Raw genomic sequence first — 57,130 nt, 5'->3', positions numbered from 1 at the left:
ACGACATCGAAAAAAGTGGGTTGAAACTAGCGACACCAGCTGGGGTAAAGCTCAGCGTGCTGCCAATTGAAAAAGCGGCACATAATATTTTAGCTGGAAAATATGATTCTCAACGTTTATTGATCGTTGTACGTAAACCAGATCGCCTATTAAAAATGGTTGAATTAGGTGTACCGATCGAAGAAATCAATGTCGGAAACATGTCACAGTCAAGTGAAACTCGCTCTATTACGAAATCAATCAATGTGGTTGATCAAGATGTCGAAGTGTTTAACGAACTGAATAATAAAGGGGTTCGTTTAATCGCTCAAATGGTACCAAGTGATAAAGCAGAAGATTTTATGAGTCTTTTAACGAAATAGGAGGATACAAGAATGGATATCTTATGGTGGCAGATCTTATTATTAACATTATATGCAGGGTATCAGATTTTAGATGAGTTACAAATTTATTCTTCACTAAGTGCTCCCGTTTTTGCCGGTTTATTCGCCGGATTAGTCATGGGAGACTTAAAAGCCGGACTTATTATTGGTGGTAGTATGCAGTTGACTGTTTTAGGCGTTGGAACATTTGGCGGAGCTTCAAAAATTGATGCCAACTCTGGAACAATTTTAGCGACAGCTTTCTCAGTAGCTTTAGGAATGAACCCAGAGCAAGCAATTGCCGCGATCGCAGTACCAGTAGCTAGTTTGATGATTCAATTGGATATTTTAGCTCGTTTTGCAAATACGTTCTTTGCACATCGTATCGACAAATTAGTTGATGAAATGAATTATAAAGGGATTGAACGAAACTTCTTGATGGGTGCTTTGCCGTGGTCATTATCTCGGATGATCCCAGTATTTTTAGCTTTAGCTTTCGGCGGCGGATTAGTAGAAAAAGTCGTAGCGGTCTTAAACAGCGACCTAAAATGGTTGGGTGACGGATTATCTGTAGCAGGTGCTGTTTTACCAGCAGTCGGTTTTGCGATCTTACTGCGTTATTTGCCAGTCAAGAAACATTTCCCTTACTTGATTTTGGGATTCACTTTAACTGCTTTATTAGGAACTGTCTTTACGAATATGCAGTTATTAGGGACAGGGGTAGCAAGTGTAGTAAAAGATTTCAGCGGTATCTTCAATGCATTACCTATGTTGGCGATCGCGTTGATCGGTTTTGCTTTAGCAGCAATCAGCTATAAGAATGGGCAAATGATCCCCAATACGCCAGCACCTAAAAAAGATGATGCTTTCAATGATTCAGATGAAGGAGAGATCGAAGATGACGAAATCTAATTACAAATTAACCAAGGAAGATTTTAAGCAGATCAATCGTAGAAGCTTGTTCACATTCCAGCTAGGCTGGAACTATGAACGGATGCAAGGATCAGGCTATCTTTATACAATTTTACCGCAATTACGGAAGATTTATGGTGACGATACACCAGAATTAAAAGAAGTAATGAAGACGCATACACAATTCTTCAATACATCAAACTTCTTCAATACAATTATTACCGGAATCGATTTAGCGATCGAAGAAAAAGAAGGAATCGGTGGGAAGCAGACAGTTTCAGGGCTGAAGGCCGGTATGATGGGGCCATTTGCCGCAATCGGAGATTCAATTTTTGCAGCTTTGATTCCGACAATATTCGGAGCTTTAGCTGCGAATATGGCGATCAATGGAAATCCAACAGGCATATTTATTTGGATCGTTGCTCAAATCGCGGTCATGATTTTCCGTTGGAAACAACTAGAGTTTGCTTATCGTGAAGGGATTTCTTTAGTGACAACGATGCAGCATCGCTTGACAGCCTTAACTGATGCGGCAACTTTGCTTGGAGTATTCATGGTAGGTGCACTAGTCGCAACGATGATTAATGTGAAATTTTCTTGGGCTCCTAGTATTGGAGATGTGACTCTTAACATGCAAAACAACTTGGATATGATTTTGCCGCGCCTACTACCAGCTGGAATCGTCGGTGGTGTTTACTGGATGTTAGGTAAAAAGAATATGACTTCCACTAAAGCAATCTTTATCGTATTGGTTGTTTGTGTCGCATTGTCAGCAATGGGTGTGATTTCTAAATAATTCGAATAGACGACTTATTTAGATTTGGTACATTAGAAGAACTAGGAGAAAATAAATGAGTAAAAATTTAGTTTTAGTCAGCCATGGACTCTTTTGCGAAGAATTAAAAAAGAGTACGGAAATGATCATGGGACCTCAGGAAAATATTTATACAGTAGGATTACTTCCTTCAGAATCAGCAGAAGATTTTCGCACTAAATTCGAAGCGGTGATTGCTGAATTAGATGAATTTGTTGTATTGGCAGATTTAATGGGTGGAACGCCTTGTAATGTTGTTTCCCACATGATTTTAGAAGGTCAATCCATCGATTTATATGCTGGAATGAATATGCCGATGGTCATTGATTTCATTAATAGTGAATTAATCGGGACTGAGATGGCCTTAGTCGAATCAGCCGCAAGTAATATTTGTCATGTCAATGAACGAATCAACAGTGATGATGATGAAGACGAGTAAATTAAAAAATTAATACTCAGGAAGAGTCAGAGAATGTTTCTCTGGCTTTTTCTTACTGTAAAAGTTCCATTTTAGTATGCTATGCTTGGTATAAAGCAAGATGGATAGGAGAGTTAGAGTGGATTTTAACGAAAAACTGAAACAATTACGCCAAAGTAAGCATTGGACGCAAGAAGAATTAGCTGAGAAGCTGTTTATCTCACGAACTGCAATTTCAAAATGGGAATCGGGAAGAGGATTTCCCAGCATCGAGTCATTAAAGGCAATTTCTCAAGTTTTTGATGTATCAATTGATGAGCTGCTTTCTAATAGTGAGTTAATCTCAATTGCTGAAAATGATAAGAAAAAGCAGCAACAGAAATTTCAGCGTCTGTTGTTGGGAATCCTAGATTGCATGACCGGTTTATTGCTTTTTTTGCCTATTTTTGCTCAAACCCAAGAAAGCCGCATTGTTTTTGTTTCGATGTTGCAATTGTCGCCTGAAACGGCAGCATTAAAGATTATACTTTCAATTTTTATTATTTTAACTACGTTGTTTGGGGTCTACGAAATTATGTTTGCTACCAGCGATCAGACATCTGTCATAAAAATTTCTTTGATTTTAACGTTGTTCGGTACATTACTTTTTATTATGACTAGGCATCCTTACCCTTCAACCTATCTATTGATAATTTTAGCTGTCAAAGGATTAAGCGCGTTAGATAAGCGTTGATACGCATCGTCACATACCAGTGACGATGCGATTCTTTTTGTACTTAGACGATTCTGATACTTTTTGTTTGGATAACATCCAAATAGAAGAGTTAGGAGAAAAGTCTATGAGTAAAAAGCTGAAACGATTGAGAAACGCTATAGGATTATTTTTACTTTTTGTTATATATACAATTAGTTTGAAAGTAATCGACGTACAAAAGGTGGGGCCGAAACAGTCTGAGGTAGGATTTGCAACGATCAATAAATATTTTCTGAATATAATTGGAACGAACTTGTTCTGGTACCGTGTGACAGAAATAATAGGAATTTTCCCATTATTGGTCGTGAGCTGTTTTGCCATTTACGGATTTTGGCAGCTAATTACGCGTAAGAAAATGTCATTAGTCGATCAAGAGATCCTCTATTTAGGCTTTGTTTATGCCGGGATAGCTGCTGTCTATATCTTTTTTGAACACGTAGTCATTAATTATCGACCGATCTTAGTGGAGGGACAATTGGAGCCTTCTTATCCATCAAGTCATACATTTCTTGCAATTACAGTCTTACTCACTGCTTTTTGTGTGTTGAAAGATCAAAGCAGGATAAAAGAAATTGTATCCTATCTTTGCTTGATTGGGCTATTTTTCCTAGTCATAGGAAGACTGTTATCAGGGGTACACTGGATCACAGATATTTTTGGAGGGATTCTTTTAGGCTTATCAGTTGCCTCATGTTATGCTGGTATGCTCGAAAGAAATATAGATAAAATAAAAAAACCTTGATTTCTCAAGGTTTTAGAAGAGCCACCTGTCGGGCTTGAACCGACGACCTCCACCTTACCATGGTGGCGCTCTACCAGCTGAGCTAAGGCGGCATAGTTATTTAACACAAGATATAGAATAGCGAAGTAAAGGCTGTTTGTCAACTCCCTGAGTATAAAAAAACTGATTAGAAAAGTCTGATGTGAATTATTTATAAAATAGTCGTCATTAGGTGTTAGTGGCGACTATTTTATACAATTGACCAGCAAGATTGTTGTACCCCTTAGGCTGATTCCAAACGTTTGAAAGTAGAAGAACACCATCTTGTCCATCCTTAGAAAAATCAGCAACTGTTTCAAAGCGAGCTTTAACACCGCGTGTGTGATAACTATTTGTCATATTGTAGAGACCGCTGGCATATTTTTCGCCTGGATAAGCATACCATAGCTTAGTCCGTTCAGGATTCGTTAAGAACTGATCATTGAAAAGCGCCTGAAGATAAGTATACAAATCTTTTGCTGACATAAAAACATTCCCTGTTCCTAACTCATCTGCATAGGAAGAGGCGGCTGTTGGAGTGTAGATTGGACCGGCAGCGGATAGAGAGTAGGAGAGTGTCTGATTTGTATTTTTCTCTGAATAAAAACTAGTTTCATTCAATTTCATCGGCACCTTAATTATTTTATCAAACAAAGTATTATAGTCTGTTTGATAAAGCTTTTCTAAAATACCTGCCAATAGGACATAATTTACCGGTTGGTAAGAATAACCAGCATCTTGAGCTACAGTTGTTTGGCGGATGGTTTCATTTAGTATTTCTTTTGTATCCGTCGTCTTTAAGGCACCGATTCTTTTTTCATCAATACGTAAGCCAGAGCTCATGTTTAACATGTCTTTAATAGAGATGTTTTTACTGTTAGGTATTTGTGGGAAAAACGTACTTAGCTTTTCGTTCAAGCGTAATTTACCAGCCTTGACTGCTTGCATGATTAGATAGGCAGTTTGGCCTTTTTGAACAGAGCCGATACAGTATTGTGTGTCGACTGTATTCTGGATTCTTTTTGCTTGATTTTTCCAGCCATAAGCTTTGTTCAAAATTATTTGACCGTGTCGAAAGATCAGAATAGTTCCACTGAAGTTTTTTTCTACTAGTGCCTGTTCAATACGGGCAGAAACAGCATCTTTAGGCTCGACTATCTGTGCAGCTGTGGTGTCGGGTGAGTGGGTTAGCTTAGCAGAAGCAGCCTTTTCTACAGCGCTGTGCTGATTGCGAATATGTTCAATGTAAATCCCACTTATTGTTAGAAGGATGATTATTAGGATAAAGAGACCGATTTTCGGTCTATGATTTTTTCTTTTTTGATGGAGTCTTCTTGGCATAAAAATTCCTCTAGTTCTCTTAAAATAGATTTATCCTACAGCTCAATCAAATATTGAACATTTAGGATTGCATGATGATTTAAAAATTGATATTATAATAAAGTATTCTTCCGGCATAGCTCAGTTGGTAGTAGCGCATGACTGTTAATCATGATGTCGTAGGTTCGAGTCCTACTGCCGGAGTTGCTAGAGACGATCATTTGATTGTCTCTATTTTTTTACACCTAAAAAGTGAATTTTTCATGAATAAACGTGTTAAATGTGAGAGAAATATTGAGGAAAACATGATCTTTTTCTAAACTAGTGTGATCTCTTTGAAACTAAAAAAAAACCTCGTTATACTAATAATGATAAGGAGGGACAGGATGGAAAAACGTGATGCCTATTTTGACAATGCAAAACTTTTTTTGATGATTTTAGTTGTGTTTGGGCACTTTTTGCAGCCATTCATGGATGATCACCCATTGTACAATGACTTGTACTATTTCATTTTTACTTTTCACATGCCAGCGTTTATTCTGATTTCAGGATATTTCGCTAAAAATGGCCCCAAGCCAATTATGAGTTTAGTGAAGAAGTTATTGCTTCCATATCTTTTTTTCCAAGTACTTTATTCATGCTATTACACCTTAATTGGCCTGCAGGACTCTTTTAGTTTGGATCTTGGAATTCCGCAATGGTCGCTTTGGTTTTTATTGAGTTTGTTCGGATGGAACGTCCTGCTACACTTAATAAACTATTTTTCTGTGAAGCAGGTTTTGATAGGAAGTGTGATTCTTGCACTCTTGGTTGGGTACTTCCCGATTTTTGATCGTTATTTAGCGATTCAACGAACATTGGCTTTTTTTCCTTATTTTATGGTGGGATATGTAATCCCGAAAAGCTGGGTCGAAAAGTTGAAAGCCTATCCTAAGAAATGGATGGCGCTCCTCTTGTTTAGCGGCCTGTTTCTGTTTATTCAGGGAAATGATTTGATCAACAAGTATTGGGTCTTTGGGTCTAAACCTTATGAGGATTACTTGGCTCATCCACTACTCGGCGGACCGCAACGCTTGCTCTTTTTCGTGGCAGGTTTGATTGGAATTATTGCCTTTTTACTGTTGGTTCCAAAAGAACGTCATTTTTTCTCTAATTGGGGAAAAAATACGTTAACGGTCTATTTGCTCCATGGTTTTTTAGTCAAGGGATTGCGAGCACTGGAGTATGATTTTGAAATCAGTTCGCTAGAGCTAGTCTTATTATTTATAGGCAGCATGCTGCTGACCGCAGCCTTATCAAGCAGACGTGTTGGTCAATGGATAAAAAAAGGAAAACGGGTTTTACAGCCGAGTTTGTAAACTAATTGTCTCTTTGCCCCATTAAGCGTAAAATGAGGTGCAAGGAGGCGTTTTTTTTATGTCAAAAATTACTAATGAACGAACCCACGCTTTTCGTGAAGCTTTTGCTAAAAACTCAAAACAAGTCGCGCTGCAGCGAGGCGTAGTAAAAAATGGTATTCGAGCTTCAGCAGAGAATATACAGACACATGTTGAGAATACGCCGGTTTTCTCAATTGATCTTGCAACTGGAAAAGTAGCAAATCAAAAACAATCTGGACGCTGCTGGATGTTTGCGGCGCTGAATACCTTCCGCCATAAATTATTGACGACATTTCAGTTGAAGGATTTTGAACTTTCCCAAAACTATACTTTCTTTTGGGATAAATATGAAAAAGCGAATTATTTCTATGAGAATATTTTAAATACAGCAGAACAGTCCGTGGCGAGTCGAGAAGTAGCCTTTTTACTGCAAACACCCCAACAAGATGGTGGACAATGGGACATGATCGTGTCGCTTTTCCAAAAATATGGTGTCGTACCGAAAAGTGTAATGCCAGAAAGCAGCAACAGCTCGAATTCACGTGATTTAAACAATTATTTGAACAAATTGTTACGCAAACATGCCGTTCTATTGCGACAAATGGTGGCAGAAGATGCTACTTCTGAAGAAATACAAGCCAACCGTGAGGCGATGCTGCAAGAAGTCTATAATCTTTTAGCGATCTCATTAGGGACACCTCCAACTGTATTTGATTTCGAATATCGCGATGATGAAAAAAACTATCATTTAGATAGAGGATTGACGCCTCAAAGCTTCTATGAGAAATACGTAGGAGTGGATTTAGATGATTATGTTAGTATCATCAATGCGCCAACGGAAGATAAGCCTTTTATGAAGTCATACACTGTGGATATGTTAGGAAATGTAGTTGATGGGAAACAAGTGAAATACTTGAACCTTGAAATGAATGACTTCAAAGCGTTGGCGATCAAACAGCTAGAGCAAGGCGAATCTGTTTGGTTTGGCTGTGATGTAGGCCAGTCATCTACTCGGGACAGCGGCATTATGGCTTTAGATGCCTATGATGTTGAGGACCTATTTGATGTTGATCTGACAATGACTAAAGCAGAACGGTTAGACTACGGCGAAAGTTTGATGACTCATGCGATGGTACTAACGGGTGTAGATTTGATTGATAATCAAGCGAAAAAATGGAAAGTCGAAAATAGCTGGGGTGAAAAAGTTGGTGACAAAGGTTTCTTTGTAATGAGTGATGAATGGATGGACGAGTATACGTATCAAATCGTTGTTCGGAAAGAACTTTTGACACCAGAACAATTAGCTGCTTTTGAAGCAGAACCGACCATTTTGTCACCATGGGATCCCATGGGAGCATTAGCTTAATACTAAAAAGTATATAATTTTCACATGAATAAATCGCTTTGCAGCAGGTATATCCATGTTCGGCTTCACGAACTAACTTTATCGGCAATAAGCAAAAATATTTCGAAATTTGAGAAGCAATTTAGAAATATTTTGGTCTTATTGTTCAAAAGTTGAGCAAGTTCGTGAGGCCTTTTTTGTATGATCATAAGGTAAAATTTCCTCTAATAAAGTGCTGTGGGAACGGAGGAGCACACATTCTTGACACAATGTTGTTTCTATTATGAAAAGCGTTTTCTTTTTTGATGTGCTATACTTTTAGCAAAAAGGAGGTTGGTTGGATGTCTAAACATTTAGCTGTTCGACATGCTGAAAACATACGAGAATTGGGTGGCTATGAAACAACGGACGGTCGAGAAGTTGCCCATCGCAAATTGATCCGATCTGCTAACATCAATCACTTAGACGCACAGGATAAACAATATTTAAGCGAGTACGGTATCAAAAAAGTTGTTGATTTTCGTTCACTTGAGGAACGAACTGCCCAGCCTGATCAAGAAATACCCGAGGCTTCGAATATTTTTTTACCGATTTTCCCACTCAAGGAGACCGAAACGGCATCGGCTTCGCCCAAAAAAATGATGCAGCGAATGCAGGATGGTGAAAATGCCCTTCAACAGATGGTTGAAGTGTATAAGCATTTTGTGACTGATCAGCACATTCGCGGTCAATACCGTAAATTTTTTGATTTAGTATTAGACAATCATAAAGCTGATGAGAGCCTACTTTTTCATTGCACAGCTGGAAAAGATCGGACAGGCTTCGCGGCGATACTTTTGCTACATTGCTTAGGCGTGGACAGTGAAACAATTGTAGAAGATTATTTGGCGACGAATCGGTATTTAAAGAAAGTCGTACAGGAGATGTACAAAAAAGCAGAGCTCGCAGGTATATCAGCTGAGGCGTTACACGGGATCGAAGATATGATGTCTGCTAAGGAGGTCTATTTAGAGACTAGTTTTGAACAAATCAAAGAACATTATGGAACAGTGGGACAGTTTGTTCATGAAGGGATCGGGATATCCACACATGAAATCAAAGATCTGCAGAAAATCTATTTGTTGTAAGGAGTTGACGAAATGGATGAGTTGCTGAATTATTTAAACATGCAAACAAAAGCAATACCGATTGGCGGCGGAGATATCAATCAGGCGTATCGGGTAACAGATGGAAAAAATAATTATTTTTTGAAATACCATCCGCAAATGTCGGCAGATTTTTTTCAAGCGGAGGTCGATGGATTAGCAGAACTAGGAAACGCAGTGCGAGTACCAGAGGTTTATCAGCATGGAAGTTATGCCGATGCGGCGTATCTTTTGATGGAGTGGATCGAGCCTGGAGAAGGCAATCAACAAGACTTGGCTCATGAACTTGGCAAGCTTCACGAAATCAAAGCAATCAAGTTTGGTTATAAAAGAAATAATTTCATGGGTCTATTGCCTCAGATCAACACGCCTTCAGATAACTGGTGGGACTTTTATTTGACAAATCGATTAGAGGTCCAGATAGAAATTGCTAATGGGCGAAACCATTGGACGGCACGCAGAGAAAAAAATTATCAGTTATTTAAAGAGTGGATTTATCAAAAATGGGGTACAATGTCTTTTGAACCAACTTTATTGCACGGCGATTTTTGGAGCGGCAATACTTTTTTTGATACGCAAGGCCGACCGGTCTTTGTAGATCCGGCAGTTTCTTATGGTCATCGAGAAATGGATATTGCTATGTCCCAACTATTTGGCGGCTTCCGTCATGAATTTATTGACAGCTATCAAGAAATTATGCCGATGCGTGAAGGTTGGCAAGATCGACTGGCTATCTACCAACTTTATTATCTGCTGGTTCACCTGAATATTTTTGGGGAGACCTACGGAGATGCGGTAGATCGCGTCTTAGCTTTAGGAGGAAAGTAATTGGGAAAGAGATACACCATTCATCATGAAGTCGCATATTATGAGTGCGATATCAACCAGAATATGACGTTTCCAGCTTTATTAAGTGTTGCTATCAAGGCCTCATCTGATCAAAGCGATGAGCTGGAGCGGGGAACAGATTATATCAATACTTTAGGTATAACTTGGGTGATTACACAAACGGAAATAGCAATCCATCGTTTACCTCAGGTTGGCGAAAAGGTTACGATTGTGACCGAGCCAACAGAATTCAACCGCTATTTTTGCTATCGAAGTTATTGGGTCTACGATGCAGAGGGTGCAGAATTATTGAAAATCGATATGTCTTTTGTATTGATGGACATCGAAAATCGCAAGATGAGCAGTGTCGACGCAAATCTTATGGCACCCTATGAATCACCACAGGTCAAGAAAATTCGCCGCTGGCCGAAGATTGAAAAGGTCGAAGGAGATCTGAAGCAATTGTATCATGTACGCTACTATGACCTTGACAGTAATCATCACGTGAACAATGCCATGTATTTTAATTGGTTGATCGATGTACTAGGCTATGATTTTATGACACATCATGATCCAACATATGTGAATGTAAAATTCGATAAGGAAGTATTGTACGGTAATGATATCGAAAGCTTCTACGAAATTGTCGCAGACGAAGAAGTAAAAACCCGTCATGAGATTCGCCTCGGTGATCAGCTTGCTTGTGAAGCGAATATATTATGGCAAAAAAGAAGTTAAATCGGAATAATCGATTTAACTTCTTTTTGCTTTGTTCATACTTCAGATTTTAATAATTGAAAGAATGGACCTACTCTTCCATAAAGTGTTTTAATTCTTCTTTTGATAAGTGAGCATTTAACGCAATCAATAATTTTAAACGAGCTTTTTGACTATTGATTCCGTTGCAGAAGATGACACCATGTTGTGCCAACTCTACACCACCGCCATGATAGTCATAAACTGGTTCAGCGATACCGTTAAAGCAGCGTGAAACAAGGACAATCGGTAGACCTTGTTCCAATAAATGATAAAAAGGCGGTAAGGTTTGCGGAGGCAAGTTACCAGCACCGAGCGCCTCAACTACTAGTCCATCGACTGTAATGGCTTGATCAAGGATCTCGAAGAAGTCGCCCTGCATTCCTGCAAAAACCTTAATGATTGGGATCATTGCGTCAAAGCTGTTGATATCATAGCGAGTTGTTTTAGGCAATTCTTGCTTGAAAAGTATCTTTGATTTCGTGACTAGGCCGATGGGTCCCAAGGTCGGGGTCCGAAAAGTTGCTACATTTGTTGTATGGGTTTTTGTTACATAACGAGCGCTGTGAACTTCATCATTCATGACAACGAGCACACCTTTACCAATAGCATTGTCTGAAGCTGCTACACGAATCGCACATTCGAAATTGTAAAGACCGTCACTTCCTAATTCATTGATAGAACGCATCGCACCAGTTAAAATAATCGGCATTAAATCACCAATGGTCATCTCTAGAAAATAAGCAGTTTCTTCCAGAGTATCTGTTCCATGGGTAATAACGACACTGTCCAGACCTTCTTGTTTAGCGGACTTGATTCTCTCTTTCAAATCAAACATTGTCTCAACAGTGATGTGGGGGGAAGGTAGGTTAGAAAAATCTTCCACGATCAATTCAATATCAGCTGGCAGACGTAATTCCTGCCCAGCCGCTAGTAAAGGATTCTTTTTGTCTGGACGTACAGCACCATCGGCATCTTGACTCATTGAGATCGTTCCGCCTGTATGTAAAATCAAAATCCGTTTCATCATCATTACTCCATTCGTTATTAGCGCATTGTTGCTAATTTTTTGCTATGCTTATTGTATACTATGAAACAAAGGGAGGCTAGGATACTATGATTCGAATTGGATTAACTTCTTTTAATGAACACAGCAGCTTGACTGGTAAGAAGACCTCTTCTTTGTATGAGTATGCCGGTTACCTGCCATTGGTCGAGCTAGATACGAATTATTATGGAATCACCAAAAAGAGCTCGGTTGAGAACTGGTTGACACAAGTTCCAGCTGATTTTCGCTTTGTGGTTAAGCTATATGCGGGATTTACAGGACAGGCTAAATGGCAGGATAGTTATCCTTCTATAGCAGCGATGCAGGAGCATTTTCTTGAAACATTAAAGCCGATGATCGAAAGTGGAAAGTTATTTTGCTTTTTAGCACAATTTCCGGCACAATTTAAGTGTACAAAAGAAAACGTCGCTTATTTAGAGACACTGCGGGAGTTATTCCCTGATTTACCTGTAGCGATAGAACTGCGAGATTACAGTTGGTATGCTGAAGAATTAATTGAGAAAACAAAACAATTGATGAGAACATTGGATTTTAGTTTGGTGATGGTGGATGAACCGCAATTACCGGATACTGTTCCGTTAGATTCTACGGTGACGAATAAAAATTTTAGTCTGTTTCGTTTTCACGGAAGGAATCAAGCGTATTGGAACGATCGGACTGGTGATTGGCGCAAGAAGCGTACTTTATACCGCTACAACGAGGCTGAATTGAAGGACTTGGGGATTAAGGTTAGACAAGCAGCTGAGGAGTCCGCAGAAATTGGCGTCATTTTTAATAATAATTCTGGTGGAGATGCCGCCGATAATGCTATGCAATTGAAAAAAATTCTTCAACTGGATTATGAAGGATTGAATCCAAGTCAAATCGATTTATTTTGAACGAGGGAGAGCCATGATAAAAGCCATTTTTTTTGATATAGACGGAACCTTGATAACTGGTGATTCTAAGGTGCTAGACAGCACCCGCGAAGCGATTCGGTTAGCTCAAGATCAAGGGATTTTTTGTGGAATAGCAACGGGACGAGGCCCAGTAAAAATCGAAGAACGGATTGAGCAGCTGCCTTTGGATGTTTATGTCATGTACAACGGACAGTTGGTTTATACGAAAGAAAAAGAGATTTTTCAACGGGCGTTTTCTGCTGAGACATTACAAAAGATCGTGGATTTTGCGGACGATGAGCATCGTCAAATTATTTTTGGCGGTCGCTATCGTGTGGATGGCAGCCACTTGATGAAATGGTCACAAAACTCGCTGCTAAAAAAAATTGCTGGCTGGATGCCTAGATGGTTTCCTGTAAGGTCGACTCGTCGATTATTGCAGTCTTTTAGTCCGAATCGAGAAAAGGGCAGGTATAAAAAATTATCTATTTTACAAGAGCCGATTTACCAATGTGTACTCTTTAGTGCAGAAAACGAAGCACAAAGCTTGCAGGAACGCTTGCCAGATTGTTCTTTCCAACGTTCAAATCCTTATTCTGTGGATATCGTTCCTAAAGACGGTTCAAAGTATCATGGAATATTAGAGTTTACTAAGGCAGCCGGAATTAATATAGAAGAGGTAATGGCTTTTGGTGATCACTACAATGATATTGAAATGATTCAAAAAGTAGGTATCGGAGTGGCAATGGGAAATGGTCTGTCAGAAGTAAAGGAACAGGCTGATTATGTAACTGAGACGAACGAGAAGGACGGTATCTATCAAGCATTAAAACATTTTGAGGTTATTTGATTTCTGAATTTCAGAGAAAATGATAAACAATATTTTACACTTATTAAGAATAGGGAGTATTGATAGATGAACGAACCGTATCAAATGGCACGAGAGTTTCACACGGTTTTTGCCCCAATGCCGCCAGAGAAGCCAGAAGCATTCTCCAAAGAACGCGGGAGCTTCCGCGCTGGTTTTAAGGTTGAAGAAATTGTCGAATTTCTATATGGTGTTGCAGAAGGGGATGAAGCTGACTTCAATGCCCTTGTAGCAAAACTTCATGAAGACGTCGATCAAGCCAAAGAAAAAGTTTCAGCAAAAGCTGCTCCAGTAACAGACCCGTTAATTGCGGAAGTGGATGCTTTGACTGATTTACTTTATTTTACTTATGGATCATTTGCCTTGATTGGCGTGGATCCAAAACCGATTTTTGAAATTGTCCATCGCGCAAATATGGGCAAACTTTTCCCTGATGGCAAACCTAGATATCATCCGATAACGAATAAAGTGATGAAGCCTGATGATTGGCAAGAAAAGTATGCTCCAGAACCGTTGATTCAAAAAGAGCTGGATAGACAAAAAGGAAAAGCCGAATAGCACTGGCTTTTCCTTTTTTTATTTAATGGATTAGGTATCAGGCCAACAGATTTAAAGAAAGGCTCCTTTAATCAAAGAAAGTGTAATAAAGCGATCGAACAGCTAACCGTTCTTGTTCACTGCGGATTGCAAAGATGATGCTTCGCTCATCCGCGCCTTGCGAAATCATTCGTAGGTTAACGTTTTTTCGAGCTAGGGCAGCAGTGCTGTCAGAGGTGGTACCAGGCCGTTCACGCATACCTTCACCAACCAGTGCAACAACAGAAAGCCCATGTTCGATTGATAATTGATCAGGCTGAATCTTTTCTTCAATTTGTTTCAATAATTCTGCTTCAATATCGCGGGTCAATTGTCGTTCTCTTAAAATAATCGAGATGTCATCAATTCCCGAAGGCATATGTTCAAAACCGATACTCAGATCTTCAAGAATTTGCAGGATTCGCCGAACGATTCCGACTTCCCGGTTTAACAAATATTTGCCAATTGTAATACCGCAGAACCCGCCATCGCTAGCAACGCCAACAACTTCATTGCGAGTTTCACTATCAAAGGACTTTTTAATTAAGGTCCCCTGACATTCAGGATTATTGGTATTTTTAATAATAACTGGAATTTGTGCTTTAAAAGCCGGCATCAAAGCTTCATCATGAAAGACTGTGAAGCCTGCATAAGTCAATTCGCGAATCTCGCGATAGGTAGCAAATTCAATCAATTCTGGATCGTGAATGTATTTTGGACTAGCAGCAAAGATCCCATCCACATCAGTAAAATTCTCATACATATCTACTTTCAAGCCCGCTGCAACGATCGAACCCGTGATGTCGGAGCCTCCTCGTGAAAATGTACAGAGATGTCCATCTTTGGTGTAGCCAAAAAATCCTGGAATAATCAAAATTTCTTTCGAGTCGCGCCATTGATAAATTTTCTCGTAGGACTCCTCTAAAATTCGGGCATTTTGCGGTTCGTCAGAAACGGTGATTCCCAGTTCCTTTGGATTTATGTAGCGTGCATTGATGCCGCTCTTTTTGAAACATGCAGCAACTAGCTGAGCATTCAAGTTTTCTCCGCTAGCTAAAAAGCTGTCTAAAGCATAAGCGTTTGTTTCGTCATAGTTTTCTTGAAGTTGACGTAATTCAGCGCTGAATTTTTTTTCAATATCTTCGTCGACGTGGAACGCTGCAGCAATTTCTGTATAGCGAGCGACGATTTCACGGATCAATTCTCCAGTTTCATGTTTGTATACAACAGCATTGTAAAATTGAATCAATAAGTCGGTGACTTTTTTGTCTTTATTGGTTCGCTTTCCTGGAGCAGAAACCACGACGAAACGACGGCTAGAGTCGCCGGTAACGATCGCTAAGACTTTTTTTAGTTGTTCAGCCGAAGCCACGGAGCTTCCGCCAAATTTGATCACTTTCACTTTAATCACCTCTTATTTTAATGTGGATTTAATATTATCTGAAAAGCCGCATAATTTCAAGGGGCTTTGCCGCTTTCACGAATAGAAATTTTTATTAAATTACACTTTTCTTAAATTTATAACAATTGAAGCGGATTCCAAAAAATGCTAATATGAAGAGTGACTGTGCGATAAACATTTCAAAATGAATTCTAAACTAGCTAGTGAAGAGAAAAGTCTTTTGTGTTATAATCTACGTTAGATGTTTTCGCCAAAAAACAAGAATATATGAACCATTAAATAAATTGAATCTTGATAGTTGAAAGGAAAATCATACATGGGAAGTAATGTAATCATAGGGATCGTTATCGGCTTAGTCATTTTGGCTGCCGCTTTATACTTGATTGGTTATCTGATGAAGAAAAAGAATCAAGAACGCTTGAAAGAACTTGATAAAAGGAAAGAAGCGTTATTCGATCTTCCAGTCGTGGAAGAGGTCGATGAAGTGAAGAAAATGCACCTTGTCGGTCAAAGTCAGAATACTTTCCGTGAGTGGAATCAAAAATGGACGGATGTTTCGACAAAATCTTTTGCTGAACTGGAAAGTCAAATTTTTGAAGTTGAGAGTCAAAATGAAACCTTTCGTTTCATGAAGGGCAAATCAGCGATTGAAAGTGCTGAACGTACAATGACAGAGATGGAAGAAGAAGTTGAAGGCATTCGTACAGGGCTGAAGGAATTACGGGAAACTGAGGAACGGAATTCACTGGCTGTGCAGCAAGCCTTAGATGTTTTTGAAGAATTAAAGAAGGATCTGAAAGAGAAAAAAGACAACTTTGGACCTGCTTTACCAGAAATTCAGAAACAAGTAAAAAATGTTGAAATCGAGTTTACACAATTTGTAACGTTGAATACTTCAGGTGATCCAATTGAAGCACGAGAAGTATTAGACGATGCTGAGAAACATACCTATGAAGTTCAAGCAACAATGCAAAAGGTTCCAACAATCTATGAAGATTTAGAAAAAACATTTCCAGGCCAAATTGATGAGTTAGAAAAAACCTACAAGAAAATGATGGTAGATAATTTCGTTTTACCAGAAGATAACTTTGAAGAGCGTTTGGATAAAGTGAAAAAGCATGTAGAACGCTCATTGGAAGATCTAGAAAAAATCGAATTGAGTACGGTTGAAACTGCCAATAAAGAAACGGCTGAACTGATCGATGATCTTTACGTGGTGTTGGAAAAAGAATTTGAAGCTAAAAAATATGTTTTAACGAATCGCAAAACGATCGGTGAATATATCTCTCATGCGGCTCGCAATAATCATCAATTGATGGTGGAGTTAGATCATACGTCTCAAAGCTATGCTTTGAATAATAATGAATTAGGCCGAGCTCGCGGATTCCAGACGGAGATCGAGGAATTGGAACGACGCAACCGTAATATGGAGCCGCAGATTGACAAGCACGAATTGCCATATTCAGAGGTTCAAGTATTTTATAAAGATGCGTTTAAGGTCTTAGACGATATTGAAACGAAACAGGTTGAAATCGATGATGACTTGCATGATTTGCGTAGAGGTGAAAAAGAAGCTTCTGCCAAAATTGAGAAATATGAGTTTCGTTTACGCAACCTGAAACGTTATGTAGAGCAACAGCGTTTGCCTGGTTTACCAGGAGATTACTTAGAATTCTTCTTTGTAGCAACTGATCGGGTTGAAGAATTGAGTAAGTCATTAAATAAGATTCGAATCAACATGCAGGATATCAACAAACTAGTTAGCCTCTGTGATGAAGATATGGAAATGCTGGATCAAAAGACGTACGATTTAGTTGATGCTGCTGCATTGACAGAACAAATGATGCAATATGCAAATCGTTACCGTCATACACATCCTGACATTAAGAACGCGATTGAAAATAGTTTAGAGTTATTCAACAAAGAATACCGTTATCAAGATGCTTTGGATGAGATCGGTACAGCGCTTGAACGTGTTGAACCAGGAGCATTCAAACGAATCGAAGATTTTTATTTCAACAACCGAGATTTAGTATAAGCTGAGCGTATCGCTCAGCTTATTTTTTCGAATGTTTCCATGGATTTCCATATTTATAAGGAATACTTGAAGACTTGCAACATTCTCGCTATAATAGGAAAGAATTTTTGAAGGAAGGTCAGAGAATGATTTATTTTGATAATAGTGCAACGACTGCGATTTATCCGTTAGCATTAGATACATATGTAAAAACTAGTCAACGTATTATGGGGAATCCCTCAAGTTTGCATGATTTAGGTACACAGGCAAATCGCTTACTGCAGCAAGCGCGTAAACAAATAGCGGAGCTTCTGAGTGTTCAAGCCAATGAAATCTTTTTTACTAGCGGAGGGACAGAAGGAGACAATTGGGTATTAAAAGGTACAGCGATTGCCAAGCGAGACTATGGGAACCATATTATTATTTCCAGCGTAGAGCATCCAGCAGTTAGTCGTACAGCGGAGCAGCTGAAAGAACTTGGATATGAAGTGAGTGTGGTCCCTGTTGATCAAACCGGTTTTGTGCAAGTAGAAAAACTTGTAGAATTGATTCGCCCTGAAACGATTTTAGTTTCTATTATGGGAGTCAATAATGAGATGGGGGCGATTCAGCCGATCAAAGCTATTAGTGCTATTCTGGAAAGTTACCCGACGATTCATTTTCATGTGGATGCTGTACAAGCCGTTGGAAAAGTTGATCAAGCGGAGTGGTTAACTCCCCGAGTTGATTTTGCGACTTTTTCTGCTCATAAGTTCCATGGGCCACGTGGTGTAGGCTTCATTTATTGGAAAGCTGGGAGAAATCTAGCCCCATTATTAAATGGTGGAGGGCAAGAAAGCGGCCAAAGAGCAACGACTGAAAATCTTCCTGCGATTGTAGCTATGAGTCGCGCTTTACGACTGCACCTTGAGAAAAAAGCAGAACGACCAAATCATACAGCTGTTATTCGTCAATATTTAAAAGAGGCGTTAACCAGTTATGATAAAGTAACGATTTTCTCAGGTGAAGAAAATTTTGCTCCTCATATTTTAACTTTTGGGATCAAAGGAATTCGTGGAGAAGTTTTAGTGCACGCATTGGAAGAAAAGCAAATCTTTGTCTCGACTACGAGTGCTTGTTCTAGTCGTAAAAAAGTGGATAGTTCAACTCTTCATGCGATGAATGTCCCTCACGATGTTGCAACAACAGCAGTACGTGTAAGTTTGGATGAAGGCAACACAATGGCAGAAGCAGAGCAATTTATGGTGGTATTCAATCATCTATATAATAAATTTTCGAAGATCAACTAAAGAAAAAGCTACTTAAATAGTAAATGAGGAGAATGATCGTGCAATATACTGAAATTATGGTGCGTTATGGTGAGTTATCGACAAAAGGGAAGAATCGACGCAGTTTCATCATGCGATTAGCACAAAATGTACGTGGTGCACTGGCGGAATTCCCTGAGTTGAAGATTCATGCAGAGCGCGACCGAATGCATATCTTATTAAATGGCGAAGCAAGTCATTTGGTTTTACCTAGATTAGAGAAAGTTTTTGGTATTCAAACGTTTTCACCTAGTATTCGTGTGGAAAAAAATTTGGATGCCTTAAAACAAATGACACAACAAATCATGAAAGAGGTCTACACTGGGAAGGAAACCTTTAAAATCACAGCAAAGCGCAGCGACCACAACTTTGAATTGGATAGTCACGAGCTTCAGCAATTTTTAGGAAACGCAGTGATGGATGTTTGCCCAGAGATTAAAGCACAGATGAAGCGTCCGGATATTAATCTGCGCGTTGAGATTCGTCGTGATGGTGCTTACCTTTCATATGAAACCATCAAAGGAGCTGGCGGACTGCCGGTAGGGACTAGCGGACGCGGTATGTTGATGCTGTCTGGGGGAATCGATTCACCAGTTGCTGGCTACCTAGCAATGAAGCGCGGTGTTGAAATCGAAGCAGTTCATTTTGCAAGCCCTCCTTATACGAGCGAACAAGCGCTGCAAAAGGCGAAGGACCTAACTGAGAAATTAACTCCTTATGTTGGCGGTATTCAATTTATTGAAGTACCATTCACCGAGATTCAAGAAGAAATCAAGAAACATAGTCCGCAAGGATATTGGATGACGTTGACGAGACGCATGATGTTGCGCATAACAGATGCAATCCGTGAAATGCGTTATGGTTTGGTGATTATCAATGGGGAATCCTTAGGGCAAGTTGCTTCGCAGACGCTACATAGTATGGTAGCAATCAATGAAGTTACAACTACGCCGATTATTCGTCCGGTTGTAACGATGGATAAAACGGAAATCATTGAGCTGGCAGAAAAGATCGATACCTTTGAATTAGCCATTCAACCGTTTGAAGATTGCTGTACGATTTTTGCACCGCCTCAACCAAAAACTCGGCCAAAATTGGAAAAAGTTTTGGAATTGGAGGAACGCTTCGATATTGAGGGATTAATGTCCCGCTGTTTAGCAGGATTAAAGATTGAAGAAATCACACCCGCTCAAGCGGAAAAAAACGAAGAATTTGCAGATTTTTTATAATATTAGTGAGCAGGAAAGAATACTTTCTTGCTCTTTTTTTTGCAAAAGATTGTTATTGTTTTTTCTACATGTTAAAATCATTTATGTGAAGTGTTTAACAAACAATCGTGGTTCTAAAATTTAGGATTACATATACTTAAAATAATTCATTAAGATAAACAAGGAGAGCGACCATGGAGCGGATAATTCAAAAACCACAACTATCGAAAGCAACAACTAAAAGATTATCTTTGTATTTGCGTTGTTTAAAAGGCTTAGAAAAGAATGGGATTACACGTATCAAATCCTCTGAGCTAAGTAAAATGACCCAAGTCGGTTCTGCGACGATTCGTCGTGATTTTTCTCATTTTGGCGAGTTAGGCAGAAGTGGTTATGGCTATGATGTCAGTGACTTGATCAAAGTTTTTAGCGATATGCTAGAAACAAAAGAGGAAAAACGAATTGCATTGATTGGCTGTGGGAATCTAGGCCAAGCGCTTTTGAATAATAATTTTCGGCGGAATGAAAATTTGAATATCGTTTGTGCTTTTGACAATGATCCCGAAAAGGTCGGTAATGAGATCTGTGGATACCATGTTTATTCGATTGATGAAATGAATGATGTTTTGGCGGAGGAAAAAATCACCGTTGCGATTTCAACAGTGCCAAGTCAAAACGCACAAAGAGCGATTGACCAAGTGGTTGTTAATGGTATTACAGCTATCCTAAATTTTGCTCCAGACCCGCTGAAAGTACCTGAGAATGTCCATGTGCATTATATTGATTTAACTTCAGAATTGCAGACATTGATTTATTTTGATGGACAGTAGGACTTTACAAGTTTCTGAGTTCATTGTAGAATGATTCAGACGATGAACAAGAGGAGTACATAAGAAATCAAGGTTCTAGAGAGAAGATGCATGGCTGAAACATCTTCACTTTGACTTATGGAAGGTAGCTTGGGAGTTTTGCGATCTGAATCAAGTAAGAGCGCACGGCACATGACCGTTACAGCATGTTTGAGCGGCAGATAGTTTTCTGCAATTTAGGTGGTACCGCGTATTTTACGTCCTAGAACACATTTGTGTTCTAGGACTTTTTTGTTAGTTCTGCTTTATCCAGGTTATGCTCTAGAAAAGCTGAAAAAGATTTTACAGAAATCATTGCTTAAGCTGAATAGCAGAATGAGGGAGCGATGGAAGTTTGTCCTTAAGCTTAGACGAACTAACACAAATTATTCACAAAACAATGATTCTTTAGGAGGAAAAACTATGACTGAAAATTTAGCAACAAAATTCAATCCGCAAGAAGTTGAAGCGGGTCGTTATCAAAAATGGTTAGATCAAGATTTATTCAAGCCATCAGAAAATAAACAAGCCAAACCTTATTCAATCGTGATCCCGCCACCAAATGTTACGGGAAAACTTCATTTAGGTCACGCTTGGGATACAACGCTACAAGATATGATCATCCGTCAAAAACGGATGCAGGGCTTTGATACGTTATGGCTGCCTGGAATGGACCATGCTGGTATTGCTACTCAAGCAAAGGTTGAAGAAAAATTAAGAGAACAGGGAATTTCTCGATATGATCTTGGTCGTGATAAATTTGTCGATCAGGTTTGGGAATGGAAGGACGAATATGCCGGTCATATTCGTGAACAATGGGCAAAGTTAGGCTTATCTCTTGATTATGGCCGTGAGCGTTTTACCCTTGATGAAGGGTTGTCCGATGCAGTTCGCAAAGTATTTGTTTCTTTATATGAAAAGGACTTAATCTATCGTGGCGAGTATATCATTAACTGGGACCCGCAGGCTAAAACAGCCTTGTCTGATATCGAAGTAATCCACAAAGATGTTGAAGGGGCATTCTACCATGTTTCTTATCCATTGGCTGACGGCAGCGGCGTATTAGAGATTGCGACGACTCGTCCAGAAACAATGCTAGGGGATACAGCGATCGCGGTTCATCCAGAAGATGATCGTTATAAAGATTTGATTGGTAAAAAAGCGATTCTTCCATTATTAGACAAAGAAATTCCAATTATTGCCGACAGCTATGTTGAGCGTGAGTTTGGAACGGGTGCGGTTAAGATCACTCCAGCCCATGACCCAAATGACTTTGAGGTTGGTAATCGCCATGATCTGCCACGAGTAAATGTCATGAACGATGACGGCAGTATGAATGACTTAGCTGGAAAATATGCTGGAATGGATCGTTTCGAAGCTCGTAAAGCAATTGTTGACGATCTAAAAGAAATCGGACGTTTAATCAAAGTTGAAAAAATGGTTCACAGTGTTGGGCATTCAGAAAGAACCGGTGTTGTAGTAGAACCTCGTTTATCCACTCAATGGTTCGTTAAAATGAGTCCGTTAGCGGATCAAGCGGTGAAAAATCAAGACACCGATAATGCTGTTGAATTCTTCCCGCCGCGTTTCAACAATACCTTTATGACTTGGATGGAAAATGTTCATGACTGGGTAATTTCTCGTCAATTATGGTGGGGGCATCGTATCCCTGCTTGGTATCACAAAGAAACTGGTGAAATGTACGTTGGCATGGAGGCTCCAGCGGACAGCGAAAATTGGGAACAAGATCCGGATGTATTGGATACTTGGTTCAGCTCAGCTTTATGGCCGTTTTCTACGATGGGCTGGCCGGATGAAGGCAGTGAAGATTACAAGCGCTACTTCCCAACGAGCACATTAGTGACAGGATACGACATTATTTTCTTCTGGGTAAGCCGGATGATTTTCCAAAGTTTGGAATTTACCGATGAACGTCCATTCAAGAATGTATTGATCCACGGCTTAATCCGTGACGAACAGGGCCGCAAAATGAGTAAATCCCTAGGTAACGGAATCGATCCGATGGATGTCATTGAAAAATACGGTGCTGACGCCTTGCGTTGGTTCTTATCTACGGGATCTGCACCAGGCCAAGACGTGCGCTTCAGCTATGAAAAGATGGATGCCGCTTGGAACTTTATCAATAAAATCTGGAACGCTTCTCGTTTCGTAATCATGAACGTTGAAGGTTTTACTGCCGAAGACATTGACTTTTCTGGTGAGAAAACCGTGGCGGATCGTTGGATTTTAACTCGTTTGAATGAAACGATCGAAAAAGTGACGAATCTATTTGATCAATTTGAATTTGGTGAAGCTGGGCGTCAATTGTACAACTTCATGTGGGATGACTTCTGTGACTGGTACATCGAAATGAGTAAAGAAATTCTTTACGGTGAAGATGATGCTGCTAAACAAACGACGAAGAGCATCTTGGTTTACGTATTAGATCAAACGCTACGTCTATTGCATCCAATTATGCCATTCGTAACAGAAGAAATTTGGGCAAAGATTCCACATACAGGCGAGTCTTTAGTTGTGGCTGATTATCCAGTAGTTCATCCAGAAAATAACGATGAAACAGCTGCAAAGGGAATGGAAGTCTTGAAAGAGTTGATTCGTTCGGTTCGTAATATTCGTTCTGAAGTGAATACGCCGCTTTCTAAACCAATCACGTTGCTAATCAAAACCAACGATGTCAAAATTGATAAATTCCTAATCGAAAACACCAGCTATATCGAACGCTTCTGCAATCCAGAAGAATTAGTGATTTCAAGTGATATTACTGCGCCGGATTTAGCGATGTCAGCTGTATTGACTGGTGCGGAAATTTATCTTCCTTTGGCGGGATTAATTAATATCGAAGAAGAAATCAAACGATTAGAAAAAGAATTAGCGAAATGGAATGGCGAAGTGAAACGTGTTCAAGGTAAATTAGCTAATGAGCGTTTTGTGGCAAATGCGCCTGAGAATGTAGTAGCTGAAGAACGTGCGAAAGAAAAAGATTATTTAGAAAAACAAGCAGCGGTTCAAGAACGTATTGAAAGCTTGCGGACAATTTCTTAAAAAGATAATTAACGGGTGCAGCATTACCAAAGCTGTACCTGTTTTTTTCTGATCAATAAGAATGAAATCTGAACTATTTATTCCTTTTGAAGGATTTCGTCAGCACACAGCAATCTTTCTTTGACAATTTTTGCTATACTAGAGGCAGGCAAAATTGATGTAAATGAGGCGAATAATTTTGACAATAACAGAAGCAATCGCTTGGATTCACAGTCGGAAAAAATTTGGGTCACGTCCGGGTTTAGATCGTATCCAGGCCTTATTGAATAAAGTGGATAATCCTGAAAAAAAAGTACCGGTGATCCATATCGCTGGGACAAATGGCAAAGGATCAACCGTTGCCTATTTGCGCAGCATTTTGATAGAAGCGGGTATAACCGTAGGCAGCTTCACTTCACCATATATTGAAGATTTTAATGAACGGATTGCCATTGATACAAAGCCAATCTCAGATGCAGCATTGATCCATTATGTAGAAAAGTATCAACCAATCGTTACTGAGTTGGACCAAGATTCAGCAGTCGACGGTATTACCGAATTTGAGATTTTGACGGCGGTCATGCTTGATTATTTTGCGGCTGAGAAGGTTGATATTGCTATTGTTGAGGTTGGCTTAGGTGGTTTACTCGACTCAACAAATGTAGTTGAACCGATCTTAACAGCAATCACTACCATAGGATATGATCATATGGAAGTCTTGGGTGACACTCTAAATGAGATCGCGCAGCAAAAAGCGGGGATAATCAAGAAAAATATACCAGTAGTAACAGGTAAAATCACTAAAGGGCCATTGATTGAGATCGTCGAAAAAGCGGTAACTGAAACTGCAAAAATCTATCGTTACGGTGAAGAATATCAGGTTGATTATTTACGACCGGATGCAATGTGGGGCGAGTTGTTCAATTTTACAGATTACGCAGGAAAACTCTCTTCACTAAAAGTTCCATTATTGGGCCGTCACCAAGTAGAAAATGCTGGGGTTGCAATTGAGCTCTTTCATTTATACTGTGAACAACATGGGCTGCCTTTTGAAGAAAAAACCATTCAAAAGGGGTTAGCGAAGGCGCAATGGCCCGCACGAATGGAAAAAATCAGTGATGAACCTTTAATTATAATGGATGGTGCTCATAACGGTCATGCGATCGAACGTCTAGTGGAAAATGTAAAACGTGAGTTTCGTGATTACAATATAAAAATACTTTTTTCAGCATTGGAGACAAAGGACATTGACCAAATGTTGACAAAGCTTTCCAGTATTCCCAATGTACGTATCTATTTAACGACATTTGAGTATCCTAAAGCATTGGATCTCAGCCGATTTGATAAATCAGACAGTCGCTTTGAGGTGGTTTCACTGTGGCAGTTTGGGTTAGGCGAATTGTTAGAGGACATGGGGGCAGATGATTTACTATTAATTACGGGATCGTTGTACTTCGTTTCTGAAGTACGTCAATTATTATTAAACTTGGGAGGTACGAATGAAAAAGATTAAGGGAATTATTTTCGACATGGATGGATTATTGTTTGATACAGAGTCAATTTATTGCGACGCAAATTTAGTGGTGGCGGATAAATACGATATTCCTTTCACAACAGAGACGTATGCGCGCTTCATCGGAATTTCGGATGAAGAAGTATGGGCAGAATTGCATAAGATGTATGCCGATCATGGTGAAGAGACCGTACAAAAATTTATCGACGAAAGCTGGGGAATGGCCCATGACCGTTTTAAAACAGGCAATGTTGATTTGAAACCTGGAGTTCATGAGTTGCTAGCCTATTTGGAAGAAAAAGATATCCCACGCGTAGTAGCTTCTAGCAATGTCCGTCCGGTCATTGAAATTCTACTGGAGAATGCAGGAATCAGGAATAAATTTTCTGATATCATATCGGCAGAGGATGTGAAATTCGCTAAGCCTGATCCAGAAATTTTTGAGATTGCGGCTAAGCGATTAGGAGTTGACGGAGCTGACGCCTTAGTGCTAGAGGATTCAAAAAATGGAATTTTAGCTGCGGACAGTGCCGGGGTTCCGGTTGTGATGGTACCGGATATTTTACCACCAACTGATGAGTTGAAAGAAAAGACAGAAGCAGTTTTCACCTCTCTGCATGAGGTGATTGACTTTTTAGAGGATTAATAGACACTCCTTTGCGTACTTTATTGAAAAGTAGGTAAAGGAGTTTTTTATGGAAAAGAGTTTATTGTTACAGGAGCTGCCAGAAAGTTCTTGGCCGCGAGAACGCTTATTGCGAGAAGGTGAGAAGCATTTATCTGATCAAGAATTACTGGCGATTATTTTGCGGAGCGGCTCACGCCAACAGAATGTGATGTCGTTAGCCGGAAATATCTTACGCGAATATCCAGCGCTCTATGATTTAAAACACGCTACACTGCAGGAACTTCAACAATTTAAAGGAATTGGAGAGACACGTGCGATTGAGCTTAAAGCGATGATGGAGTTTGGCTACCGGATCAACCGAGCGTTACAGCCCAAATTAGGAAGAGTTCAATCTAGCTTTTCATTAGGTCAGCTTTTGATTTCTGAATTGAAGGACTGTCAGCAGGAACATTTAGTTGCATTTTTTTTAAATACTAAAAATGAAATCATTTTGCAAAAGACGATTTTTATTGGATCTTTGAATCAAAGCATTGCTCATCCAAGAGAAATTTTCCGAGAAGCCGTACGAATCAGCGCGGCGCGCGTGGCTTTAGGGCACAATCATCCCTCTGGAAATCCTACTCCTTCGCAAAATGATTTGGACTTTACCGAACGTGTCAAAGAGTGCGGAGCGATGATGGGAATCGAGTTATTAGACCATATTATTGTTGGAGAAACCAAATATTTCAGTTTACGTGAAGAAAATTACTTAAAGTAGCGATTGAAAACCCTTGCGCCTAAGCTGAAACCAGTGTTAAACTATTATTGTAATTTTGTTTGAGATACGAGTTGGTATACAGATGTTTCCCTTTTCGTAGGCCGGCAATGTTACAATCAATAAGTGCTTAGGCACGAGGAGGATTTTATTCATGGAAAACGGAACAGTAAAATGGTTTAACGCAGAAAAAGGATTTGGCTTCATCACTCGTGAAGATGGCAGCGATGTATTCGTACATTTCTCAGCTATCCAAGGCGACGGCTTCAAAACATTAGAAGAAGGACAAGCAGTAACTTTCGATGTTGAAGAAAGCGATCGCGGACCTCAAGCAGCTAACGTTAATAAGCAATAAAATGACAAAGCCTTAGAGAAATTTCTCTAAGGCTTTTTTTTGTTCCATACTTATTCTATTAGAGTGGCATTCTGAAATACTTATCCAAAAGCTAATTTTCTAAAGAAAATTGAAAGAATTGATCTTCTTCTAGACCGTCAGTATGATTGTCGTTATTGATGGCTAGTGCAGCTTTGCCGATACAGTATTGCCAGAAAAAGTCAAAAAAGAGTGAGTGGCTCTTTTCTGGTTTGATGGTTACGAAAACATCGCTTGTTATTTGTTTGACTAGCTGGATTGTATCAGAGTCCTGCAAGAAAAAACGATGGAATTCATCCGGATAATCTGTTGCGTAATTCGTGATAGCTGTCGATAGTGCTTGCAATGATTTTGGTTCTTGATCCTCTAAAAAATCTTGGTATTTTACTATGATGCGATTAGTCAAAACTGATTTCAACTCAGCCAGATTGGCAAATTCACGATAGATAGGTTGGGTCGAGCAAGCAATATGTTTTGCGATACTGCGAGCATGGAATTTTTTGAAGCCTTCATTAATGATCAGTTGATAGGCACCATCAATAATATGACTTCGCTGCACGCGTTGTGTTCTTACCATAGTTTATCTTCCTTTATTCTAAATTCAAGAAACTTTAAAATAACTAGTGATAGTTATTTGTTCCTTCTAACTAACTTTCATTGTGCAAATAATCCAGTTGTTTGTCAATCGATTTTTTGGTAATTTCAGGAAAATAATATTTTTTTTTGCATAAATTTTGTTATTTGAAAAAAACGATAGAGTAATCCATAAATTTTGCAATGAAATAAAAAAACATCTATCTGGATTCCAGATAGATGTTTTGGTTAATTGTCCGGTGTCATGATCATCGGTAGAATCATCGGATGACGTTCTGTTTGATCAAATAAGAATGGTTGTAATGCTGCTACCATAGCATTTTTTAGTTTTACTTCAGTACATCCAGCTTCATTTAACGCCTCACGAAGCGCATGGAATAAAATTCGCTGTCCTTCATTGATCATCTCACCGGACTCTCTCATGTAAACAAATCCACGAGACAAAATATCTGGACCAGCTAGAATCTCTTTCTTATCAATATCCACTGTAGCGACAGCTAAGACTAATCCTTCCTCAGAAAGAATTCGGCGATCACGTAATACAACATTACCAATATCACCGATTCCGCTGCCATCAACGTAAACATCGCTAGCATTAAAGTGACCAGCACGACGAGCGCTGTCAGCTGTTAAAGCAAGCATGTCCCCATTTTCCATGATGAAGCAGTTCTCTTCAGGAACACCAGTATCTTGTGCTAATCCTGTATGGATTTTCAACATGCGGAATTCGCCATGAATCGGAACAAAATATTTTGGTTTCATTAAGCGCAGCATCAATTTTTGTTCTTGTTGGCTACCGTGGCCAGAGGTATGGATATTGTTAACTTTACCATGAATAACTTCAGCGCCGGCTTCTGATAGCAGATTAATCAAATGGTTGACACTGGTCGTATTACCAGGAATCGGCGAACTTGAGAAAATCACAGTATCATCTGGTTGAATCTGTATTTGTCGGTGAGTTCCATTAGCAATTCGTGAAAGAGCGGCCATCGGTTCACCTTGAGAACCTGTACATAAAATCATTAATTCATTAGCTGGCAAGTTATTGATTTCATGAGCATCAACAAATGTGCCATCAGGAACAGTAATATAGCCTAATTTTTGGCCATTGACGATCGCATTTTCCATACTGCGGCCAAATACCGCGATTTTTCGTCCTGTTGCAACAGCAGCTGAAGCAGCTTGTTGCAAACGAGAAATATTAGAAGCGAAGGTGGCGAAAATAATCCGTCCGTCGACTTTTTCCACGATGCGCAAGATCGATTGGCCAATCGTTTGCTCGGATTTAGTAAAGGTGGGCACTTCAGCATTAGTACTATCAGATAGTAAGCATAGGACGCCTTCTTCACCAAGTTTGGCCATACGATGCAAGTTTGCCGGCTGACCTACTGGCGTGAAGTCGAATTTGAAATCTCCAGTTTCCACAATATTCCCAGAAGGTGTTTTAACAACAACACCTAATGGATCAGGGATACTATGTGTGGTGCGGAAAAAACTTACAGATGTTTTTCGAAAACGAATCACAGAATCTTCGTCGATTTCATGCAATTCAGCATCACGTAATAATCCGTGCTCATCCAATTTGTTTTTAATCAGTGCTAAAGCTAGCGCACCTGCATAAATCGGGATATTCGCTTGCTTTAATAGATAAGGCACACCGCCGATATGGTCTTCGTGCCCATGTGTGATAACAAGTGCTTTTACCTTGTTGATATTTTGGACTACATAACTGAAATCGGGAATGACATAATCAATTCCTAATAGATCATCTTCTGGAAATTTTATTCCTGCATCGATGATGATGATCTCATCTTGGAATTGAACCCCATACATATTTTTTCCGATCTCGCCCAATCCACCAATGGCAAAGACACCAGTTTCATTGTTTTTTAGCGAAAGTTTCATGCTAGAACTCCATTAACTTGAAGTCGGCATTTTCTTTTTCATATTCTAAATGATTGCCTTCTAAAAGTTGGATATATTCCACGTTATATGGGGTGTTCTCGCGCAATAAGTTGTGCACCATTTCTTCGCCGTCTGCTTCTACATACAATGACTGTGTCTGCTCACGTTTTGGGTTGCGTTCTTTGGTTTCTTGATAATAAACTTTGTAAATCATGAATCTATCTCCTTTATTTGCTTAATAGCAATTTTTTCCACGACAAAATGAGGGGCGGCAGCCACCTATTTTTTTATGCTCAACATCTTAGCTCATGCTAAGGCGTTAAGAAGAAGCCTCGTCTTTGCTTCTTGCTTGAAAAAACAATTTCACCGTTCTTTGGGTTGTTCTTACAACAATTACTTGTAGTTTATCACAGAATAAATAAGAAGTATAGAAACTAGGAAGTGAAATGAGGATTCCTTAGAAATTTTCAGAAAGTCCAAAAAACAAAAATAAAAAAACAAATTACTGAGCAGACAGAAGTATTTTATTTATGCTATATTGGAGTCATTACGGTATAGAGAGAGGCGAGAAAAAATGAAGTTGATGTTGCGGTATACCTTGCGCTACAAAAAGCTATTATTGTTTGATTTCATCAGTGTTTTCGGATTTATCTTGATTGAGTTGGGGTTGCCGACGATTTTGGCTATGATGATCGACAAAGGAATTGGAAATAATGATTTTAACTATGTACAAAAGATGGGCATCATAATGATTGCAATTACTGTTATCGGTATAATCATGAGCATTTCATTACGTTACTTCAGTTCTCAAATTACCTCTAGAATGGTTGCGGCTATTCGCGATGATCTTTTTGAAAAAGTTCAAACCTTCTCCCATTCAGAGTATGAGCAAATTGGTGTGCCATCTTTAATTACGAGGACGACAAATGACGCTTATCAGATTATGTTGTTCATGCAAAATATTTTAACTACTGGATTTATGACTCCGATGATGTTTGGAATGAGTTTGTATTTGATAATGCGTACGAGTCCTGGTTTAGGTATCTATGTCTTGTTATCGCTGCCGATTTTATTATTAGCAGTTATATTGATAGCAAAATATTCCGAACCATTATCGACAAAGCAGCAAAAGAACTTGGATAATATTAACGGGATCCTTCGAGAAAATCTTTCGGGCTTACGAGTAATACGTGCTTTTGTCAACGAAAAGTTTGAAGAGAAGCGTTTCCGGTTGGTTAACGATGCCTATACAAACAGCTCTAAAAGTTTATTTCATTTGATGGCAGTCGCTCAGCCAGGATTTTTCTTCCTATTTAATATCGTGATGGTATTAATTATTTGGAATGGGACTGTACAGATTAGTCATGGATCTTTAGCGGTCGGGACTTTGATCGCATTTATTGAATATATCTTTCATGCATTGTTTTCATTTATGCTTTTTGCGACGGTCTTTATGATGTATCCGCGGGCGAATGTTTCTGCGCAGCGAATTCAAGAGGTTTTTGATATGAATTCTTTGATTAAGGATAATCCTGAGAAAACAGCAGAGCTGACTGAAAAAAGTTCATTGGAATTTCGAGATGTGACGTTTGCTTATCCAGGCCATGCAGAAAGTCCTGTAATTCGCAATGTCAGCTTCACCGCCAAGCCAGGAGAGACTGTGGCATTCATCGGCAGTACGGGTTCAGGAAAATCAACTCTGATTCAATTGATTCCTCGATTCTATGATGTGACAGAAGGCCAAGTTTTGGTCGATGGACAGGATGTACGAGATTATCGATTGAAAGATTTGCGAGAAAAAATCGGCTATATTCCTCAAAAGGCTCAATTGTTTACTGGAACAATCGCGGACAATTTGCGCTATGGGAAAAAAGATGCGACCCAGGAAGAGATGGAGCTGGCTGCTGAAATTGCTCAAGCAGCGGACTTTATCGCTCAAAAACCAAATGGTTACCAAGAAGAATTATCAGAAGGCGGCAGTAATTTTTCTGGCGGACAAAAACAACGACTGGCAATCGCTCGTGCAGTGATTCGCCGCCCAGAGATTTACATCTTTGATGATAGCTTCTCGGCATTGGATTATCAGACAGATGCAAAATTACGAGCTCGATTAAAAAAGGAAACAACTGAGTCCGCTGTTTTAATCGTTGCACAACGTGTTGGAACGATCATGCATGCAGATAAAATCGTTGTCTTAAACGAGGGAGATGTCGTAGGTATCGGTACACACCGAGAGTTGCTAGAAAATTGTCCGATTTACTATGACATTGCCGCATCACAGTTATCGGAGGAGGAATTGGCATGAGAAAGTACACTTCTTCTTTAAAGCGTTTGATGCATTATATCAATCCTTATAAAAAAACTTTTATTTTGGTTTTAATATTGGCTATAGGAACTTTGATTTTGGGAACCTGGATGCCTTATTTAACAGGATTACCTACCACAGAAGTCAGTAAAAATATCGCACAGGGTGAATCGATTAATTTTGATTATGTGTTTAAATGGCTGATCGTGATCGTAATTGTGGGCATAGCTTATTGTGGAACCCAGTTAGGAACGGGTTGGTTGATGGCGAATGTCGTTCAATCAGCAATGCGAGATTTGAGAGAAGACATCGAGGCGAAGATCAATCGTTTGCCAGTTTCTTATTTTGATCGTAATCAGCAAGGAAATATTTTATCACGTGTTACGAACGATGTAGATGCTGTAAGCAACGCGATGCAGCAAGCGATCATTAAATCAATTAATGCTGTTCTAGGAATCCTGCTGGCAGTGGCCATGATGTTGTATATCAATCCTATGATGGCGGTTATTTCTATGATTATGATTCCATTATCTATAGTCATCTCTAGAAAAATCGTTCAGGTATCACAACAGGATTTCCAAGGAATGCAAAATTCACTCGGTGAACTGAATGGTTTTGTACAAGAAAATATGACCGGCTTCAGTATTTTAAAATTATACGGACGTGAGCAAGAAACTTTAGCCGGTTTTAGCGAAGTTAACCATAAATTGCGTCGTTTTGGTTTCCGTGCTTCGTTTGTTTCAAGTTTGATGCAGCCGCTAGTTCAATTAACCGCTTATGCGACTTATATTGCGATGGCTATTTTAGGAAGTTGGAACGTAATTCATGGTGTAATCTTGGTCGGACAGCTGCAAGCCTTCATTCAATACATTTGGCAAGTCAGCCAACCAATGGGAGAAATCACTCAGTTGTCATCGATGATTCAAAGTGCGTCAGCTTCGGCAAAGCGGGTTTTTGAAATTTTAGATGAACCGGAAGAGGAACTAAATGATCAAGATTTGCCATTGCCAGAGCCAGTACAAGGTAATGTGGTCTTTGATCATGTAAAATTCAGCTATGATCCAAAGAAACCGCTGATTGAAGATTTAAGCTTCGAAGTTAAAGCTGGAGAAACTGTTGCAATCGTAGGACCGACTGGTGCTGGAAAGACGACATTGATTAATTTGTTAATGCGTTTCTATGATATCAACAGTGGTAAAATTTTAATTGACGGCGTGAATACACAAGAGATGAATCGTTCAGATGTCCGGTCATTATTCGGTATGGTTTTGCAGGATGCTTGGCTATATGAAGGAACGATTGGTGACAATATTCGTTTTGGGCGTTTGGAAGCAACTGATTATGAAGTTGTCGATGCAGCGAAAACTGCAAATGTCGATCACTTCATCCGAACGATGCCAAGCGGCTATGAGATGGAGATTAATTCAGAGGGGAATAATGTTTCTCTGGGGCAGAAACAGCTGCTGACGATCGCGCGGGCAATTATTTCTGATCCTAAGATTTTAATTTTAGACGAAGCAACAAGTTCAGTTGATACACGATTAGAAGGATTGATTCAAAAAGCGATGGACCGTGTGATGGAAGGACGGACAAGTTTTGTAATTGCTCATCGCCTATCAACTATTCGTGATGCAGATCATATCTTGGTGATGCGTGATGGACAAATTATTGAACATGGTACACATGATGAATTGTTAGCGCAGGGCGGCTTCTATGAGCAGCTTTACAATAGCCAATTTATGGAAGAAACAGAATAGAGTTTTGAGAACAGCACAGCCAGTGCTGTTCTTTTTGTCATTGTGTTGACAGGTAAGGAAGAGATGCTGGATAAATGCTATACTTATCTAGAAGAGGAACAAATTTTTTAATGTGTAGTTGAGTGAGGAGAAAAAAATGACAAATTTTATTGCAAATAGTGCTGATGTCTTTGGAAGGGTAACGTTAGGAGAAGGGTCAACAATTTGGTTTCAAAGTGTTTTGCGAGGTGACAGCAACACTATTTCCATAGGTAAAATGAGCAATATACAGGATGGTACGATTGTACATGTTGATCATGATGCGTCGACAGTAATTGAAGACTATGTGACAATTGGACACGCTTGTATTATTCATGGCTGCACGATACATTCCGGTGCGTTGATAGGAATGGGAGCAACCGTTTTGAACCACGCAAAGATTGGGAAAAATAGTTTGATCGGTGCAGGTTCATTAGTAACAGAAGGAACAATTATTCCTGACAACTCGCTAGCTTTTGGTTCTCCAGCGCGTGTGATTCGTCAATTAACGCCAGAAGAGATCGAAAAAAATCGAATGAATGCTGAACATTATTATGAATTAGGACAGGCATATTTAAAGAATGAAATACCTTCGTTCCATTCGAAGGGAGATGACTATGAAGGAAACTAGTTTTTTGTTATTGCAGGCACAATTGAGAGCATTATTTCCTGATGACGGGTTAAATCAATTGGCCATTTATGAAGACCAAGGGGAGCATCTTTTGATTTTCTCTCAACGTGGTCTTCATGTATTAGAAGAGGATAAGTTAACAAAAACACCACGAAATGTCTATTATACTACGGATAGTCTGAAGCCGTTCTCAATCAGACAACAGTCGGGAATATTTGAATTAGTTATAGAGACCGTCGGGGGTCGAACGTTTGTACTGAATTTTCCAGATCAAGGGGAGGCTCATCAAGCGATGCAGACACTCCTCGATCTATTAGCTTAACAAGACGCTTTAGTGTAATTTTTTTATGATTCCCATTATAATCTTACTTAAAGGAAGTGGTAAAAAATGGACGGAAGTAAATTTGATCAAGAACCAGTAAATGAGGACGAATTATTAACCCAAGGGTACCGTAAATATCATGGTGAGGGCATTGATATTTATTATAATAAAGATATTTGCGCGCACATTGGGAATTGTGTACGAGGAAACCCAGAAATTTTTGAGGTGGGCCGCAGACCATGGATTATTCCTGATAATGGCAGTGTCGAGAATGCCAGCTATGTTGTAAATACATGTCCAAGCGGTGCGTTGAAGTATGTCATCAAAAAGTAAATAAACTTTTAATGAATAATTTAATTTAAGGGGAATCATTATGGAAATTAAAGAAGAAAAAGAACGTTTTGTCTTATTGAACGACACAAATGAAGAAGCTGGAGAAATGACTTGGTCCAACGCTGGTTCAGAAATCATGATCATCGATCACACATTTGTTGATCCCACTTATCGTGGTCAAGGGTTAGCAGAAAAATTAGTCGCTGCAGGTGTAGAAAAAGCTCGAAACGAAGGCAAAAAGATCATTCCACTGTGCCCGTTTGCCAAAAAAGAGTTTGAGGAAAAACCAGAATATGCAGATGTTTTAAGAAAATAAGTTTGGACTTCTCTAGTCAAATGACTTCAATTGTGCTAAAGTAAAAAATGAGGTAGTTTGGAAATAAGGAGGATCATCTTTTGTATAATTTTATTTTGGGCGTTATCTTAGTTTTGTCAGTGATTATAGTTATAACGATCATGATGCAACCTAGCAAACAAAATAGTGCTGCAAGTGCTTTTACTGGTGGCGCAGATCAATTGTTCGGAAAGCAAAAGGCACGCGGCTTTGAGGCTGTGATGCAACGATCAACCGCCGTTTTAGGTGCGATCTGGATGATTTTGCTCTTCGCATTAATGTTTTTATCAAGCAAATAAAACCGACCTCTCAAGCGAGAGGTCTTTTTTATTTTGTATTTGTACTAAATCAAGTACACTTTAAGTGAGTACAGAGCTAGAGGTTCTATTGAACTTACTTTATACAGACTAATAGTTAGTATGTATGTAAAGGAAATAAGAAGCTATAATCCATAAAAAGGACTTTATGTTTGCTTTATTACATGGTGAGTTCAGCAGAACGATACAATGAGGAGTGAAGGAAAAATGAATCAAGCACCTGAGTCGTTGTTTTTACCCCATGGAAAACGAGCGGTTCTACTTTTACACGCTTATTCGGGCAGTCCCAATGATGTGCGGATGCTGGCGCGCTTTTTAGAGAAATTGAATTACACGATTTATGCTCCGCTTTTCACAGGACATGGGACATTGAATCCAATGGATATCTTGCAGGAGACTTCTGATCAATGGTGGCAAGACTGTAAAAAAGCTGTAGACTTTTTACAGTCGCAAGGATATAAAGATATTGCAGTTTTAGGACTTTCAATGGGTGGAACCTATGCAACTCGATTATTGAGTGCAATGCCTGACAGCTTTGTAGGAGGCGGCTTTTTCTGTTCACCTATTGCACCTGTTAAAACCAACGTGACAGAAAATTTTCTGTTGTATGCTAAACAAGTCATGGAGCGGAACGATGCCTCGGTGACAAAAGAAAGAATTGAAGGTTACCGCCCCTTAGTAGAACAGCAATTAGCAATGATCGAGGAACAGGCTCATATCGCTTATGAAAATTTAGCCAAAATTAATCGTCCTTTTTTTATGGCTCAAGCAGGTCAGGATGAAATGATTGAAGCAAAAGGGGTCTTTCAAACAGCAGCGCGTTTACAGCAGACTTCCTTTACCTTAAACTGGTACCCAAACAGTGGTCATGTGATTACCATAGGACCCGAAAGAAGACAATTAGAACAAGACGTGGCAGATTTCTTAGCTAGTCTTGGCTGGAGAGAAAAAAATGGAGAGAAAAACAATTAAAACAGAAATATTGGCTGGATTGAAAGCGACCAATAAAAAAAGCCTTTCAATGGAAGAATTAGCAGAAATTTTGGATATGCAAAAAAGTGACGATTTCAAATTATTGGTCAAAACTGTAGCACAGCTGGAGCGAGAAAAAGCATTAGAGTTTAATAAAAAGGGACGAATTAAATTACCGTTCCAACCGATTGAAGTAGAAGGGATTTTTCGACGCAATGAGCGCGGATTTGGTTTTGTGACGATTGATCCAGAAGAGGCGGATGTTTTCATTCCAAAAGAAGAGACAAACTTTGCGATGGATGGAGATATCGTTATGATCGATATCCAGAAGAACGCGGATCTGTTTTCTGATCGAGGGGCTGAGGGACGAGTTGTTTCTATTAAAGAACGCAAGATTCAACAAATCGTTGGCGAGTTCACTGCTTTTGATGTCGATGAGATAGCAGAGACTGATTTGTTTGGTTATGTGATTCCAAAAGATAAAAAAAATGCGCAATTTAAAGTCTTTATTGTAGCAGAAGGGATTCAGCCGGTCGATGGAAGCATCGTTATCGTTGAGATTACTCATTATCCGGAAAAAGGTTATGCAATGAGCTTGGAAGGTTTGGTCACTAAAGTAATCGGTCACAAGAACGACCCGGGTATGGATATTTTATCGATTGTGATTGCACAGGGAATTCCAACTCAATTCTCGGAAGAAGTTCAGCTTGCATCGGAACAAGTACCTGATAAAATTGTAGAATCTGATTTAATTGGTCGTCGTGATTTACGTGATCAGCAAATCATTACGATTGATGGCGCGGATGCGAAAGACCTAGATGATGCGGTAACAGTTCGGAAGTTAGATAATGGAAATTATTTCTTGGGTGTACATATCGCAGATGTTTCCTACTATGTAACTGAAAATAGCATATTAGATAAAGAGGCATTCGAACGAGGTACAAGCGTCTATTTGACAGATCGTGTGATTCCAATGATTCCACAACGACTATCTAATGGTATTTGTTCTCTAAATCCACAGGTCCCACGACTGACAATGAGTTGTGAGATGGAGATTGAACCCAATGGTGCGATCCTACATCATGAGATATTTCAAAGTGTCATTCAAACGAGTGAACGTATGACTTACTCTGCTGTTAACGCAATTCTGGAGGAAGAGGATTCAGAGACAATCAAAAGGTATCAGGATTTAGTTCCGATGTTTCACTTGATGAAGGAACTCCATCAAATTCTTGAATTGCGGCGAAAACGTCGAGGAGCAATCAATTTTGAAGATCGTGAAGCAAAAATTATTGTGGATTCTGCAGGACATCCAGTGGATATTGAACTGCGCGAACGTGGTGTTGGCGAACGATTGATTGAGTCCTTTATGTTGGCTGCAAACGAAACCGTTGCTGAACACTTTAATCGTCTAAAACTACCATTTATTTATCGAATACACGAGCAACCAAAAGAAGAAAAGATGCAGCGTTTTTTTGATTTTGCAGCAGCGCTAGGTATTCTAGTGAAAGGCACTAAGAATACGATCACTCCGAAAGATTTACAGCAAGTAATCTATGATGTAGAAGATAAACCAGAAGCAGCAGTAATCAACACAATGTTGTTGCGAAGTATGCAGCAAGCGCGCTACTCTGAAGACAATTATGGTCATTATGGCTTGGCAGCCGAATACTATACTCATTTCACTTCCCCGATTCGCCGCTATCCTGATTTGATCGTCCATCGATTGATTCGAAATTACGAGCAAGATCAAAGCGATGCGACAAAAGAGAAATGGGCAGAAGATTTACCTGAAATCGCTGATCACAGTTCGAAAATGGAGCGAAGATCTGTAGAAGCAGAGCGTGAAGTCGATAGTATGAAAAAGGCCGAATTTATGGCTGAAAAAGTCGGTGAGGAGTTTGACGGTATTATTAGTTCTGTTGCCAAGTTTGGTATTTTCATCGAGTTACCAAACACGGTAGAAGGTATGATCCACTTAAATGAATTGAAGCAGGATTATTTCCACTTCGTTGAAAATCAACTAGCGTTAGTTGGAGAACGAACTCGCCAAACCTTTAAAATTGGGCAGAAAGTACGAATAAGGGTCACTAAGGCAGATCCAGAAACTCGAGAAATAGATTTTGAATTGTTAGAAGCAGAAGAACTGCCTCCTTTGGAAGTACCGAAAAACGATCGTCTTAATCAACGTCGTAAACCAAACGGTGGAAGAAAAAATAATAAGGATTCTGCCAAGTACCAATCTAAAAAAGCAGATCGTTCTAAAGGTGGAAAAGAGAAGAAAAAGAAAAAAGGCAAGAAGCCTTTTTATAAGTCGGTTACTAAAAAGAAAAAGTCTGGAAGAAAGAAGGGATAGCATGCCAAAAGGCGAGGGTAAATTAGTAGCACAAAATAAAAAAGCACGTCATGATTATACGATTATTGATACGATTGAAGCTGGAATCGTTTTGCAAGGGACTGAAATCAAATCAATTCGGAATAGCCGTATTAATTTGAAAGACGGGTTTGCTCGAATTCGAAATGGCGAGGCGTTTTTATACAATGTTCATATCAGTCCTTACGAACAAGGAAATATTTTCAACCATGATCCTGTACGAACACGTAAATTATTGATGCATAAAAAACAAATTGCTCGTTTGACTGGTGAAGTTAAAAATGCTGGAATCACATTAGTGCCATTGAAAGTTTATTTAAAAGATGGATATGCGAAGGTTTTGATTGGCGTCGCGAAAGGGAAACATCAATACGATAAAAGAGAAAGTTTGAAACGTAAAGATGTAGATCGGCAAATCAGCCGAACACTGAAAAACTATTCACGTTAGCAAAATATTCTTTTTCGCATATTTGGTGACAATTTCTTTACTTCACAATGGATTTTGATACGATTAGTTACAATCTATACTAGCCTTTTTGTGGGCAAAACCAGCTAATTAAGGCGTATAGTCAGGGATAAAATAACGTTAGAGAAAATGTCTCTGAGTTATTCGAAAATTTTTAGGAAAATTCTTTGAAATTTTCTTTCTCTGGTGGTAACATACGATAGTATTTTGAGGAGCAGCGCTAGGCAGGCACGAGCTGACACGAGTCGCTGGGAAGAGAGGTGAACTGAATTGGATGAAAAATCTTGGGTTTTCCATATTGGCCCCATATGGTTTGATGGTACGGTAACAACAATGATTATTTTGACATGTGTGATTGTCTTTTTCCTTGTTTTTGCGTTTACACGCAATCTATCATTGAAGCCCAAAGGAAAGCAAAACGCAATTGAGTGGGTCATTGATTTTACTACGAACATTGTTGGCGACAACATGCCTCGTAAAGAAGTCAGAAATTTTAGTTTGTTCTCATTTACGTTGTTCTTATTTATTTTTGTAGCAAATCAAATTGGACTGGTCACAAAGATCGTTACAGGTGATGAGGTAACTTTTTGGAAGAGTCCAACAGCAAATCCTTTTGTAACAATGGGATTGGCCTTACTTGTATTGGTCTTAGCCAATTACTTAGGAACAGAAAAACTGGGCCTAGGTGGTTACATCAAAAATTCTTTCTTCACACCAGCAGGATTATTTCCTATTAAGTTGATGGAAGAATTTACAAATGTTATTACGTTGGGACTACGTCTTTACGGGAACATTTTTGCAGGTGAGGTATTGCTTTCGCTGATCGCAAGCATGGTTACCAGCGCAGGATGGTGGACTTTACCATTCGCTATTCCGCTTGAAATGATTTGGATCGCATTCTCATTATTTATTGGTAGTATCCAAGCTTTTGTTTTCACAACTCTATCGATGGTTTATATCAGTCATAAAATCGAGGTAGAATAAAAAAATTAACATACTTTTAGGAGGAAATTTATTATGAACTTTATCGGTGCAGGAATCGCAATCATGGGAGCCGCAATTGGGGCTGGTTATGGTAATGGACAAGTAATCTCAAAAGCAATTGAATCAATGGCACGTCAACCAGAAATGTCAGGACAAATTCGTTCAACAATGTTTATCGGTGTTGGTCTAATCGAAGCTGTGCCAATTCTAGGTGTTGTACTTGGTATGTTGATGGTTTTCCAAGGTTAATAATAATGCTTTTTTATTGCGACTCATCCCAAGGGTGAGTGAAAGGACCGTTTGGCGGTTCTTTTAAATGAGAAAGAACAGAAAGGAAGACCGAGTATGCTGAATCTAGTTATTGCTGAGGCTGTCAATACAACACTCGGTAATTTAATCGCCGTTACAGGAGCTTTTGTCATCCTAATGGCATTATTAAAAAAATTCGCGTGGGGTGCAGTTCAAGATATCCTGAAAAAACGTGAAGATAAGATCGCCAATGATCTAGATTCTGCCGAACAATCTCGGATCAAGGCGGCTGAGTTGGAAAAAGAACGTGAGACTCAGTTGGCTAGTTCTCGTAGTGATGCGGCAGATATCATTAAAAATGCGAAAGAAAGTGGCGAGTTGAGCCGTCAAAACATCATCAAGGATACAAAAGAAGAAGTGACTCGTCTAAAAGATCGTGCACAAGCGGAAATCAAGGATGAACGCGAAAATGCATTGACTTCTGTCAAAGATGATGTGGCAACACTTTCTCTACAAATCGCAGAAAAAATCTTGAGCAAAGAGCTGTCACAAGATGCTCATCAAGATTTGATCAATAACTATATGGATAAGTTAGGTAATACGAAGCATGAAGCTTGATAAATATACTGTTGGTAAACGTTACGGAAAAGCTTTGTTTGAATTGGCGATCGAAAATGAAGCTGCCGATGCCGTTTATCAAGAGTTATTGACAATTCGGGAAATCTGTAAAGAAATACCCGATTTAGGAAATATTTTGACTGACGTTCGTTTAGAAAGTGCCGAAAAGAAAGCGATTATGGATGCTTTCACTGGTGGTTTTGACGGCATTGTCAAAAACTTTCTGTTAGTTGTCTTTGAATACAATCGAAGCGATGATTTGCCCTTTATGATTGAAGAGTTTGAACATCGCTATGATGAATTAAATAAAATCGCACACGGAACAGTCACCACGGCTGTGCCGCTCTCTCAAGAAAAGAAACAAGAACTTGAAGCAAAAGTCGCTGATGTTTTTGGCTACCAGAAGGCCACGCTAACCCCGTTAATTGATGAATCAATTCTCGGCGGTGTCATTGTTGAAGCCGATCATCAAGTGATCGACGGCAGCCTCGCCAGCCAATTAAATGGTCTACGAGCAGCACTTAGTAAAAAGTAGAGAAGAAGAGGTGAAATGAATGGCCATCAAAGCAGAAGAAATCAGTGCTTTAATCAAAGAACAGATTCAAAATTATGACAATAAACTGTCTGTTGAAGAAATAGGAACAGTTACTTACGTTGGGGATGGGATTGCCCGTGCTCATGGGTTAGAAAATGCAATGAGTGGAGAACTTTTAGAGTTTTCTAACGGCTCTTACGGAATGGCACAAAACTTAGAAAGCAATGATGTCGGTATCATTGTTCTAGGTGAATTTGAGTCCATTCGAGAAGGAGATAAAGTAAAACGTACAGGTAAAATCATGGAAGTGCCGGTTGGCGATAACATGATCGGTCGTGTGGTCAATCCATTAGGCCAACCGATTGATGGAATGGGGCCGATCGAAACGAGTAAAACACGCCCAGTCGAAGCTATGGCTCCTGGCGTAATGCAACGTAAATCAGTTTCAGAGCCAATGCAAACTGGCTTAAAAGCCATTGATGCCCTTGTTCCAATTGGTCGCGGCCAACGAGAATTAGTAATTGGCGATCGTAAAACTGGTAAAACGTCAATTGCGATTGATACGATCATCAACCAAAAAGGTCAAGATATGATTTGTATCTATGTTGCTATCGGTCAAAAAGAGTCTACTGTACGCTCACAAGTAGAAACACTTCGTAAATTTGGTGCTATGGATTATACCATCGTTGTAACAGCTGGTGCATCTCAACCTGCACCGCTATTATTTATTGCGCCTTACGCTGGAACTGCGATGGGTGAAGAATTCATGTACAACGGCAAACATGTATTGGTTGTTTTTGATGATTTATCAAAACAAGCCGTTGCTTATCGTGAACTTTCCTTACTATTACGTCGTCCGCCAGGTCGTGAAGCTTATCCAGGGGATGTTTTCTATTTGCATTCACGTCTATTAGAACGTGCAGCAAAACTTTCTGATGAATTAGGCGGCGGTTCATTAACTGCCTTGCCATTCGTAGAAACACAGGCTGGAGATATATCTGCGTATATTCCTACTAACGTAATCTCGATCACTGATGGACAAATCTTCCTAGAAAATGATTTGTTCTATGCTGGTATTCGCCCAGCCGTTGATGCAGGTCTATCTGTATCACGGGTTGGTGGTTCCGCACAAATCAAAGCGATGAAAAAAGTTGCCGGAACTCTTCGTTTAGATCTTGCCAGCTATCGTGAATTAGAAGCCTTCACCCAATTCGGCTCTGATTTAGATGCTGCTACTCAAGCAAAGTTGAATCGTGGACGCCGAACAGTTGAAGTACTGAAACAAAAATTGCATGATCCGCTTCCTGTTGAAAAACAAGTTGTGATTCTTTATGCCTTGACTCATGGTGTGCTTGACAGTATTCCAGTTAACAGTATTTTAGATTTTGAGGCACAATTATTTGAATATCTGGAAACAAATCATTCAAACATGTTTGCGACAATCCGCGACACGAAAGATTTACCAGATACAGATAAATTAGATGAAGCAATTCAAGAATTTAAAGATATTTTTGACGCTTCCGCAGCTAACCAAGAAAAAGCATAATCGAGGTGAGAACAAATCATGGCATCCTTAAATGAAATCAAAACACGGATTGCATCGACAAAGAAAACTAGTCAAATCACCAACGCTATGCAAATGGTATCCGCATCTAAATTAACGAAGTCAGAAGCTTACTCAGCGAAATTTCAACTTTATGCTTCAAAAGTACGTGAAGTACTGACACACTTAACAGCAAGTGAATTGACTGAGTTGGCCAACTCTGGTCGGGAATTAGGCGGCATCAATTATCACAGTATGTTGTTGAATCGTCCAGTCAAAAAAACTGGTTATATTGTGATTACTTCTGATGGCGGTTTGGTCGGCGGTTATAATAGTTCGATCTTAAAACAGACCATGACGATGCTTGAAGATGATCATGATTCTGCTGATGAATATGTTTTGTTAGCCATTGGTGGAACCGGTGCGGACTTTTTCAAAGCTCGCGGCGTTAAATTAGCTTATGAGTTACGCAATTTATCAGATCAGCCAAGCTTTGATGAAGTACGAAAAATCGTCTCTATGACGACCAGTATGTATGAAAATCAGGTTTTCGATGAACTGTATGTATGTTATAACCATCACGTCAATTCATTATCTAGTCAGTTCCGGGTGGAAAAAATGCTGCCGATTTCTGACTTAGATCCAAGTGAAGCACAAACGTATCGCGAAGAATATTTATTCGAGCCTTCAAAAGAAGCGATACTTGATCAATTACTTCCGCAATATGCAGAAAGTCTGATCTATGGTGCGATTGTTGATGCTAAAACAGCAGAGCATGCAGCTGGGATGACAGCGATGAAGACAGCGACAGATAACGCAAGTGCTATCATTGATGATTTAACGATTTCATATAACCGGGCACGTCAAGCGGCGATCACCCAAGAGATTACTGAAATTGTCGGCGGGGCTTCCGCATTAGAATAATTTCGAGATTGGAGGAAAAAACATGAGTTCAGGCAAGATTGTTCAAGTTATTGGTCCCGTTGTCGACGTGGAATTTTCTTTAGATCAATCCTTACCAGACATCAACAATGCGTTGATTGTTTATAAAAAAGATAAAACAAAAGTCGTTCTTGAAGCTGCTTTGGAACTTGGTGATGGTGTCATTCGCACAATCGCCATGGAGGCTACTGACGGTTTGCAACGAGGGATGGAAGTTGTCGATACTGGCAAATCAATTTCTGTTCCTGTAGGTAAAGATACTCTAGGTCGAGTCTTTAATGTATTGGGGGAAACAATTGATAAGGATGCGCCTTTTCCAGAAGATACTGAAAGAAGCGGTATTCATAAAAAAGCTCCTGCCTTTGAAGAACTTAGTACGAGTAATGAAATTTTAGAGACAGGAATCAAAGTTATCGACTTATTAGCACCTTATTTAAAGGGTGGGAAAGTCGGACTTTTCGGTGGTGCTGGTGTTGGTAAAACCGTCTTGATCCAAGAACTGATTCATAATATCGCACAAGAACACGGTGGTATATCAGTGTTTACAGGTGTTGGAGAACGTACTCGTGAAGGAAATGACCTTTATTATGAAATGAAAGACTCTGGCGTTATCGAGAAAACGGCTATGGTGTTCGGACAAATGAATGAGCCGCCCGGTGCGCGTATGCGGGTTGCCTTAACAGGTTTGACATTAGCTGAATATTTCCGTGATGAAGAAGGACAAGATGTGTTGCTGTTTATCGACAACATCTTCCGGTTCACTCAAGCAGGCTCAGAAGTTTCTGCTTTACTAGGTCGTATGCCGTCAGCTGTTGGTTATCAACCAACTTTGGCGACTGAAATGGGACAATTGCAAGAACGGATCACTTCAACGAAAAAAGGTTCAATAACTTCTATTCAAGCCATTTATGTACCAGCCGATGACTATTCTGACCCAGCTCCAGCGACTGCTTTTGCCCATTTGGATGCAACGACCAATTTGGAACGTAAATTAACGGAGCAAGGGATTTATCCGGCCGTTGATCCATTGGCCTCATCCTCAAGTGCTTTAGCACCTGAAATCGTTGGAGAAGAACACTATCGTGTGGCAACAGAAGTTCAACGTGTCTTGCAGCGTTACCGCGAATTACAAGATATTATCGCCATTTTAGGGATGGACGAATTGTCTGATCAAGAGAAAGTAATCGTATCTCGTGCTCGTCGGATTCAATTTTTCTTGTCACAAAACTTTAACGTAGCCGAACAATTTACTGGTCAACCTGGTTCATATGTGCCTGTTGAAAAAACAGTTGAAGGCTTTAAAGAAATCCTTGAAGGAAAATATGATGATCTTCCAGAAGATGCCTTTCGTAGTGTAGGTACAATCGAAGATGTAATCGAAAAAGCGAAAACTTTAGGCTACTAGAAAGAGGTGCCCGATGGAACAAGAAAAAAACAAAGTTCTGCAAGTGAACGTTGTTACTCCGGATGGTAACGTCTATGATCATAATGCAACTATTGTTGTTGCTAAAACAGTCGCTGGTGAAATTGGAATCTTACCTAACCACGCACCGATCATTGCGCCTCTTGCAATCGATGAGGTTCGTGTTCGTCGAACGGATTCTGATACACACGTGGACTGGATTGCAGTTAATGGAGGAATCATGGAGGTTCGGGACAATGTGTTGACAATTATTGCTGACACGGCCGAACGCGAACGTGATATCGACGTATCCCGTGCTGAAAGAGCCAAACAGCGTGCGGAAGCACGGATTCAAGAAGCGCGTGAAAAACAAGACACGGATCAACTAAGTCGTGCCGAAGTTGCTTTGCATCGTGCGATGAATCGGATTAAGGTTTCAAAACATCGTTAAAATTTTGAAAAAGGTTATGTCAAATTTTTTTGACATGATCTTTTTTTTATTCGTAACTCGCAATTAGAATATAGCCTTGAGTAAAAATTTGTTGAAAGTATCAATACCAAATTTCACTAATAAATTTTTAGTGTTTTGACAAAAAAATCTAAATGAAAATTTTTAAAGAACTTTTTAGGAATAATAAAAATTACTTTTGACAGTTAAGAAACAAAAAATAAATTTTAAGTTTTTTAAAAGTTTCTGTACAGTCCTTTGGGTGAGCAAAGTGTTCTTCTTTACATGAAACTGTGATATAATCCAACTGTTGATTTTTTTTGAAAGGATATGAATTATGCAGGTATATGGAATTGATGCAATCGTTAGAATCGTCTCGCATTTTTCCTTCATCTATTTAGCTTTTTGGGCTCTAAGATCATTGCGCACAGAAAATCTTTTTAAAGCATTCAAGGAAACACAAGTACGGCTTGTGATCTTGATGCTGTCCATTGCTTTAGGTTTTGCTTGCAGCACATTCTTTTTAGAAATCATTCTTTTGTGTAAAAATATATTTTTGACATTTAGTTAAGGTACATATACAAGGAAATCGATTAGCTTTTTTTGGAGGGAATACAATGGAAGAGATCATCGTTCGTGGTGGTAAACAATTAAAAGGAACAGTACATATTGAAGGGGCAAAAAATGCCGTACTGCCGATTTTAGCTGCGACTTTATTGGCTGAAGAAGGAACATCAACTTTGAGCAATGTTCCGATTTTATCTGATGTCTTTACCATGAATCAAGTGATTCGTTATTTGAATACAGATGTTGAATTTAACGAGGAAAGTAAAGAAATCACAGTGAATGCAACACGTCAATTAAACGTGGAGGCACCTTATGAGTATGTTAGTAAAATGCGTGCATCAATTGTCGTAATGGGACCTTTATTAGCACGTAATGGTCATGCTAAGGTGGCGATGCCAGGTGGATGTGCGATCGGCAAGCGTCCAATCGACCTGCATTTGAAAGGATTCCAAGCGTTAGGTGCGAAAATCATTCAAAAAAATGGTTATATCGAAGCGATTGCTGATGAACTAGTGGGAGATACAATTTATTTAGATTTCCCAAGTGTTGGTGCAACTCAAAATATTATGATGGCTGCTGTAAAGGCCAAAGGCACAACCGTGATTGAAAACGTAGCTCGTGAACCTGAAATCGTTGATTTGGCAAACTTCTTGAACAAAATGGGCGCTAGCATTCATGGTGCAGGTACAGAGACGATGCGTATTGAAGGTGTAGAGCATCTTCATGCAGTATCGCATCCAATAGTCCAAGATCGGATCGAAGCTGGAACATTTATGGTTGCTGCTGCGATGACTGAAGGAAATGTTTTGATCGATGGCGCGATCCCTGAACACAATCGTCCCTTGATTTCAAAATTGATTGAAATGGGTGTTAAGATTACGGAAGAAAACGATGGTTTGCGCGTGATTGGTCCTAAGACGTTAAAAGCGACTGATATCAAAACAATGCCGCATCCAGGTTTTCCAACAGATATGCAGGCTCAAATGACAGCTATTCAATTAGTCGCAGATGGAATCAGTACTACGACAGAAACAGTTTTTGAAAACCGTTTCCAACATTTAGAAGAAATGCGTAGAATGAATGCGCAAGTCAAAATTGATAATAATGTGGCATTAATCAAAGGCGCTTCAGAGTTGCAGGGGGCAGAAGTTTACGCCACAGATTTACGTGCGGCTGCGGCTTTAGTTTTAGCGGGTTTGCGAGCAAATGGCATTACTCGTGTACGTAATCTAAAATATTTAGATCGTGGATACTATCAATTCCATAAAAAACTTCAACAATTAGGTGCAGATGTGGAACGTGTAGACAACGAAAGTAAGAAAGCAACTGACGTAGCGACTGTTTTAGCTTAAGGAGTGGATACATGAGTTCAGGTGAACATATCTTACGCAGCTTGATTCGAATCGTAGCGATTTTACTCACGGGTGTTTTATTATTCATCATTGGCAGTATGATTGGCTATGGAGCAATGGGTGGCGGTAATCCGTTTAAAGTGCTATTGCCAGATGTTTGGCGTCATATTTTAGAATTTGTTCATTAGTATCTTGAACAAATTTATAACGAAGACTGATGAAGAGGCTGTTCCTATTTTGGTGCAGTTTCTTTTTTATCGATTCTGCTTCTTAACAGTTTATTTAAAGAAGAACTAAAATAGGAGAAGCTATCAGTAATTAACAAAATGATTTAGTATAATCATACGTGTATCCAAAAATTCTGTACATAGTTTCAACGTAAAAGTCAATTTGTAGTGAAATAGAAAGTATATGATTTAGTTTGAGGTGAGAGAATGAGTTTCATAGGAAAAGGATTAATCCTTTTAGTGCGTGGGTATCAGCGATTCATTTCACCGTTAAAGCAACCATCTTGCCGTTACTATCCTTCATGTTCAAGCTATATGATCAAGGCGGTACAAGTTCATGGGGGCGTTAAAGGTTTTTTGATGGGAGTATCACGAATATTGCGGTGTCATCCCTTTGCTAAACCTGGTTTGGATTATGTACCAGCAAAATTTTCCTTACGAAAAAATTTAACGGATAAAGAAGAACCAAATTATCAGAATCCACAGGAACGTTCATAGATTCTATTATTTCATGATACTTTGTTGATAGATGAAATAAAGAAAGACTGAACACGTCCTTATTACCAAGTTTGCTAAATTACTGAAAAAAAGTTGAATTGGTTATTGTAAGCACAAGGCAAGTTTAGCCGGCCTTTTGACAAGTGTATGAGAAAAGCCTTTCAAAAATAGGCAAATGCATATAAATTTTTTTCAATGTTTGGTGACAATAGTTTTTCTCAAATTGTTTCAAGAATAAGTTAAATAAGTTATTTTAAATAAAGTAATCCGACTTTTCATAAGTTGGATTACTTTTTTTTTAGTTATTTGATGAAGTGTTCTCAGTATTGTAAGCGCTATAAATTGTTTGAGTATTGCTGAATTATTAAAATATTCAGAAAATTTAATTGACAGTGAGAGTTTTTTCCTATATATTCTTTATTATCTTAACGATTTATCATTATTTTATTAGGGGGAAACAGGATGAAGAAAAGAACAGTAGCTGCTTTAGCAGCAGGGTTGTTTCTATTTGGCGCATGTGGTTCGCCTAAAGCTAACGATAGCAGCGGCGGGGAAGATGCGAAGACAATCAAAATCGGTGGAAACTTTGAATTATCTGGTGCTGTAGCTGCATATGGTGAAGCGGAAAATGAAGGCGTCAAATTAGCTGTTGAAGAAATCAATAAAGATGGCGGAATTGATGGAAAGAAAATTGAATATATTTCGAAAGACAACAAATCAGATAATAATGAGGCCGCATCTGTAGCTGCGAACTTAACAACAAAAGATGAAGTTGTTGCAATCGTTGGACCAGCGACATCAGGTGCAACAAAGGCGACTTTACCGAATTTGTCAAAAGCTAAAGTACCAGCTGTGACACCATCAGGAACAGATGATGCAATTACTGTTCAAAAGAAGAAAGTGCAAGACTATATTTATCGTTCTTGTTTCCAAGATAGTTTCCAAGGAATTGTATTGGCAAAATATGCGGACGAAAACTTAAAAGCTGATAAGGCGGTAATCTTAGGTGATAATTCTAGTGATTACGCGAATGGGTTGAAAAAGGCATTTAAAGAGACTTATAAAGGAAAAATCGTAGCAGAGGAGAACTTTACTGCAGGAGACAAGGATTTCCAAGCGATGCTAACGAAAATCAAAGACAAAGACTTTAACGTTATCTATATTCCAGGTTATTACACAGAAGCTGGTTTGATTATCAAGCAAGCACGTGAAATGGGAATTGAACAACCAATCATTGGTGCTGATGGCTTCGGTGATGAAAAATTAGTTGAAACAGCAGGCGCGAACAACGTTAAAAATGTTTATTACACAGGGCACTTCTCAACAAAAGCTCCAGCAACGGATAAAGTTGAACCGTTTGTAAAAGCTTTTGAGAAGAAATACAGTAAGCAGCCATCTTCATTCAACGCTTTGGCATATGATTCTGTTTATATGATCAAACAAGCAATTGAGGATGAAGGAAAAGCAACACCAGAAGCAATTGATAAGGGTCTTGCGAATTTGAAAGATTTTGAAGGTGTTACTGGTAAGATTTCAATGGACAAGGAACATAATCCTGTAAAATCAGCGGTTGTTCTTGGCCTTACAGATGGGAAAGAAACTTCTGCTGAAACCGTTAATCCTTAATTACTTGGGAACAGCAGGCAAGGGAGTGTGCCAATGGACTTTGGTACGCTCCCTTTTAAGAATTAAAGCCGCTACTAAGCGGCTACTCTATTTTTTTGAAAAGTGATGTGATAAAGATGGAAGTATTTATTCAGCAAATCGTCAATGGGCTTTTCCTAGGTAGCGTCTATGCATTGATGGCATTGGGGTATACTATGGTTTACGGAATTATTAAATTAATTAACTTTGCTCATGGCGAAATTTATATGATTGGTTCCTTCATAGGGTACTTTTTAATCAATCAGTTCAATATGGGGTTCTTTCCAGCCTTAGTCTTGTCGATGTTGGGCAGTGCCATTTTAGGTGTTGTGATTGAATTTTTAGCGTATCGACCATTGAGAAACTCAACACGAATCGCGGCATTGATCACAGCGATTGGTGTTTCATATCTATTACAAAATACAATGATTTATTTCTTCAGTTCAACGACACGACCATTTCCGCAAGCGATCAAGCTACAAGTTTACAAAATTGGATTCTTGAGCGTTTCAAATATTCAGTTGCTGATTTTGGGCTTATCAGTGTTCTTAATGATTGCTTTGAACTTAATCGTTCAGAAAACGAAAATGGGAAAAGCGATGCGTGCGGTAAGTGTTGATACGGATGCTGCTCAGTTGATGGGAATTGATGTAAACCGTACGATTTCCTTCACGTTCGCTTTAGGATCAGCGTTGGCTGCAGCTGGAGGAATGATGATCGGTTTGTATTACAACTCGATTGACCCGATGATGGGCTATATTCCTGGTTTGAAGTCATTTATTGCAGCGGTATTAGGCGGGATCGGAATTATTCCAGGTGCTGCGATTGGCGGCTTTGTAATTGGTTTGATTGAAACGTTAACTACGGCGTTAGGTTTCTCTGATTTTAAAGATGCAGTAGTGTATGCTGTATTGATTTTGATTTTATTAGTTCGTCCGGCCGGTATCTTAGGCAAACATGTGAAAGAGAAAGTGTAGGTGGATCAAATGAAAAAGAATTTGAAATACAATTTGATTTGGCTAGCTTTAATCGTGATTGGGTACGCGGCATTATATATCGCTTATTCGGCTGGTTTAGTCAACTTGTTTCTAGACAGTATCATTGTTCAAATCGGGATCAATGTGATTTTAGCCGTTGGTTTGAATTTGATCATCGGCTTTTCTGGTCAATTTTCTTTGGGGCATGCTGGATTTATGGCGATCGGTGCTTATGGCGCTGCATTAGTTTCTATGAGTATGCCAACATACGCCGGTTTTTTCTTAGGTATGGCAGTAGGAGTCATTTTGGCTGGAGTCGTAGCTGTAGCAGTTGGAATTCCGACTTTGCGTTTAAGCGGAGATTATCTTGCAATCGCAACATTAGGTGTAGCAGAAATTATTCGTATTTTACTGATCAACTTTAAAGAAATTACAAATGGGCCTTCTGGTTTATTCGGTATTGAGCCTTTTGTTGATTGGCAAATGGTTTATGGTTTTATGGCGATTACGACATTATTTATCGTAAACTATATTCGTTCAGGTGCAGGACGTGCAACTATGGCGATCCGTGAAGACGAAATCGCAGCTGAAGCAATGGGAGTTAATACAACTAAGTACAAGGTAATGGCCTTTACATTTGGGGCTATGACAGCTAGTATTGCTGGTTCATTGTATGCTGGATATCTACAGTCGATTGCACCGAAAGACTTTGCTTTTACCAAATCAGTTGATATTCTGATTTTAGTTGTACTAGGCGGCATTGGTAGTGTGACTGGGACATTTATTGCAGCGATTCTTTTGGGTATCATCAATATGTATCTACAAGACTTTGGTACATTACGGATGATTATTTACGCATTCGCATTGATTATTCTAATGATCTTTAAGCCTGGCGGATTATTAGGTACAAAAGAAGTATCCGTAAAGAAAATTTTAGATAAGTTCAAAAAGGGAGATGACCAGAATGCCTCTGTTGGAAATTAAAGAGTTAACCAAAAACTTTGGCGGTTTGGCGGCGGTCTCCAATGTCAATATCGCATTAGAAGAAAATCAATTAGTCGGCTTGATCGGTCCGAATGGTGCCGGAAAAACGACGTTGTTTAATCTGATTACAGGTGTCTATGAGCCAAGTGAAGGTGATGTTTTACTAGAAGTAGATGGTGAGAGTCACCGTTTGAATGGTCAGAAACCATACAAAATAGCTGATCTTGGGTTGAGTCGAACATTTCAAAATATCCGTCTATTTAAAGACCTGACTGTTTTGGATAATGTATTGATTGCTATGAACAGTAAAAATAAAGAAGGCTTTTTCTCTAGTGTTCTGCGTCTACCTTCTTTCTACAATAAAGAAGACAGTCTGAAAGAAGAAGCGTTGAAATTATTAACGATTTTTGATCTGCAAGATAAGGCAGAAAATTTAGCACGCAATTTGCCTTATGGTGAACAACGGCGCTTAGAGATTGTTCGCGCGTTGGCTACGAAACCAAAGATTCTTTTCTTAGATGAGCCTGCGGCAGGAATGAATCCGCAAGAGACAGCAGCTTTGACCTTGTTGATTCGAAAAATCCAAGAGGAATTCCAGATCACAATTCTATTGATTGAGCATGATATGAGTCTAGTAATGGATGTGTGTGAGCGAATTTATGTTTTGGAATATGGGCGTATTTTAGCGGAAGGCGTTCCAGAAGAAATCAAGAATAATCCAGAAGTTATTAAAGCCTATCTCGGAGGTGAGCTATAATGCTGAAAATTGAAAATCTTTCGGTTCATTACGGCATGATTCAAGCAGTACGAGATGTTAGTTTTGAAGTAAATCAAGGAGAGATTGTTTCACTGATTGGAGCAAATGGTGCCGGAAAAACGACAATTTTGCGGACGATCTCTGGTTTAAATCAGCCATCTAAAGGGACGATTACTTTTGAGGGCGCACCTATTCAAAAGAAAGCACCAAGAAGAATTGTTGCTCAAGGAATTTCCCAAGTACCTGAAGGTCGGCACGTTTTCCCTGGGTTAACTGTTTTAGAAAACCTAGAAATGGGTGCCTATTTAAGAAAAGACAATGATATACAAAAAGACTATGAACATGTTTATGAAAAGTTTCCGATCTTGAAAGAGCGTTTAAACCAGGATGCATCAACGCTCTCCGGTGGTGAGCAGCAGATGTTAGCAATGGGACGTGCATTAATGTCAAAACCGCGTTTATTATTGTTAGATGAGCCCTCAATGGGATTAGCACCGATTTTTATTCAAGAAATTTTTAATATCATTCAAGAGATTCAAAAACAAGGAACGACCGTTTTATTGATCGAACAAAATGCTAAGATGGCTTTATCGATCGCTGACCGCGGCTATGTATTGGAAACTGGTAAGGTAGTCTTATCAGGGACAGGTCAAGAGTTGCTAGAGAGTGAAGAAGTGAAAAAAGCTTATCTAGGAGGATAAAACATGAGTGTAAAAGATTTTATGACAGAAAATTTAGTGACAGTCACACCAAATACTAAAATATTTGACGCTGTTGATTTGATGAAGAAATATGATATCCATCGTTTACCAGTTATTGATAATGAGAAGTTAGTAGGCTTGATCACTGAAGGAACGATTCAGGAGTCTCTGCCTTCAAAAGCAACCAGCTTGAGTGTCTATGAGGTCAATTATTTGCTGAATAAAACGGTTGTATCAGACGTAATGATTAAGGACGTCAAAACGATTGCTCCTGATGCGGAGTTAGAGGACGGAATTTACTTAATGCGTCAAAATAAAATTAATGTACTTCCTGTATTAGATAAAGAAAAATTGGTGGGTATTATCACTAATAATGATATCTTCGATGCCTTCTTAAAGTTAACAGGCTATCATGAAGGTGGAACACGTATCCAATTGAAGATTTTAGAGGATAAAAAAGGTGTGTTAGCGGCCGTTTCCAAAATTTTGGCGGATAATGATTTCAGTATTCTGACTGTTATTGTAGATCATCAAGCAAAAGCAACGAGAGTAGAAATTCAAATCGCCAGCAAAGAAACAGAAAAAATCAAACAATTGTTAACAGATAATGGGTATGAAGTTGTCCGTGCGGCAATCACACAGCCCTAGATTTAGGGATGACTGAGTGATCAGTTGTCCTTTTCTTTTGGAGTATGATAAAATATGCTGGACGGAGGGGAAACTATGTCTAAAAAGAACAAAGATATACAGGTTCAGATTAAAGAAGAAGAGCGTACGGTTGGTGGCAAAAAACAAATTGTTACTCAATTAGTAATCGGTAAAAAAATTATTGGTGAAATCATTCCTGAAAATAAAAATTTTCAAGCCTATAATGACGGGCATTTATTAGGGAATTACAGGACTTTAGATGATGGAATAGAAGCCTTGATTCGTAACTGGAATTTACATGAATAATTTTTGAAAAAGTACTTGCATTTTTTTTAAAGATTAGGTATTATAACTGAGTCGGGTTTTTAAATAATAAAAAAACCTAATTGGAGGAGTAGCGAAGTGGCTAAACGCGACGGACTGTAAATCCGTTCCTTAGGGTTCAGTGGTTCGAATCCACTCTCCTCCACCATTGTGGGGTATAGCCAAGCGGTAAGGCAAGGGACTTTGACTCCCTCATGCGTTGGTTCGAATCCAGCTACCCCAGTAGTTTTTAAGTGAGTTGCAGGAGCAACTCACTTTTTTTGTGTTTTCATATAACAAATATATTTAACAATTCGTGCCGCGATTTCGTATCCTCAAAAGTCCCCAAAAGCATGCGATGCAAAGTAAAAAGACGATGAAAAGAATGAAGTTTATTGCCACATAAGGAAATACTGAAGGATTGATTATTGATAAAAGCGGCTCAATAAGCACCTTTTGGATAATTTGCGGAACGTCATTCTGCAAATTAGTTAATGCCTGAGTAATTTCTGGTAGATTACTGTGCGCGGGCAGGATACTGGTGTAAGCCCCGAATGCTCTACTGCCGATAGCAAGATATCCTAAGGCGAAGTTTCCTAAGCTAAAACCACCAATAACTAAATTTCCTAAAGCGAACAAACCGATAGCGAGATTGCCAAATGCAATGGCTCCCAAAGCTATATTTCCGGCGGTAAAAAGCCCGAACGATAAAAGCCCTGCTGAAAATATACCTAAGGATAGCAAGCCGATCGAAAAAAATCCTTTCGTGAAAACACCAAGTGAAAAAATTCCTGATGAAAACACCCCAACACTAAATATCCCTTGTGCAGTTGGAATCAGTTGCCTTTTATGCTTCAATGAACTAATAGCAAATCTGCGATTATGCCATAACATCTCTGAAAGATTTGGGACAATGATATGCAGCAAGGGTAGATTAAACAGAAGAATGTTCGAGCGGTATTCGAAATATAACTCTGGATCTTGTTCATTCAAAAGATTGTCTAATGAAAGATCTAACAATTGAGCAATATGTTTTAGCGTGCTGATGTCGGGATACCCAGCTCCGCGCTCCCATTTAGAAACAGTTCGATCAGATACATATAAAATATTGGCTAATTGTTTTTGCGTTAGCTCGTTTCGTTGACGATAGTTTTTTAATTGTTTCCCTAAAAAGTTTTCCATTTAATAGCCTCTTTCATATTGATAAGATAAGCATAGCGAATTATTAATAAAATTGATAGAAAATTCAGCGAAAACCCGACTCTACTTTGCGTAGAGTGTTGATAAACTAGGATTTAGGATAAGAGAAGTTTTCTTGCTTGATGCCTTTCAAAATATGAGATACATTTAAATGGAAGAATTTTTTTAATATTAAAAGGGGGAAAAAACGATGAATAAAGTTGAGGAAGTCAAAGAAATGTTAACCGATACTGTGGCAAAAATTTACAGCACGATCAAAGACAATTCTTTAGAGATAACTAAAGAAAAAGGGAAGGCACCTCGTGTGCGTTCTGTTCGTCCGACTCGTCATACGATCAAATGGAAATCTAAAAATCATTAAGAAACAAAGAAAAAGCGCTCAGATTTTCTGAGCGCTTTTTCTTTAGTGATCGATTTCAATGCCTAAAATAGTTAAGTGTCCATTGCCAACCAATTTGATAACTAGCTTAGATAAACTATCAGCGCTCATGGTTGTCTCACTAGTGATCCACCAATGCAAGGTGCCAACAAAAATCGAAGTCATGTATTCAATGATAAAGTCTAAAGGAACTTCAATATCGTTCTCAGTAATTTTCAAACGTTTAAAAACATGGGAATATTTCTCATTTAAAATTTCGGCAACTTTTTTCCGTAAGATTTCATTTCCTGAGGCATCCATGATAGTTAAAAAGAATTTTCTATTGGCTTGAATTTGCTCATAAATATTTTTTAGTACCATTTCAATTTTACGAACCTTCAAACGGTTGCCCTGAACAATTTGGTCAGGATCAAGGACAGCAGTGAATGCATCGATAGCTTGTTTAAAAATTTGATCGTAGAGATCCTGCTTATCTTTGAAATGAGCATAAAAGGTAGCACGATTGATCATTGCTTCATCAGCGATTTCTTGTATGGTGATATTGTCGTATCCTTTTATTTCTACTAAA

General features: G+C 39.1%; 61 protein-coding genes, 4 tRNA genes and 1 other annotated feature (2 of these 66 only partly in view). Of the genes, 56 read left to right on the top strand and 9 right to left on the bottom strand.

Features of this window, described 5'->3' with window-relative positions; all coding sequences use genetic code 11:
- The 6 genes from JZO85_RS15525 to JZO85_RS15500 form a co-directional block, all read left to right on the top strand.
- On the top strand, positions 1-362 hold the 3' portion of the coding sequence (locus tag JZO85_RS15525; RefSeq protein WP_207109428.1) for a PTS sugar transporter subunit IIB. It extends 118 nt beyond the left edge of the window; the window shows 362 of its 480 coding nt (coding positions 119-480); its start codon lies off the left edge, out of view; it ends in the stop codon at positions 360-362.
- A 12-nt stretch (positions 363-374) separates the two neighbouring features.
- Positions 375-1,274: a PTS mannose/fructose/sorbose/N-acetylgalactosamine transporter subunit IIC gene (locus tag JZO85_RS15520; RefSeq protein WP_207109427.1), complete on the top strand. Its 900-nt coding sequence runs from the start codon at positions 375-377 to the stop codon at positions 1,272-1,274.
- Positions 1,261-2,070 (top strand): PTS system mannose/fructose/sorbose family transporter subunit IID, encoded by an 810-nt coding sequence (locus JZO85_RS15515; RefSeq protein ID WP_207109426.1) that lies wholly within the window; start codon positions 1,261-1,263, stop codon positions 2,068-2,070. The genes JZO85_RS15520 and JZO85_RS15515 overlap by 14 nt, the downstream gene beginning before the upstream one ends.
- Positions 2,071-2,125: 55 nt before the next feature.
- The gene (locus JZO85_RS15510) at positions 2,126-2,527 is read left to right on the top strand and encodes a PTS sugar transporter subunit IIA (protein WP_207109425.1); all 402 of its coding nucleotides are present in this window, start codon (positions 2,126-2,128) and stop codon (positions 2,525-2,527) included.
- 118 nt (positions 2,528-2,645) lie between these two features.
- Entirely contained in the window at positions 2,646-3,239 is a 594-nt protein-coding gene (locus JZO85_RS15505) for a helix-turn-helix domain-containing protein (protein WP_207109424.1), read from the top strand.
- Positions 3,240-3,345: 106 nt separating this feature from the next.
- Positions 3,346-4,002: a phosphatase PAP2 family protein gene (locus JZO85_RS15500; RefSeq protein ID WP_207109423.1), complete on the top strand. Its 657-nt coding sequence runs from the start codon at positions 3,346-3,348 to the stop codon at positions 4,000-4,002.
- Between the two features lie 19 nt (positions 4,003-4,021).
- Here the strand turns inward: JZO85_RS15500 and JZO85_RS15495 are convergent.
- Positions 4,022-4,094 (bottom strand) — tRNA-Thr (locus tag JZO85_RS15495).
- Positions 4,095-4,209: 115 nt separating this feature from the next.
- Positions 4,210-5,361, bottom strand: coding sequence for a serine hydrolase domain-containing protein (locus JZO85_RS15490; RefSeq protein WP_207109422.1), 1,152 nt, complete (start codon positions 5,359-5,361; stop codon positions 4,210-4,212).
- Positions 5,362-5,470: 109 nt separating this feature from the next.
- Between JZO85_RS15490 and JZO85_RS15485 the strand changes: the two genes are divergently transcribed.
- The 6 genes from JZO85_RS15485 (at position 5,471) to JZO85_RS15460 (ending at position 10,775) form a co-directional block, all read left to right on the top strand.
- Positions 5,471-5,544: transfer RNA gene (locus JZO85_RS15485), tRNA-Asn, on the top strand.
- Between the two features lie 182 nt (positions 5,545-5,726).
- On the top strand, positions 5,727-6,698 hold the full coding sequence (locus JZO85_RS15480) for an acyltransferase family protein (protein ID WP_207109421.1): 972 nt from the start codon (positions 5,727-5,729) through the stop codon (positions 6,696-6,698).
- A 58-nt stretch (positions 6,699-6,756) separates the two neighbouring features.
- Positions 6,757-8,085 carry a C1 family peptidase gene (locus tag JZO85_RS15475; RefSeq protein ID WP_207109420.1) on the top strand — a complete coding sequence of 443 codons (1,329 nt, stop codon included), beginning with the start codon at positions 6,757-6,759 and terminating at the stop codon, positions 8,083-8,085.
- Positions 8,086-8,405: 320 nt separating this feature from the next.
- Positions 8,406-9,191 carry a tyrosine-protein phosphatase gene (locus JZO85_RS15470; RefSeq protein WP_207109419.1) on the top strand — a complete coding sequence of 262 codons (786 nt, stop codon included), beginning with the start codon at positions 8,406-8,408 and terminating at the stop codon, positions 9,189-9,191.
- Positions 9,192-9,203: 12 nt separating this feature from the next.
- On the top strand, positions 9,204-10,037 hold the full coding sequence (locus JZO85_RS15465) for a fructosamine kinase family protein (RefSeq protein ID WP_207109418.1): 834 nt from the start codon (positions 9,204-9,206) through the stop codon (positions 10,035-10,037).
- Positions 10,038-10,775 (top strand): acyl-[acyl-carrier-protein] thioesterase, encoded by a 738-nt coding sequence (locus tag JZO85_RS15460; RefSeq protein WP_207109417.1) that lies wholly within the window; start codon positions 10,038-10,040, stop codon positions 10,773-10,775.
- A gap of 70 nt (positions 10,776-10,845) precedes the next feature.
- On the opposite strand, the gene JZO85_RS15455 is transcribed toward JZO85_RS15460, so the two are convergent.
- The gene (locus JZO85_RS15455; RefSeq protein WP_207109416.1) at positions 10,846-11,820 is read right to left on the bottom strand and encodes an asparaginase; all 975 of its coding nucleotides are present in this window, start codon (positions 11,818-11,820) and stop codon (positions 10,846-10,848) included.
- Positions 11,821-11,909: 89 nt separating this feature from the next.
- Here JZO85_RS15455 and JZO85_RS15450 point away from each other — a divergent pair, with 89 nt between their 5' ends.
- The 3 genes from JZO85_RS15450 (at position 11,910) to JZO85_RS15440 (ending at position 14,166) form a co-directional block, all read left to right on the top strand.
- Complete coding sequence (locus tag JZO85_RS15450; RefSeq protein WP_207109415.1) at positions 11,910-12,740, top strand: DUF72 domain-containing protein; 831 nt, start codon at positions 11,910-11,912, stop codon at positions 12,738-12,740.
- 13 nt (positions 12,741-12,753) lie between these two features.
- Positions 12,754-13,590: a Cof-type HAD-IIB family hydrolase gene (locus JZO85_RS15445; RefSeq protein WP_207109414.1), complete on the top strand. Its 837-nt coding sequence runs from the start codon at positions 12,754-12,756 to the stop codon at positions 13,588-13,590.
- Between the two features lie 66 nt (positions 13,591-13,656).
- On the top strand, positions 13,657-14,166 hold the full coding sequence (locus JZO85_RS15440) for a pyrophosphohydrolase domain-containing protein (protein ID WP_207109413.1): 510 nt from the start codon (positions 13,657-13,659) through the stop codon (positions 14,164-14,166).
- Positions 14,167-14,233: 67 nt separating this feature from the next.
- Here the strand turns inward: JZO85_RS15440 and JZO85_RS15435 are convergent, their stop codons facing one another.
- A complete protein-coding gene (locus JZO85_RS15435) occupies positions 14,234-15,586 on the bottom strand; it encodes an aspartate kinase (RefSeq protein WP_207109412.1) in 1,353 nt (450 codons plus the stop codon).
- A 316-nt stretch (positions 15,587-15,902) separates the two neighbouring features.
- Between JZO85_RS15435 and JZO85_RS15430 the strand changes: the two genes are divergently transcribed.
- The 9 genes from JZO85_RS15430 to JZO85_RS15390 all read left to right on the top strand — a co-directional run bounded on the left by JZO85_RS15430 (position 15,903) and on the right by JZO85_RS15390 (position 27,258).
- Positions 15,903-17,624, top strand: a complete 1,722-nt coding sequence (locus JZO85_RS15430) for a septation ring formation regulator EzrA (RefSeq protein WP_207109411.1) — start codon at positions 15,903-15,905, stop codon at positions 17,622-17,624.
- Between the two features lie 125 nt (positions 17,625-17,749).
- Entirely contained in the window at positions 17,750-18,892 is a 1,143-nt protein-coding gene (locus tag JZO85_RS15425; RefSeq protein WP_207109410.1) for a cysteine desulfurase family protein, read from the top strand.
- Positions 18,893-18,930: 38 nt separating this feature from the next.
- On the top strand, positions 18,931-20,139 hold the full coding sequence (gene thiI, locus JZO85_RS15420) for a tRNA uracil 4-sulfurtransferase ThiI (RefSeq protein WP_207109409.1): 1,209 nt from the start codon (positions 18,931-18,933) through the stop codon (positions 20,137-20,139).
- 173 nt (positions 20,140-20,312) lie between these two features.
- The gene (locus tag JZO85_RS15415; RefSeq protein ID WP_207109408.1) at positions 20,313-20,948 is read left to right on the top strand and encodes a redox-sensing transcriptional repressor Rex; all 636 of its coding nucleotides are present in this window, start codon (positions 20,313-20,315) and stop codon (positions 20,946-20,948) included.
- 33 nt (positions 20,949-20,981) lie between these two features.
- Positions 20,982-21,195: a binding site (T-box leader), on the top strand.
- Between the two features lie 194 nt (positions 21,196-21,389).
- On the top strand, positions 21,390-24,029 hold the full coding sequence (locus JZO85_RS15410) for a valine--tRNA ligase (protein WP_207109407.1): 2,640 nt from the start codon (positions 21,390-21,392) through the stop codon (positions 24,027-24,029).
- 163 nt (positions 24,030-24,192) lie between these two features.
- On the top strand, positions 24,193-25,521 hold the full coding sequence (locus JZO85_RS15405) for a bifunctional folylpolyglutamate synthase/dihydrofolate synthase (RefSeq protein WP_207109406.1): 1,329 nt from the start codon (positions 24,193-24,195) through the stop codon (positions 25,519-25,521).
- Entirely contained in the window at positions 25,508-26,167 is a 660-nt protein-coding gene (locus JZO85_RS15400; RefSeq protein ID WP_207109405.1) for an HAD family hydrolase, read from the top strand. The genes JZO85_RS15405 and JZO85_RS15400 overlap by 14 nt, the downstream gene beginning before the upstream one ends.
- Positions 26,168-26,216: 49 nt before the next feature.
- The gene (gene radC / locus JZO85_RS15395) at positions 26,217-26,906 is read left to right on the top strand and encodes a RadC family protein (protein ID WP_207109404.1); all 690 of its coding nucleotides are present in this window, start codon (positions 26,217-26,219) and stop codon (positions 26,904-26,906) included.
- 151 nt (positions 26,907-27,057) lie between these two features.
- A complete protein-coding gene (locus JZO85_RS15390; protein ID WP_010781607.1) occupies positions 27,058-27,258 on the top strand; it encodes a cold-shock protein in 201 nt (66 codons plus the stop codon).
- Between the two features lie 91 nt (positions 27,259-27,349).
- Here the strand turns inward: JZO85_RS15390 and JZO85_RS15385 are convergent, their stop codons facing one another.
- The 3 genes from JZO85_RS15385 to JZO85_RS15375 all read right to left on the bottom strand — a co-directional run bounded on the left by JZO85_RS15385 (position 27,350) and on the right by JZO85_RS15375 (position 29,989).
- Complete coding sequence (locus JZO85_RS15385) at positions 27,350-27,853, bottom strand: TetR/AcrR family transcriptional regulator (protein WP_207109403.1); 504 nt, start codon at positions 27,851-27,853, stop codon at positions 27,350-27,352.
- Positions 27,854-28,098: 245 nt separating this feature from the next.
- The gene (gene rnjA / locus JZO85_RS15380) at positions 28,099-29,775 is read right to left on the bottom strand and encodes a ribonuclease J1 (protein WP_207109402.1); all 1,677 of its coding nucleotides are present in this window, start codon (positions 29,773-29,775) and stop codon (positions 28,099-28,101) included.
- Between the two features lies 1 nt (position 29,776).
- Positions 29,777-29,989, bottom strand: a complete 213-nt coding sequence (locus JZO85_RS15375) for a DNA-directed RNA polymerase subunit epsilon (protein ID WP_207109401.1) — start codon at positions 29,987-29,989, stop codon at positions 29,777-29,779.
- Between the two features lie 360 nt (positions 29,990-30,349).
- Here JZO85_RS15375 and JZO85_RS15370 point away from each other — a divergent pair, with 360 nt between their 5' ends.
- From JZO85_RS15370 to JZO85_RS15220, 31 genes are all read left to right on the top strand, one after another.
- Positions 30,350-32,080 carry an ABC transporter ATP-binding protein gene (locus JZO85_RS15370; RefSeq protein ID WP_207109400.1) on the top strand — a complete coding sequence of 577 codons (1,731 nt, stop codon included), beginning with the start codon at positions 30,350-30,352 and terminating at the stop codon, positions 32,078-32,080.
- Complete coding sequence (locus JZO85_RS15365; RefSeq protein ID WP_207109399.1) at positions 32,077-33,837, top strand: ABC transporter ATP-binding protein; 1,761 nt, start codon at positions 32,077-32,079, stop codon at positions 33,835-33,837. Before JZO85_RS15370 ends, JZO85_RS15365 begins: the two co-directional genes overlap by 4 nt.
- 136 nt (positions 33,838-33,973) lie before the next feature.
- The gene (locus JZO85_RS15360) at positions 33,974-34,486 is read left to right on the top strand and encodes a gamma carbonic anhydrase family protein (protein WP_207109398.1); all 513 of its coding nucleotides are present in this window, start codon (positions 33,974-33,976) and stop codon (positions 34,484-34,486) included.
- Positions 34,473-34,808: a hypothetical protein gene (locus JZO85_RS15355; protein WP_207109397.1), complete on the top strand. Its 336-nt coding sequence runs from the start codon at positions 34,473-34,475 to the stop codon at positions 34,806-34,808. Before JZO85_RS15360 ends, JZO85_RS15355 begins: the two co-directional genes overlap by 14 nt.
- A gap of 66 nt (positions 34,809-34,874) precedes the next feature.
- The gene (locus tag JZO85_RS15350) at positions 34,875-35,141 is read left to right on the top strand and encodes a (4Fe-4S)-binding protein (RefSeq protein ID WP_207109396.1); all 267 of its coding nucleotides are present in this window, start codon (positions 34,875-34,877) and stop codon (positions 35,139-35,141) included.
- A gap of 40 nt (positions 35,142-35,181) precedes the next feature.
- The gene (locus tag JZO85_RS15345) at positions 35,182-35,457 is read left to right on the top strand and encodes a GNAT family N-acetyltransferase (protein ID WP_207109395.1); all 276 of its coding nucleotides are present in this window, start codon (positions 35,182-35,184) and stop codon (positions 35,455-35,457) included.
- 80 nt (positions 35,458-35,537) lie between these two features.
- Complete coding sequence (secG, locus tag JZO85_RS15340; protein WP_207109394.1) at positions 35,538-35,774, top strand: preprotein translocase subunit SecG; 237 nt, start codon at positions 35,538-35,540, stop codon at positions 35,772-35,774.
- A 225-nt stretch (positions 35,775-35,999) separates the two neighbouring features.
- Entirely contained in the window at positions 36,000-36,764 is a 765-nt protein-coding gene (locus JZO85_RS15335) for an alpha/beta hydrolase (protein ID WP_207109393.1), read from the top strand.
- Entirely contained in the window at positions 36,745-39,120 is a 2,376-nt protein-coding gene (rnr, locus tag JZO85_RS15330; protein WP_207109392.1) for a ribonuclease R, read from the top strand. Before JZO85_RS15335 ends, rnr begins: the two co-directional genes overlap by 20 nt.
- A 1-nt stretch (position 39,121) precedes the next feature.
- Positions 39,122-39,586, top strand: a complete 465-nt coding sequence (gene smpB / locus JZO85_RS15325; RefSeq protein ID WP_207109391.1) for an SsrA-binding protein SmpB — start codon at positions 39,122-39,124, stop codon at positions 39,584-39,586.
- A 288-nt stretch (positions 39,587-39,874) separates the two neighbouring features.
- Entirely contained in the window at positions 39,875-40,588 is a 714-nt protein-coding gene (gene atpB, locus JZO85_RS15320) for a F0F1 ATP synthase subunit A (protein WP_207109390.1), read from the top strand.
- Between the two features lie 33 nt (positions 40,589-40,621).
- Positions 40,622-40,837, top strand: coding sequence for an ATP synthase F0 subunit C (gene atpE / locus JZO85_RS15315; protein WP_010746753.1), 216 nt, complete (start codon positions 40,622-40,624; stop codon positions 40,835-40,837).
- 96 nt (positions 40,838-40,933) lie between these two features.
- Positions 40,934-41,455: a F0F1 ATP synthase subunit B gene (atpF, locus tag JZO85_RS15310; protein WP_207109389.1), complete on the top strand. Its 522-nt coding sequence runs from the start codon at positions 40,934-40,936 to the stop codon at positions 41,453-41,455.
- Positions 41,445-41,990 (top strand): ATP synthase F1 subunit delta, encoded by a 546-nt coding sequence (gene atpH / locus JZO85_RS15305; protein WP_207109388.1) that lies wholly within the window; start codon positions 41,445-41,447, stop codon positions 41,988-41,990. The genes atpF and atpH overlap by 11 nt, the downstream gene beginning before the upstream one ends.
- Before the next feature lie 19 nt (positions 41,991-42,009).
- Positions 42,010-43,536, top strand: a complete 1,527-nt coding sequence (gene atpA / locus JZO85_RS15300) for a F0F1 ATP synthase subunit alpha (protein ID WP_207109387.1) — start codon at positions 42,010-42,012, stop codon at positions 43,534-43,536.
- A gap of 15 nt (positions 43,537-43,551) precedes the next feature.
- The gene (locus JZO85_RS15295; RefSeq protein ID WP_207109449.1) at positions 43,552-44,457 is read left to right on the top strand and encodes a F0F1 ATP synthase subunit gamma; all 906 of its coding nucleotides are present in this window, start codon (positions 43,552-43,554) and stop codon (positions 44,455-44,457) included.
- 22 nt (positions 44,458-44,479) lie between these two features.
- Positions 44,480-45,880: a F0F1 ATP synthase subunit beta gene (atpD, locus tag JZO85_RS15290; protein WP_207109386.1), complete on the top strand. Its 1,401-nt coding sequence runs from the start codon at positions 44,480-44,482 to the stop codon at positions 45,878-45,880.
- Positions 45,881-45,893: 13 nt separating this feature from the next.
- Positions 45,894-46,328, top strand: coding sequence for a F0F1 ATP synthase subunit epsilon (locus JZO85_RS15285; RefSeq protein WP_010746747.1), 435 nt, complete (start codon positions 45,894-45,896; stop codon positions 46,326-46,328).
- A gap of 334 nt (positions 46,329-46,662) precedes the next feature.
- The gene (locus tag JZO85_RS15280; RefSeq protein WP_207109385.1) at positions 46,663-46,896 is read left to right on the top strand and encodes a DUF1146 family protein; all 234 of its coding nucleotides are present in this window, start codon (positions 46,663-46,665) and stop codon (positions 46,894-46,896) included.
- Between the two features lie 46 nt (positions 46,897-46,942).
- Entirely contained in the window at positions 46,943-48,244 is a 1,302-nt protein-coding gene (gene murA / locus JZO85_RS15275; protein ID WP_207109384.1) for a UDP-N-acetylglucosamine 1-carboxyvinyltransferase, read from the top strand.
- A gap of 11 nt (positions 48,245-48,255) precedes the next feature.
- The gene (locus tag JZO85_RS15270; protein ID WP_207109383.1) at positions 48,256-48,432 is read left to right on the top strand and encodes a DNA-directed RNA polymerase subunit beta; all 177 of its coding nucleotides are present in this window, start codon (positions 48,256-48,258) and stop codon (positions 48,430-48,432) included.
- 246 nt (positions 48,433-48,678) lie between these two features.
- The gene (gene yidD / locus JZO85_RS15265) at positions 48,679-48,969 is read left to right on the top strand and encodes a membrane protein insertion efficiency factor YidD (protein WP_207109382.1); all 291 of its coding nucleotides are present in this window, start codon (positions 48,679-48,681) and stop codon (positions 48,967-48,969) included.
- A gap of 462 nt (positions 48,970-49,431) precedes the next feature.
- Entirely contained in the window at positions 49,432-50,595 is a 1,164-nt protein-coding gene (locus tag JZO85_RS15260) for an ABC transporter substrate-binding protein (RefSeq protein WP_207109381.1), read from the top strand.
- Between the two features lie 116 nt (positions 50,596-50,711).
- Positions 50,712-51,590 (top strand): branched-chain amino acid ABC transporter permease, encoded by an 879-nt coding sequence (locus JZO85_RS15255; RefSeq protein ID WP_207109380.1) that lies wholly within the window; start codon positions 50,712-50,714, stop codon positions 51,588-51,590.
- 9 nt (positions 51,591-51,599) lie between these two features.
- Positions 51,600-52,574: a branched-chain amino acid ABC transporter permease gene (locus JZO85_RS15250; RefSeq protein WP_207109379.1), complete on the top strand. Its 975-nt coding sequence runs from the start codon at positions 51,600-51,602 to the stop codon at positions 52,572-52,574.
- Complete coding sequence (locus JZO85_RS15245; RefSeq protein WP_207109378.1) at positions 52,555-53,331, top strand: ABC transporter ATP-binding protein; 777 nt, start codon at positions 52,555-52,557, stop codon at positions 53,329-53,331. The genes JZO85_RS15250 and JZO85_RS15245 overlap by 20 nt, the downstream gene beginning before the upstream one ends.
- Positions 53,331-54,032: an ABC transporter ATP-binding protein gene (locus JZO85_RS15240; protein WP_207109377.1), complete on the top strand. Its 702-nt coding sequence runs from the start codon at positions 53,331-53,333 to the stop codon at positions 54,030-54,032. The genes JZO85_RS15245 and JZO85_RS15240 overlap by 1 nt, the downstream gene beginning before the upstream one ends.
- A gap of 3 nt (positions 54,033-54,035) precedes the next feature.
- The gene (locus tag JZO85_RS15235) at positions 54,036-54,680 is read left to right on the top strand and encodes a CBS and ACT domain-containing protein (protein WP_207109376.1); all 645 of its coding nucleotides are present in this window, start codon (positions 54,036-54,038) and stop codon (positions 54,678-54,680) included.
- A gap of 75 nt (positions 54,681-54,755) precedes the next feature.
- A complete protein-coding gene (locus JZO85_RS15230; protein WP_207109375.1) occupies positions 54,756-54,986 on the top strand; it encodes a DUF2969 family protein in 231 nt (76 codons plus the stop codon).
- A gap of 82 nt (positions 54,987-55,068) precedes the next feature.
- A tRNA-Tyr gene (locus JZO85_RS15225) sits at positions 55,069-55,152 on the top strand.
- A 3-nt stretch (positions 55,153-55,155) separates the two neighbouring features.
- Positions 55,156-55,227 (top strand) — tRNA-Gln (locus tag JZO85_RS15220).
- Between the two features lie 62 nt (positions 55,228-55,289).
- On the opposite strand, the gene JZO85_RS15215 is transcribed toward JZO85_RS15220, so the two are convergent.
- A complete protein-coding gene (locus JZO85_RS15215; protein WP_207109374.1) occupies positions 55,290-56,165 on the bottom strand; it encodes a helix-turn-helix domain-containing protein in 876 nt (291 codons plus the stop codon).
- A gap of 208 nt (positions 56,166-56,373) precedes the next feature.
- Here JZO85_RS15215 and JZO85_RS15210 point away from each other — a divergent pair, with 208 nt between their 5' ends.
- The gene (locus JZO85_RS15210) at positions 56,374-56,544 is read left to right on the top strand and encodes a hypothetical protein (protein WP_207109373.1); all 171 of its coding nucleotides are present in this window, start codon (positions 56,374-56,376) and stop codon (positions 56,542-56,544) included.
- A gap of 42 nt (positions 56,545-56,586) precedes the next feature.
- On the opposite strand, the gene JZO85_RS15205 is transcribed toward JZO85_RS15210, so the two are convergent.
- A protein-coding gene (locus JZO85_RS15205) for a TetR/AcrR family transcriptional regulator (RefSeq protein WP_207109372.1) crosses the window boundary here: on the bottom strand, positions 56,587-57,130 show its 3' portion. The gene runs 65 nt beyond the window's last position; only the last 544 of its 609 coding nucleotides appear in the window; its start codon lies beyond the right edge, outside the window — the gene reads right to left on this strand; it ends in the stop codon at positions 56,587-56,589.

The organism is Candidatus Enterococcus murrayae, from assembly GCF_017315985.1.
Classification (GTDB): Bacteria; Bacillota; Bacilli; order Lactobacillales; family Enterococcaceae; genus Enterococcus_A; species Enterococcus_A murrayae.
The sequence above is the reverse complement of the archived record's forward strand: the minus strand, read 5'-3'. Positions and strand labels throughout refer to the sequence as shown.

What these genes read in the sequence shown, in the direction of transcription:
- JZO85_RS15370 (WP_207109400.1), top strand. Translation starts at nt 30,350, where the DNA reads ATGAAGTTGATGTTGCGGTATACCTTGCGCTACAAAAAGCTATTATTG.
- JZO85_RS15350 (WP_207109396.1), top strand. Translation starts at nt 34,875, where the DNA reads ATGGACGGAAGTAAATTTGATCAAGAACCAGTAAATGAGGACGAATTA.
- JZO85_RS15270 (WP_207109383.1), top strand. Translation starts at nt 48,256, where the DNA reads ATGAGTTCAGGTGAACATATCTTACGCAGCTTGATTCGAATCGTAGCG.
- atpF (WP_207109389.1), top strand. Translation starts at nt 40,934, where the DNA reads ATGCTGAATCTAGTTATTGCTGAGGCTGTCAATACAACACTCGGTAAT.
- JZO85_RS15425 (WP_207109410.1), top strand. Translation starts at nt 17,750, where the DNA reads ATGATTTATTTTGATAATAGTGCAACGACTGCGATTTATCCGTTAGCA.
- smpB (WP_207109391.1), top strand. Translation starts at nt 39,122, where the DNA reads ATGCCAAAAGGCGAGGGTAAATTAGTAGCACAAAATAAAAAAGCACGT.
- JZO85_RS15480 (WP_207109421.1), top strand. Translation starts at nt 5,727, where the DNA reads ATGGAAAAACGTGATGCCTATTTTGACAATGCAAAACTTTTTTTGATG.
- rnr (WP_207109392.1), top strand. Translation starts at nt 36,745, where the DNA reads ATGGAGAGAAAAACAATTAAAACAGAAATATTGGCTGGATTGAAAGCG.
- atpE (WP_010746753.1), top strand. Translation starts at nt 40,622, where the DNA reads ATGAACTTTATCGGTGCAGGAATCGCAATCATGGGAGCCGCAATTGGG.
- JZO85_RS15455 (WP_207109416.1), bottom strand. Translation starts at nt 11,820, where the DNA reads ATGAAACGGATTTTGATTTTACATACAGGCGGAACGATCTCAATGAGT.
- JZO85_RS15415 (WP_207109408.1), top strand. Translation starts at nt 20,313, where the DNA reads ATGGAGCGGATAATTCAAAAACCACAACTATCGAAAGCAACAACTAAA.
- yidD (WP_207109382.1), top strand. Translation starts at nt 48,679, where the DNA reads ATGAGTTTCATAGGAAAAGGATTAATCCTTTTAGTGCGTGGGTATCAG.
- atpH (WP_207109388.1), top strand. Translation starts at nt 41,445, where the DNA reads ATGAAGCTTGATAAATATACTGTTGGTAAACGTTACGGAAAAGCTTTG.
- JZO85_RS15215 (WP_207109374.1), bottom strand. Translation starts at nt 56,165, where the DNA reads ATGGAAAACTTTTTAGGGAAACAATTAAAAAACTATCGTCAACGAAAC.
- JZO85_RS15240 (WP_207109377.1), top strand. Translation starts at nt 53,331, where the DNA reads ATGCTGAAAATTGAAAATCTTTCGGTTCATTACGGCATGATTCAAGCA.
- JZO85_RS15445 (WP_207109414.1), top strand. Translation starts at nt 12,754, where the DNA reads ATGATAAAAGCCATTTTTTTTGATATAGACGGAACCTTGATAACTGGT.
- JZO85_RS15475 (WP_207109420.1), top strand. Translation starts at nt 6,757, where the DNA reads ATGTCAAAAATTACTAATGAACGAACCCACGCTTTTCGTGAAGCTTTT.
- JZO85_RS15470 (WP_207109419.1), top strand. Translation starts at nt 8,406, where the DNA reads ATGTCTAAACATTTAGCTGTTCGACATGCTGAAAACATACGAGAATTG.
- JZO85_RS15250 (WP_207109379.1), top strand. Translation starts at nt 51,600, where the DNA reads ATGAAAAAGAATTTGAAATACAATTTGATTTGGCTAGCTTTAATCGTG.
- JZO85_RS15450 (WP_207109415.1), top strand. Translation starts at nt 11,910, where the DNA reads ATGATTCGAATTGGATTAACTTCTTTTAATGAACACAGCAGCTTGACT.
- JZO85_RS15440 (WP_207109413.1), top strand. Translation starts at nt 13,657, where the DNA reads ATGAACGAACCGTATCAAATGGCACGAGAGTTTCACACGGTTTTTGCC.
- JZO85_RS15280 (WP_207109385.1), top strand. Translation starts at nt 46,663, where the DNA reads ATGCAGGTATATGGAATTGATGCAATCGTTAGAATCGTCTCGCATTTT.
- JZO85_RS15520 (WP_207109427.1), top strand. Translation starts at nt 375, where the DNA reads ATGGATATCTTATGGTGGCAGATCTTATTATTAACATTATATGCAGGG.
- JZO85_RS15255 (WP_207109380.1), top strand. Translation starts at nt 50,712, where the DNA reads ATGGAAGTATTTATTCAGCAAATCGTCAATGGGCTTTTCCTAGGTAGC.
- murA (WP_207109384.1), top strand. Translation starts at nt 46,943, where the DNA reads ATGGAAGAGATCATCGTTCGTGGTGGTAAACAATTAAAAGGAACAGTA.
- JZO85_RS15405 (WP_207109406.1), top strand. Translation starts at nt 24,193, where the DNA reads ATGAGGCGAATAATTTTGACAATAACAGAAGCAATCGCTTGGATTCAC.
- JZO85_RS15515 (WP_207109426.1), top strand. Translation starts at nt 1,261, where the DNA reads ATGACGAAATCTAATTACAAATTAACCAAGGAAGATTTTAAGCAGATC.
- JZO85_RS15210 (WP_207109373.1), top strand. Translation starts at nt 56,374, where the DNA reads ATGAATAAAGTTGAGGAAGTCAAAGAAATGTTAACCGATACTGTGGCA.
- JZO85_RS15360 (WP_207109398.1), top strand. Translation starts at nt 33,974, where the DNA reads ATGACAAATTTTATTGCAAATAGTGCTGATGTCTTTGGAAGGGTAACG.
- JZO85_RS15390 (WP_010781607.1), top strand. Translation starts at nt 27,058, where the DNA reads ATGGAAAACGGAACAGTAAAATGGTTTAACGCAGAAAAAGGATTTGGC.
- JZO85_RS15230 (WP_207109375.1), top strand. Translation starts at nt 54,756, where the DNA reads ATGTCTAAAAAGAACAAAGATATACAGGTTCAGATTAAAGAAGAAGAG.
- JZO85_RS15345 (WP_207109395.1), top strand. Translation starts at nt 35,182, where the DNA reads ATGGAAATTAAAGAAGAAAAAGAACGTTTTGTCTTATTGAACGACACA.
- JZO85_RS15355 (WP_207109397.1), top strand. Translation starts at nt 34,473, where the DNA reads ATGAAGGAAACTAGTTTTTTGTTATTGCAGGCACAATTGAGAGCATTA.
- JZO85_RS15335 (WP_207109393.1), top strand. Translation starts at nt 36,000, where the DNA reads ATGAATCAAGCACCTGAGTCGTTGTTTTTACCCCATGGAAAACGAGCG.
- JZO85_RS15465 (WP_207109418.1), top strand. Translation starts at nt 9,204, where the DNA reads ATGGATGAGTTGCTGAATTATTTAAACATGCAAACAAAAGCAATACCG.
- JZO85_RS15260 (WP_207109381.1), top strand. Translation starts at nt 49,432, where the DNA reads ATGAAGAAAAGAACAGTAGCTGCTTTAGCAGCAGGGTTGTTTCTATTT.
- JZO85_RS15410 (WP_207109407.1), top strand. Translation starts at nt 21,390, where the DNA reads ATGACTGAAAATTTAGCAACAAAATTCAATCCGCAAGAAGTTGAAGCG.
- JZO85_RS15365 (WP_207109399.1), top strand. Translation starts at nt 32,077, where the DNA reads ATGAGAAAGTACACTTCTTCTTTAAAGCGTTTGATGCATTATATCAAT.
- JZO85_RS15375 (WP_207109401.1), bottom strand. Translation starts at nt 29,989, where the DNA reads ATGATTTACAAAGTTTATTATCAAGAAACCAAAGAACGCAACCCAAAA.
- JZO85_RS15245 (WP_207109378.1), top strand. Translation starts at nt 52,555, where the DNA reads ATGCCTCTGTTGGAAATTAAAGAGTTAACCAAAAACTTTGGCGGTTTG.
- atpD (WP_207109386.1), top strand. Translation starts at nt 44,480, where the DNA reads ATGAGTTCAGGCAAGATTGTTCAAGTTATTGGTCCCGTTGTCGACGTG.
- JZO85_RS15385 (WP_207109403.1), bottom strand. Translation starts at nt 27,853, where the DNA reads ATGGTAAGAACACAACGCGTGCAGCGAAGTCATATTATTGATGGTGCC.
- JZO85_RS15285 (WP_010746747.1), top strand. Translation starts at nt 45,894, where the DNA reads ATGGAACAAGAAAAAAACAAAGTTCTGCAAGTGAACGTTGTTACTCCG.
- JZO85_RS15400 (WP_207109405.1), top strand. Translation starts at nt 25,508, where the DNA reads ATGAAAAAGATTAAGGGAATTATTTTCGACATGGATGGATTATTGTTT.
- atpA (WP_207109387.1), top strand. Translation starts at nt 42,010, where the DNA reads ATGGCCATCAAAGCAGAAGAAATCAGTGCTTTAATCAAAGAACAGATT.
- JZO85_RS15235 (WP_207109376.1), top strand. Translation starts at nt 54,036, where the DNA reads ATGAGTGTAAAAGATTTTATGACAGAAAATTTAGTGACAGTCACACCA.
- JZO85_RS15510 (WP_207109425.1), top strand. Translation starts at nt 2,126, where the DNA reads ATGAGTAAAAATTTAGTTTTAGTCAGCCATGGACTCTTTTGCGAAGAA.
- JZO85_RS15430 (WP_207109411.1), top strand. Translation starts at nt 15,903, where the DNA reads ATGGGAAGTAATGTAATCATAGGGATCGTTATCGGCTTAGTCATTTTG.
- rnjA (WP_207109402.1), bottom strand. Translation starts at nt 29,775, where the DNA reads ATGAAACTTTCGCTAAAAAACAATGAAACTGGTGTCTTTGCCATTGGT.
- JZO85_RS15500 (WP_207109423.1), top strand. Translation starts at nt 3,346, where the DNA reads ATGAGTAAAAAGCTGAAACGATTGAGAAACGCTATAGGATTATTTTTA.
- radC (WP_207109404.1), top strand. Translation starts at nt 26,217, where the DNA reads ATGGAAAAGAGTTTATTGTTACAGGAGCTGCCAGAAAGTTCTTGGCCG.
- JZO85_RS15490 (WP_207109422.1), bottom strand. Translation starts at nt 5,361, where the DNA reads ATGCCAAGAAGACTCCATCAAAAAAGAAAAAATCATAGACCGAAAATC.